Source organism: Dactylosporangium sp. NPDC049140 (assembly GCF_040648435.1).
The window spans coordinates 263,641-315,554 of sequence record NZ_JBEZDS010000002.1; the positions used below are offsets into that span (position 1 = coordinate 263,641).

The 51,914-nt window shown below is 72.5% G+C and carries 44 protein-coding genes, 2 tRNA genes and 3 pseudogenes (1 of these 49 running past the window's edge); 34 read left to right on the forward strand and 15 right to left on the reverse strand.

The genetic code is table 11. The annotated features are described in order from the left end of the window. The 4 genes from AB0B76_RS04840 to AB0B76_RS04855 form a co-directional block, all read left to right on the forward strand. Window positions 1-533, forward strand: the 3' end of a protein-coding gene (locus AB0B76_RS04840; RefSeq protein ID WP_360369412.1) for an FAD-binding protein. Its footprint begins 706 nt before the window's first position; 533 of the gene's 1,239 nt are visible here — the last part of the coding sequence; the start codon falls outside the window, past its left edge; it ends in the stop codon at window positions 531-533. 10 nt (window positions 534-543) lie between these two features. Next, window positions 544-1,332, forward strand: a complete 789-nt coding sequence (locus AB0B76_RS04845; protein ID WP_360369415.1) for a fumarylacetoacetate hydrolase family protein — start codon at window positions 544-546, stop codon at window positions 1,330-1,332. Window positions 1,333-1,406: 74 nt separating this feature from the next. After that, window positions 1,407-1,478 (forward strand) — tRNA-Gln (locus AB0B76_RS04850). A 72-nt stretch (window positions 1,479-1,550) separates the two neighbouring features. Continuing rightward, window positions 1,551-1,626: transfer RNA gene (locus tag AB0B76_RS04855), tRNA-Glu, on the forward strand. Window positions 1,627-1,693: 67 nt separating this feature from the next. On the opposite strand, the gene AB0B76_RS04860 is transcribed toward AB0B76_RS04855, so the two are convergent. The 3 genes from AB0B76_RS04860 to AB0B76_RS04870 form a co-directional block, all read right to left on the reverse strand. Beyond that, window positions 1,694-4,000, reverse strand: coding sequence for a hypothetical protein (locus AB0B76_RS04860; protein WP_360369418.1), 2,307 nt, complete (start codon window positions 3,998-4,000; stop codon window positions 1,694-1,696). Between the two features lie 142 nt (window positions 4,001-4,142). Next, window positions 4,143-4,415 (reverse strand): hypothetical protein, encoded by a 273-nt coding sequence (locus tag AB0B76_RS04865; RefSeq protein WP_360369421.1) that lies wholly within the window; start codon window positions 4,413-4,415, stop codon window positions 4,143-4,145. 437 nt (window positions 4,416-4,852) lie between these two features. After that, window positions 4,853-5,539, reverse strand: a complete 687-nt coding sequence (locus AB0B76_RS04870; RefSeq protein WP_223101757.1) for an IclR family transcriptional regulator — start codon at window positions 5,537-5,539, stop codon at window positions 4,853-4,855. Between the two features lie 49 nt (window positions 5,540-5,588). Between AB0B76_RS04870 and leuC the strand changes: the two genes are divergently transcribed. The 3 genes from leuC to AB0B76_RS04885 all read left to right on the forward strand — a co-directional run bounded on the left by leuC (window position 5,589) and on the right by AB0B76_RS04885 (window position 8,360). Further along, a complete protein-coding gene (gene leuC, locus AB0B76_RS04875; protein WP_360369424.1) occupies window positions 5,589-7,007 on the forward strand; it encodes a 3-isopropylmalate dehydratase large subunit in 1,419 nt (472 codons plus the stop codon). A 17-nt stretch (window positions 7,008-7,024) separates the two neighbouring features. Continuing rightward, window positions 7,025-7,612: a 3-isopropylmalate dehydratase small subunit gene (gene leuD, locus AB0B76_RS04880; protein WP_360369427.1), complete on the forward strand. Its 588-nt coding sequence runs from the start codon at window positions 7,025-7,027 to the stop codon at window positions 7,610-7,612. Window positions 7,613-7,748: 136 nt separating this feature from the next. After that, on the forward strand, window positions 7,749-8,360 hold the full coding sequence (locus AB0B76_RS04885; RefSeq protein ID WP_360369430.1) for an HU family DNA-binding protein: 612 nt from the start codon (window positions 7,749-7,751) through the stop codon (window positions 8,358-8,360). A 61-nt stretch (window positions 8,361-8,421) separates the two neighbouring features. On the opposite strand, the gene AB0B76_RS04890 is transcribed toward AB0B76_RS04885, so the two are convergent. From AB0B76_RS04890 to AB0B76_RS04910, 5 genes and pseudogenes are all read right to left on the reverse strand, one after another. Next, window positions 8,422-9,297 (reverse strand): NUDIX domain-containing protein, encoded by an 876-nt coding sequence (locus AB0B76_RS04890; RefSeq protein WP_360369433.1) that lies wholly within the window; start codon window positions 9,295-9,297, stop codon window positions 8,422-8,424. Further along, a complete protein-coding gene (locus tag AB0B76_RS04895) occupies window positions 9,285-10,811 on the reverse strand; it encodes a CYTH and CHAD domain-containing protein (RefSeq protein WP_360369435.1) in 1,527 nt (508 codons plus the stop codon). Before AB0B76_RS04895 ends, AB0B76_RS04890 begins: the two co-directional genes overlap by 13 nt. 28 nt (window positions 10,812-10,839) lie before the next feature. After that, a complete protein-coding gene (locus AB0B76_RS04900; RefSeq protein ID WP_360370211.1) occupies window positions 10,840-13,104 on the reverse strand; it encodes an RNA degradosome polyphosphate kinase in 2,265 nt (754 codons plus the stop codon). 1,041 nt (window positions 13,105-14,145) lie between these two features. Further along, window positions 14,146-14,343 (reverse strand): cold-shock protein, encoded by a 198-nt coding sequence (locus tag AB0B76_RS04905; RefSeq protein WP_360369438.1) that lies wholly within the window; start codon window positions 14,341-14,343, stop codon window positions 14,146-14,148. 5 nt (window positions 14,344-14,348) lie between these two features. Next, a pseudogene (locus AB0B76_RS04910) lies at window positions 14,349-14,666 on the reverse strand (2-phospho-L-lactate guanylyltransferase); the annotation flags it as partial. A gap of 832 nt (window positions 14,667-15,498) precedes the next feature. Here AB0B76_RS04910 and AB0B76_RS04915 point away from each other — a divergent pair. The 3 genes from AB0B76_RS04915 to AB0B76_RS04925 all read left to right on the forward strand — a co-directional run bounded on the left by AB0B76_RS04915 (window position 15,499) and on the right by AB0B76_RS04925 (window position 18,771). Further along, window positions 15,499-16,227: a lysophospholipid acyltransferase family protein gene (locus tag AB0B76_RS04915; RefSeq protein WP_360369441.1), complete on the forward strand. Its 729-nt coding sequence runs from the start codon at window positions 15,499-15,501 to the stop codon at window positions 16,225-16,227. Continuing rightward, complete coding sequence (locus AB0B76_RS04920; protein ID WP_360369444.1) at window positions 16,224-17,255, forward strand: NAD(P)H-dependent glycerol-3-phosphate dehydrogenase; 1,032 nt, start codon at window positions 16,224-16,226, stop codon at window positions 17,253-17,255. The genes AB0B76_RS04915 and AB0B76_RS04920 overlap by 4 nt, the downstream gene beginning before the upstream one ends. A gap of 361 nt (window positions 17,256-17,616) precedes the next feature. Next, a complete protein-coding gene (locus AB0B76_RS04925) occupies window positions 17,617-18,771 on the forward strand; it encodes a cystathionine gamma-lyase (protein WP_360369447.1) in 1,155 nt (384 codons plus the stop codon). A gap of 42 nt (window positions 18,772-18,813) precedes the next feature. Here AB0B76_RS04925 and AB0B76_RS04930 read toward each other — a convergent pair whose 3' ends face one another. Together AB0B76_RS04930 and AB0B76_RS04935 are read right to left on the reverse strand one after the other, a co-directional pair. Beyond that, window positions 18,814-19,344, reverse strand: coding sequence for a DUF3515 family protein (locus AB0B76_RS04930; RefSeq protein WP_360369450.1), 531 nt, complete (start codon window positions 19,342-19,344; stop codon window positions 18,814-18,816). A 13-nt stretch (window positions 19,345-19,357) separates the two neighbouring features. After that, window positions 19,358-19,591 (reverse strand): Lrp/AsnC ligand binding domain-containing protein, encoded by a 234-nt coding sequence (locus AB0B76_RS04935; protein WP_360369453.1) that lies wholly within the window; start codon window positions 19,589-19,591, stop codon window positions 19,358-19,360. A gap of 144 nt (window positions 19,592-19,735) precedes the next feature. On the opposite strand from AB0B76_RS04935, the gene AB0B76_RS04940 reads away from it, so the two are divergent. Then, entirely contained in the window at window positions 19,736-20,698 is a 963-nt protein-coding gene (locus tag AB0B76_RS04940) for a thiamine-phosphate kinase (protein WP_360369456.1), read from the forward strand. A gap of 21 nt (window positions 20,699-20,719) precedes the next feature. Continuing rightward, window positions 20,720-21,187, forward strand: coding sequence for a GNAT family N-acetyltransferase (locus AB0B76_RS04945; RefSeq protein ID WP_360369459.1), 468 nt, complete (start codon window positions 20,720-20,722; stop codon window positions 21,185-21,187). 62 nt (window positions 21,188-21,249) lie between these two features. Here AB0B76_RS04945 and rpmB read toward each other — a convergent pair whose 3' ends face one another. After that, on the reverse strand, window positions 21,250-21,441 hold the full coding sequence (rpmB, locus tag AB0B76_RS04950; RefSeq protein WP_190249618.1) for a 50S ribosomal protein L28: 192 nt from the start codon (window positions 21,439-21,441) through the stop codon (window positions 21,250-21,252). Window positions 21,442-21,619: 178 nt separating this feature from the next. On the opposite strand from rpmB, the gene AB0B76_RS04955 reads away from it, so the two are divergent. The 11 genes and pseudogenes from AB0B76_RS04955 to mutM all read left to right on the forward strand — a co-directional run bounded on the left by AB0B76_RS04955 (window position 21,620) and on the right by mutM (window position 33,394). Next, window positions 21,620-23,227 carry a DAK2 domain-containing protein gene (locus AB0B76_RS04955; protein WP_360369462.1) on the forward strand — a complete coding sequence of 536 codons (1,608 nt, stop codon included), beginning with the start codon at window positions 21,620-21,622 and terminating at the stop codon, window positions 23,225-23,227. A gap of 7 nt (window positions 23,228-23,234) precedes the next feature. After that, a complete protein-coding gene (gene recG / locus AB0B76_RS04960; RefSeq protein ID WP_360370213.1) occupies window positions 23,235-25,442 on the forward strand; it encodes an ATP-dependent DNA helicase RecG in 2,208 nt (735 codons plus the stop codon). Between the two features lie 254 nt (window positions 25,443-25,696). Next, a complete protein-coding gene (gene rsmD, locus AB0B76_RS04965; protein WP_360369464.1) occupies window positions 25,697-26,275 on the forward strand; it encodes a 16S rRNA (guanine(966)-N(2))-methyltransferase RsmD in 579 nt (192 codons plus the stop codon). Window positions 26,276-26,708: 433 nt separating this feature from the next. Further along, window positions 26,709-27,194, forward strand: a complete 486-nt coding sequence (coaD, locus tag AB0B76_RS04970; RefSeq protein WP_360370216.1) for a pantetheine-phosphate adenylyltransferase — start codon at window positions 26,709-26,711, stop codon at window positions 27,192-27,194. Window positions 27,195-27,283: 89 nt separating this feature from the next. Beyond that, the gene (locus AB0B76_RS04975) at window positions 27,284-27,784 is read left to right on the forward strand and encodes a hypothetical protein (RefSeq protein WP_344611398.1); all 501 of its coding nucleotides are present in this window, start codon (window positions 27,284-27,286) and stop codon (window positions 27,782-27,784) included. An 89-nt stretch (window positions 27,785-27,873) separates the two neighbouring features. Next, on the forward strand, window positions 27,874-28,440 hold the full coding sequence (locus tag AB0B76_RS04980) for a YceD family protein (protein WP_360369468.1): 567 nt from the start codon (window positions 27,874-27,876) through the stop codon (window positions 28,438-28,440). Window positions 28,441-28,446: 6 nt separating this feature from the next. Then, window positions 28,447-28,620: a 50S ribosomal protein L32 gene (rpmF, locus tag AB0B76_RS04985; protein WP_259861936.1), complete on the forward strand. Its 174-nt coding sequence runs from the start codon at window positions 28,447-28,449 to the stop codon at window positions 28,618-28,620. Between the two features lie 13 nt (window positions 28,621-28,633). After that, window positions 28,634-29,419 (forward strand): annotated as a pseudogene (locus tag AB0B76_RS04990) (phosphate acyltransferase PlsX); the annotation flags it as partial. A 770-nt stretch (window positions 29,420-30,189) separates the two neighbouring features. After that, a pseudogene (gene rnc, locus AB0B76_RS04995) lies at window positions 30,190-30,870 on the forward strand (ribonuclease III); the annotation flags it as partial. A gap of 331 nt (window positions 30,871-31,201) precedes the next feature. Next, window positions 31,202-32,530, forward strand: a complete 1,329-nt coding sequence (locus AB0B76_RS05000; RefSeq protein WP_360369472.1) for a mannosyltransferase family protein — start codon at window positions 31,202-31,204, stop codon at window positions 32,528-32,530. 9 nt (window positions 32,531-32,539) lie between these two features. Beyond that, window positions 32,540-33,394: a bifunctional DNA-formamidopyrimidine glycosylase/DNA-(apurinic or apyrimidinic site) lyase gene (gene mutM, locus AB0B76_RS05005; protein ID WP_360369475.1), complete on the forward strand. Its 855-nt coding sequence runs from the start codon at window positions 32,540-32,542 to the stop codon at window positions 33,392-33,394. Here mutM and AB0B76_RS05010 read toward each other — a convergent pair. Continuing rightward, window positions 33,330-34,109, reverse strand: coding sequence for a spherulation-specific family 4 protein (locus tag AB0B76_RS05010; protein ID WP_360369478.1), 780 nt, complete (start codon window positions 34,107-34,109; stop codon window positions 33,330-33,332). The genes mutM and AB0B76_RS05010 overlap by 65 nt on opposite strands. Before the next feature lie 26 nt (window positions 34,110-34,135). Continuing rightward, window positions 34,136-34,708 carry a CAP domain-containing protein gene (locus tag AB0B76_RS05015; protein WP_360369481.1) on the reverse strand — a complete coding sequence of 191 codons (573 nt, stop codon included), beginning with the start codon at window positions 34,706-34,708 and terminating at the stop codon, window positions 34,136-34,138. A 355-nt stretch (window positions 34,709-35,063) separates the two neighbouring features. On the opposite strand from AB0B76_RS05015, the gene AB0B76_RS05020 reads away from it, so the two are divergent. The 3 genes from AB0B76_RS05020 to AB0B76_RS05030 all read left to right on the forward strand — a co-directional run bounded on the left by AB0B76_RS05020 (window position 35,064) and on the right by AB0B76_RS05030 (window position 39,677). Continuing rightward, window positions 35,064-35,258 carry a hypothetical protein gene (locus AB0B76_RS05020; protein WP_360369483.1) on the forward strand — a complete coding sequence of 65 codons (195 nt, stop codon included), beginning with the start codon at window positions 35,064-35,066 and terminating at the stop codon, window positions 35,256-35,258. A gap of 232 nt (window positions 35,259-35,490) precedes the next feature. Next, a complete protein-coding gene (gene smc / locus AB0B76_RS05025; protein WP_360369486.1) occupies window positions 35,491-39,063 on the forward strand; it encodes a chromosome segregation protein SMC in 3,573 nt (1,190 codons plus the stop codon). Beyond that, the gene (locus AB0B76_RS05030; protein WP_360369489.1) at window positions 39,060-39,677 is read left to right on the forward strand and encodes an HAD-IA family hydrolase; all 618 of its coding nucleotides are present in this window, start codon (window positions 39,060-39,062) and stop codon (window positions 39,675-39,677) included. The genes smc and AB0B76_RS05030 overlap by 4 nt, the downstream gene beginning before the upstream one ends. Before the next feature lie 53 nt (window positions 39,678-39,730). Here the strand turns inward: AB0B76_RS05030 and AB0B76_RS05035 are convergent, their stop codons facing one another. Then, window positions 39,731-40,213: a glutathione peroxidase gene (locus AB0B76_RS05035; protein WP_360369492.1), complete on the reverse strand. Its 483-nt coding sequence runs from the start codon at window positions 40,211-40,213 to the stop codon at window positions 39,731-39,733. Between the two features lie 43 nt (window positions 40,214-40,256). Here AB0B76_RS05035 and AB0B76_RS05040 point away from each other — a divergent pair, with 43 nt between their 5' ends. Then, complete coding sequence (locus AB0B76_RS05040) at window positions 40,257-40,691, forward strand: NUDIX hydrolase (protein WP_360369495.1); 435 nt, start codon at window positions 40,257-40,259, stop codon at window positions 40,689-40,691. Here the strand turns inward: AB0B76_RS05040 and AB0B76_RS05045 are convergent. After that, window positions 40,678-42,336: an alkaline phosphatase D family protein gene (locus AB0B76_RS05045; protein ID WP_360369498.1), complete on the reverse strand. Its 1,659-nt coding sequence runs from the start codon at window positions 42,334-42,336 to the stop codon at window positions 40,678-40,680. The genes AB0B76_RS05040 and AB0B76_RS05045 overlap by 14 nt on opposite strands. 118 nt (window positions 42,337-42,454) lie before the next feature. Between AB0B76_RS05045 and ftsY the strand changes: the two genes are divergently transcribed. From ftsY to AB0B76_RS05080, 7 genes are all read left to right on the forward strand, one after another. After that, window positions 42,455-43,627, forward strand: a complete 1,173-nt coding sequence (gene ftsY / locus AB0B76_RS05050) for a signal recognition particle-docking protein FtsY (RefSeq protein WP_360369501.1) — start codon at window positions 42,455-42,457, stop codon at window positions 43,625-43,627. Between the two features lie 108 nt (window positions 43,628-43,735). Further along, complete coding sequence (locus AB0B76_RS05055; protein ID WP_360369504.1) at window positions 43,736-44,524, forward strand: aminoglycoside phosphotransferase family protein; 789 nt, start codon at window positions 43,736-43,738, stop codon at window positions 44,522-44,524. 174 nt (window positions 44,525-44,698) lie between these two features. Next, window positions 44,699-46,090 (forward strand): ammonium transporter, encoded by a 1,392-nt coding sequence (locus AB0B76_RS05060; protein WP_360369507.1) that lies wholly within the window; start codon window positions 44,699-44,701, stop codon window positions 46,088-46,090. A gap of 27 nt (window positions 46,091-46,117) precedes the next feature. Continuing rightward, window positions 46,118-46,456 (forward strand): P-II family nitrogen regulator, encoded by a 339-nt coding sequence (locus tag AB0B76_RS05065; RefSeq protein ID WP_190249674.1) that lies wholly within the window; start codon window positions 46,118-46,120, stop codon window positions 46,454-46,456. 27 nt (window positions 46,457-46,483) lie between these two features. Next, window positions 46,484-48,742, forward strand: a complete 2,259-nt coding sequence (locus AB0B76_RS05070) for a [protein-PII] uridylyltransferase (RefSeq protein WP_360369510.1) — start codon at window positions 46,484-46,486, stop codon at window positions 48,740-48,742. Window positions 48,743-48,884: 142 nt separating this feature from the next. Next, window positions 48,885-50,426 (forward strand): signal recognition particle protein, encoded by a 1,542-nt coding sequence (ffh, locus tag AB0B76_RS05075; protein WP_360369513.1) that lies wholly within the window; start codon window positions 48,885-48,887, stop codon window positions 50,424-50,426. 148 nt (window positions 50,427-50,574) lie between these two features. Beyond that, window positions 50,575-51,705, forward strand: coding sequence for an amidohydrolase family protein (locus AB0B76_RS05080; RefSeq protein WP_360369516.1), 1,131 nt, complete (start codon window positions 50,575-50,577; stop codon window positions 51,703-51,705). The last annotated feature ends 209 nt before the right edge of the window (window positions 51,706-51,914 follow it).

The following is a 51,914-nucleotide window of genomic DNA, read 5'->3' on the forward strand; positions in this document are numbered from 1 at the left end:
TCGGCGCCGTCCCGGCCGACGGCAAGCGGCACCCGATCGCGATCATGTCGCCCGAGAACTGCACCGAGCAGGGTGGCGCGCCCGGGCCGTGGCACGAGCGGCTGCCGCACTTCAAGCTCGAGTTCACCCCGAGCAGCGGCGAGGAGCTGCAGACCGAGTACTTCGTGGCGCGCGCGGACGCGATCGCGGCGTTCGCGGCGGTCGAGCGGGTCCGTGACCGGATCGTGCCGGCCCTGCAGATCTCCGAGATCCGCACGGTCGCGGCGGACGGAATGTGGCTCAGCCCGCACTATGAGCGCGACAGTGTGGCGCTGCACTTCACGTGGGTACCGAATAATGATCTTGTTCTTGGGGCGGTTGACGCGCTGGAGGAGGCCCTCGCGCCGTTCGCCCCGCGTCCGCACTGGGGCAAGGTTTTCCGGCACGCGCCGGCCTACGCGCGCGGGCGCGACTTCGCCGCCCTCGCCGCGCGCCTGGACCCGGCGGGGACCTTCCGCAATGCGTTCGTGGAGCGCCACTTGGTCGGGGAGTAGATTTCAGCCCGTGCGTATAGCTCGTTTCGCCCACAGCAGTGGCATGTCGTTCGGGGTCGTCGAGGGTGAGCCGTCGTCCGGCGCGTCCGGGCTGACCGTCGCCGAGATCGAGGGCCACCCGTTCGGTGAGCTCCGATTCACCGGCCAGCGCTGGGCCGTCGCCGACGTGCGGCTGCTCTCGCCCATCCTGCCCAGCAAGGTGGTGTGCGTCGGGCGGAACTACGCCGACCACGCGGCCGAGCTGGGCAACGACGTGCCGAAGGAGCCTCTGCTCTTCCTCAAGCCATCCACGTCCGTCATCGGCCCCAACGACGCGATCCGGCTGCCTCCGCAGTCGCAGCAGGTCGAGCACGAGGCCGAGCTCGCCGTCGTCATCGGCGTCACCGGCGCGCGCCGGGTCGACCGCGCGGGCGCGGCGGCGGCCATCTTCGGGTACACCTGCGCCAACGACGTGACCGCGCGCGACCTGCAGCGCAAGGACGTCCAGTTCACCCGCGCGAAGGGCTTCGACTCGTTCTGCCCGATCGGCCCGTGGATCGTCACCGGCGTGGACGTCAGCGACGTCGAGGTGCGCTGTGAGGTCAACGAGGAGGTCCGCCAGCTCGGCCGGACCAAGGACATGGTGTTCGACGTGCCGACGCTCGTGTCATATGTGTCACATGTGATGACGCTGCTTCCGGGCGACGTGATCCTCACCGGCACCCCGGCCGGCGTCTCCCCGATGGTCAACGGCGACGAGGTCGTGGTCTCGATCGAGGGGGTCGGCGCGCTCAGCAACAAGGTTCTGACCTTGGAATAGGCGTGTTCCCGACAACCGATTTGGCGTGGAAGGGGACCTCCGGTAAAGTTCTCTTTCGGCGCGGTAAGCGCCGATGGGGTATGGGGTAATTGGCAGCCCAACTGATTCTGGTTCAGTTAGTCTAGGTTCGAGTCCTGGTACCCCAGCGCCGCGGCAAAATCGCGGTGCTGTAGCGTGTCACCGCACGGCAGCACGGAAGAGCAAGTTGAAAGTACTGGGGCCCCGTCGTCTAGCGGCCCAGGACGCCGCCCTCTCAAGGCGGTAGCGCCGGTTCGAATCCGGTCGGGGCTACCAAGCACAGATCAGCCGCTTCGAGGAACCAGACCTCGAGGCGGCTGATCTGTTTCCGGCCCGGCTCTCTCTAAGCCAGGACCAGTCGCGCGTGCAGGACCGTGTCCGCGCCCGCGCGGCCCGCCGTCACCCCGACCGCCCGGAACGGGTCGCCGACCGACGACCCCGCGAGGTACACCGCCGCCACCGGGCTCGCGACCGCGCCCGCCATCGCGCGCTGGAACAGCGGATTGTCGGCCAGCCGCGACGTTCCGCCCGTGTACGCGGCCGAGCGCAGCACCACGTGGTCCTCGTGCTGCTCACAGGTGACCTTGCTGATCTTCGTCAGGTCCGTCGCGACCTCGTCGCGCATCCGGGCAGCCGCGCCCGCATCCGCCATTCGCAGGTCGAGCAGGAGCGGCTCCGCCTGCGTCTGATCGTCCGCCTTGCCGGCCACCGTGAACGAGACCGCCTGCGCCGCCCCCACGCCGCTCGAGAGCCGCTCGGTGAGCTTCCCGACGTTCGGCAGCGGCTGCAGCCCTTCCAGGCCGCCAATCTGGATGGACTCAAGGTCGCCGGGCGGCAGCTCGCCGAAGATCTCCGGGTGCTCGCGGAGGTACTGGTCCAGCTCCTCGTCCGAGATCACGCGGTTCGGCGGCGAACCATCGATCATGATGGGCACCGCCCCGGACATGACCGTGCCGAAGAGACCCAGCAACAGAGCACCCGCGTCCGGGCCCAGCAACTTCGCCGGGTCCCCGATCGGCCCCGCGAGGACGCCCGCGGCCGAGGCATCGCCCGAAAGGGCGCCGAGAGCGTTCACGACGTCCGTTTTTCCGGCTTCGGTACCGAGGGGGAGCCCGTCGACCCCGATCAGCCGCACGGTCGCCTCGAGAGCGTCGTCAGCCGCCTGCAGGCCGACGACGGCGACGCCGCGGAGGTCCAGGGCCGGCCGCCCGGCGCCCGCGCTCGGACTCGCCGGCGGCCCCGATGCGACGCTCGGGACAGGCCCGCCGTACGGGCCCAAGACCTCCGCGCCCGGCATCTCGACCAGGAACGCCTCGCGCAGGTCCGGTTCGAGCTTGGTGGCCCGCGTCAGGTCCGCCCAGCCGATCACGGGCTGGGCGCCCGGGAGCGTCCCGATCGCCGACGTGAACGCGGCATCCTTGGCCAGCGGCGCCCGCTTCGCCTCGTCGGCCGCCGCGGCCGCGGCGTCCTGAGCGTCCAGCTCGCCGACGGCCAGCAGGACGTACCCGTCCTCGACCACGAAGCCGATCCGGTCCGTCCCGCGTTTGCGCTGCAGCGTCTCCAGCGACGCCCGCGCCTTCTTGTCGTCCGTGGCCGACGCCGCGACGAGCGTCACCGCCCGGTCCGGGTGCGCGGGCGCGGCCCACATCGCCACCCCGATGCGGTCGTCGAACCACGGCGCGACGTCCGCGTACGTGATCGGCGTCCGCAGGCCCTCGAACAGCTCGCGCTCCAGCCCGTCGACCTGGGCCGGGGCGCCGCTCGCCCGGCGCAGCAACTCCTCGAACTTGACCCGCTGGCCGAGCCCGGGCGTGAGGTTGACCCGCGCGAACGCCGCGACCGACGCCGGGACGCGGTCCTCGGGCAGCGCGCCGGTGGGCTTGTTCCAGCGCTGCTTGACCGCGTACGCCGCGCCGGCCGCCACCACCGCGACGATCACGGCCGCGGCCCCGAGCACCAGGGCAAGCCGACGCCGCGACCGCGCGGGCGCCTCGGCGGCATTGTGCATGCCGTCGGCGGACAGGGCCCCGGTGAGCACGTCGTCGACGGGTGTGAAGCTGCCTGGTGCTTGGCTGCCGGTCGGGGTGCCCTCGGTGGCGGCGGCATTGGTTTCGGGTGTATCTGCCGCGGCCATGGCCACTGTGCGCTCGCTGGCGGCGTCCCCGGTCTCCGAGGTGCCCGCGTCCGCGCCGGCGGTCACTGTGCGCTCGGTGGTGGCGTTCTCGGCTTCTACGGTGGCCGCCTCGGCTTCTACGGTGGCCGCCTCGGCTTCTACGGTGGCCGCCTCGGCTTCTACGGTGCCCGCCTCCGTGCCTGGGGGCGCCATGCGCTCGGAGGCGGCGCCGTCGGTCTTCAGGGGGCGCTCGGTCGCGTCCGCGCTCGTCGCCGCGACATGGTCGGCGGCGGCGTCTTCGGCCTCCGCTGTGCCCGAGTCCTCCGTGCGGCCGATGGCGGTTTCCTCGGTCGCCGGGGTGCTTTCGGTCGCGACGTTGTTTCTGGTCGCGCCCGGTGCCGGGTCGTCGGTGGTGGCGGCCCCGGTCTCTGCAGCGCTCGCGCCCTCGGGCGGTGCCGTTTCGGCGGCCGGGTCCTGGCTGGTTGCCGATCTCCCGTCGTTGCTGGCGGATTGTGACGGATTATCGGTGCTTGCCATGTTTCTGCCTCCCCCGCTGGATGTGAGCGCGATGGTAGCGGGGGAGTGCATGGTGATGAATCCGCCGAAACGGCGGCCGACGGCGCGCGGACGCGACCGCGATGTCGGCGCGGTCGCGTCGGCCGCCGATGCGGATCTGGGTCTAGAGCTGGGTGGCGATGCCGAGGATCGCCGCGATGAACACGACGAGCGCGATGATCAGCGACATGCAGCCGCCGCGGCCGCTGCCACCGGTGCCGCCGGACTGGGCGGGCGGCGGGAGCTGCGGTTCCTGCGGCGTCGAGGGGGAGTCCGGCGAGTCCGGGCCGCCCGGACCGTGGCCCGACGGGGTGGCCGGCGTCCCGGACGAGGGGGAGGTGTGAAGGCCCGCCGAGCCGTCCGGCTCGGGGCTGGCTGGGGTGGTCGAATCGGGCACTGGCGTTCCTTCCAGCTGATGCGCTCCGGGACCGCGCCCCGGATCCGCCGATGCAGTACGCGCCCGCGCCGGTCCACCTGGAAACTCCGCACGGAACGCCCCGCCGATGGTAGGCGCGTCCGCGCGCCGCGCAACCCGGTGCGGTCGGCCAGCGCACGGAACCGAGGACGGCGGCGCCGGCGCAACCCGGTGTGATTCGGCCGGGGGGCGGAAACTGAGGACGGCATCGCCGGCGCAACCCGGTGTGGTTCACCAGGGCGCGGAACCGGGGACGGCAGCGCCGGCGCCGCCCGGGCGCCGGCGCGCAGACTGCGTCGCGCAAGGGGGCGTCATCGCCGGGAGCGCAAATCCCACCGGGAACATGCAGAACCGGCCCGGGCGGACGCCGAGCCGGTTCGAGCAAGCTGAAAATGTACGAGAAGCCCCGCCTACGAGCCCTACAAGCCCGACAAGCGCTGCCCCGCGCGCACCACGGCCATCGCGTGGCGGTCGCCCGGGCGCCGGCCCAGGCGCTCGATCGGGCCGGACACGCTGATCGCCGCGATCACCCGCCCGGTACGGTCCCGGATCGGCGCGGACACGCTGGCCACACCCGGCTCGCGCTCGGCCACGCTCTGCGCCCAGCCCCGCCGCCGCACCTCCGCCAGCGTGCGCCCCGTGAACTTGCAGCGCGGCAGCAGCGGCATCACGGCCTCCGGTGGCTCCCACGCGAGGAGCACCTGCGCGGCCGAGCCGGCGGTCATGGGCAGCACGGCGCCGATCGGCACGGTGTCGCGCAGACCGCTGGCACGCTCGGCCGCGGCCACGCACAGGCGTTCGTCGGCGCGGCGAAGGTACAACTGCGCACTCTCGCCCGTCGCGTCGCGCAGGGCGGTCAGCATCGGCTCCGCGGCGGTCAGCAGGACGTCGGGCGCGGCGTTGGCGAGCTCGCCCAGGCGCGGGCCCGGCCGCCAGCGCCCCTGCGCGTCGCGGACCAGTAAGCGGTGGATCTCCAATGCCTGGGCCAGGCGGTGCGCGGTGGCGCGCGGAAGCTTGGTCCGCTCCACCAATTCCGCCAGGCTGGCGCCGTCGACGCAGGCGGCAAGGATGACTACTGCCTTGTCGAGCACGCCGACACCGCTCATACTGTGTCCCACAGGCCGAAACATACCTCCCAAATTTTAGGATGTCCAGATGGTGGGAGAAGCACAACAGCAGCCGCGCACGCTGGCGGAGAAGGTGTGGGATGCGCACGTCGTGCGGTCCGCCGAAGGCGAGCCCGACCTGCTCTACATCGATCTGCACCTGCTGCACGAGGTGACCAGCCCGCAGGCGTTCGACGGCCTGCGCATGTCCGGCCGGCCGGTGCGGCGCGCGGAGCTGACGATCGCGACCGAGGACCACAACACGCCGACCGACAACCTGCTGACCATCAGCGACCCGGTCTCGCGCACGCAGATCGAGACGCTGCGGCGCAACACCGAGGAGTTCGGCATCCGGCTGCACTCGCTCGGCGACGCGCAGCAGGGCGTCGTCCACGTGATGGGACCGCAGCTGGGCCTGACCCAGCCCGGTATGACCATCGTCTGCGGCGACTCGCACACCTCCACGCACGGCGCGTTCGGCGCCCTCGCGTTCGGGATCGGCACCTCGGAGGTCGAGCACGTCCTGGCGACGCAGACGCTGTCGCAGGCGCGCCCGCGCACGATGGCGGTCAACGTCGTCGGCGAGCTCGGCCCCGGCGTCACCGCCAAGGACCTGGTGCTTGCGCTCATCAGCCAGGTCGGCACGGGCGGCGGGCGCGGGCACGTGGTGGAGTACCGCGGCCCCGCGATCGAGAAGCTGTCCATGGAGGGTCGGATGACCATCTCCAACATGTCGATCGAGTGGGGCGCCAAGGCCGGCATGATCGCGCCGGACGAGACGACGTTCGCCTACATCGAGGGCCGGGAGTACGCGCCGGCGGGCGACGCCTGGGAGCGCGCCAAGGGCTACTGGACGAGCCTGCGCACCGACGACGGCGCCAAGTTCGACACCGAGGTGACGCTGGACATCTCGCAGCTGACCCCGTTCGTCACCTGGGGCACCAACCCCGGCCAGGGAGCGCCGCTGGGCGGCTTCGTGCCCAGCCCGGACGACTTCACCGAGGACGCCGAGCGCGTCGCGGCGGAGAAGGCGCTGGAGTACATGGCGCTGACCCCCGGCACGGCGCTGCGCGACGTCGCGGTCGACGTGGTGTTCCTGGGCTCCTGCACCAACGGCCGGCTCGAGGACCTGCGCGCCGCGGCCGACGTGCTGCGCGGGCGCAGGGTCGCCGAGAGCGTCCGGATGCTCGTCGTGCCCGGCTCCGCTTCCGTGCGCGCGGCCGCGGAGGAGGAGGGCCTCGACAAGGTCTTCACCGAGGCCGGCGCGGAGTGGCGCTTCGCGGGCTGCTCGATGTGCCTGGGTATGAATCCCGACACACTCAAGCCCGGCGAGCGCTCCGCCTCGACCTCCAACCGAAACTTCGAGGGCCGCCAGGGCCGTGGTGGCCGCACCCACCTGGTATCGCCCCCGGTCGCCGCCGCGACCGCCGTCGCCGGTCATCTCGCCGCCCCTGCCGACCTGAACTAAAAGGGACACGGACACTCATGGACAAGTTCACCGTCCACACCGGCACGGCCGTTCCGCTGCGCCGGTCCAACGTGGACACCGACCAGATCATCCCCGCCGTCTACCTCAAGCGCGTCACCCGCACCGGGTTTGCCGACGGGCTGTTCAACGCCTGGCGCTCCGACCCCGAATTCGTGCTCAACAATCCCGTGTACGAGGGCGCCTCGATCCTCGTCGCCGGGCCCGAGTTCGGCACCGGATCATCGCGTGAGCACGCCGTATGGGCATTGCAGGACTACGGTTTCCGGGCGGTCGTCGCGCCGCGTTTCGGCGACATCTTCCGGGGAAACGCGCTCAAGGGCGGCCTGCTGCCGGTCGAGCTCGGCACGGAAAACGTGGAGAAGCTGTGGGCCGCGATCGAGGCCGACCCCAAGCTTGAGGTAACGGTCGACCTCCAGGCTCGCCAGTTGCGTGCCGGGGCAAACGAATGGGACTTTCCCCTGGACGATTTCAGTCGCTGGCGGCTGCTGGAAGGCCTCGACGACATCGGCCTCACCCTTCGCCACGAGGACGCTATCACCGCGTTCGAACAAGGCCGTCCGGAGTGGACACCCGTCGTTCGCTAGCCCCCGCAGGGCGTCTCGATGAGCCTTCGGTCAAATCCGTTACTCCACAACGATTTCTTTTCCGTCATATGTTTGTATCCTGTGTGCGTTGGGATACCTTGCCCACAGGGACTTTATTTCTGGTACGGGAGGAAACGTGAACAAGGCCGAGCTCATCGAGGCGCTCAGCGCACGCCTGGGCGACAAGAAGTCGGCGAACGCGGCGCTGGACGCGGTTTTGGCCGAGATCCAGGTTGCCGTGACCAAGGGCGACAAGGTCGCCATCACCGGTTTCGGTGTCTTCGAGAAGCGCATCCGCGGTGCGAGAACCGCCCGCAACCCGCGCACCGGTGAAGCGGTGAAGGTGAAGAAGACGTCGGTTCCGGCGTTCCGCGCGGGCGCCAGCTTCCGCGAGATGGTCGCCAGCGGCAAGGTGCCGAAGGTCGCCGCGGCCGCCAAGAAGGCCGTCGCGACGAAGACGACCACCGCGAAGGCCACGACCGCCAAGGCCACCACGGCGAAGGCGACGACGGCGAAGGCGACGACGGCGAAGGCGACGACGGCGAAGGCCGCTCCGGCCAAGGCCGCCGCGACCAAGACCGCCCCGGCCAAGGCCGCCACGAAGGCCGCTCCGGCGAAGAAGACCGCCGCCAAGACGACCCGCGCCGCGGCGTCCACGACGGCTCGTAAGACGACGACGGCCACGGCCGCCGCCAAGACCACCACCGCCGCCAAGAAGGCTCCGGCCAAGAAGGCCGCCGCCAAGTAGGCAAGATCGCAGAAAGGGCGGCCCCGCAATTGCGGGGCCGCCCTTTCGCCGTTCCGGGCCGCTATCGCAGCGACAGCGGCGCCAGCCGGTCCCGCCCGGCGACGCGAGCGCCGGCGAAACAGAGCACCCAGCCGGCGCCCTTGCGGGTGTGAAAGTCGACGTCGGCCCGGTTCGTGAGCGCGGTGAGCAGCGCCGGCATGAGTTTGCCCTGGCTGCAGACCACGGTTGTACCGCCCCGCAGCGCCAACGCCGCAAGCGCCTCCGCGGCCGGTCCGGCCTCGGCCTGCTCGTCGAACGCCGGGTCCACCGCGACCGGCAGCCCCAGCGGCGCCACCGTCTGCCGGCAGCGCAGGGGGGTGGCCGACACCACCCGGTCCGGCCGAAGCAGCGTCAGCAGCCCGCTGAGGGCCCGCGCGTCGTGTTCCCCGGACGGCTCCAGGGGCCGCTCGGCGTCCGGGCCGTGCCATTCCCTGCGCTTGCCGGCCTTTGCATGGCGTACCAGCGCGACGACCCCCGTCACCGGCGGGACGTCGAGAAACGCGCGGACGACGCCGCGGTCGTGCGCGTAGCTCAGCAGCGTGTGCGCAGCGGTCGCGGAGACCCACCGGGCCTCCTCGATCTCATGGTCGGCGGCACGCGGCGCCCACGCGGCCGCGCGCATCGACCAGAAGTCCACGCTCTTCTCGACGCCCGGCTCGCCCGTCAGGTACCGCACGGACGGCAGCCGCACCTGCGGTACCGCCTCGACCGACGTCTCCTCGAAGACCTCCCGCACCGCGGCGGTCAGCTCGTGCTCGCCCGGGTCCAGCTTGCCCTTCGGCAGCGACCAGTCGTTGTATCGGGGCCGGTGCACCAGCACGATCTCCGCGACCCCGTCGGTGGACCGCCGCCAGACCACGCCGCCCGCCGCGCGGACCACCGAGTTCACTTCAGCCATGCGATGTTTCTATCCTCCATGACCGTCTCCCACACGGCCGGGAAGTCCGCGCGGGCGCGTGTCACCGCGGCCCGCTCGCGCTCGAAGAGCCGTCCTGCCGTCACCGCGAGGTCGTGATCGCCCGGCTCGGCGGCCGCCGCGGCCAGCCACGCGTCCGCGGCGATCGCCGCGTCCTGGTGCTCGCCGAGCACCCCCTGCGCCCGCCCGACCGCCTTGGCCAGCTGCTGCGCCTCCGGGCCCACCACCGCCGAGACCGCGTCGGCGGCGTAGCGGGCGCGTTTGGCCCGCTTGCGGACCTCGTGCCAGTCGTCGTCGGGGAGGTCCGGGGTCAGCTCGCCCGCGCCGACGACGCCGCTGCCGCCCTCGACGAGGCGCCGCCAGGGCTTGCGCACGATGCCGGGCAGCACCTCCTCCGCCCGTTCCCAGGACAGGGGCGCCAGCCGGGGCGCCTCCACCGCGCCGATGAGGGCGTCGAGGAGCTTGACGTACCGCCGCGAATGCAGCGCCTCGTCCAGCTCCCGCAGCGCCGCGTCCTGCCGGGCGGCCAGCGCCGCGTCGATCCGCGCGACCGCGCGTGGGTCGGCCGGCACCAGCGGGTCGGCCGCCGCCGTGCGGTGCAGGCGCTCCCGCAGCACCTCCACGTCCCGGGCGCCCCCGAGCGCGCCGGCCAGCCACGCCAGCTCGCCGCGCAGCCGCGCCGTCCAGTGGGGGTCCAGCAGGGCCTGGAAGGTCTGCAGGTCGCTGCGCAGGCGCCGGGTGCCGACCCGCATCTGGTGCACCGGGGTGTCGCCGTTGGGCATCGTCTCGCGCAGCCGCGCGAAGGGGTCGTGCTTGAAGATGCGCACCACGTCACGGCGGATCGCCTCGGTGACCACGTCGCCGGCGTAGGCGGTGCGCCGCCGCGCGGGCGCGACCAGCACCGGCGCGTCCAGGGGCGCGAACGCCTCCATCGCGCGCACGTGCTTGGGCACGAACGCGCCGGCCTGCGCGCCCGCGCCCAGCAGCAGCTCCTCGATGCGGTCCAGCAGCCGCCGGTCGCCGCCGGCGCGCTCCACCTCGATCTCGCGGAAGCGCAGCGCGACGTCGCGGCCGAAGAGCACGCTCACCGCGTCGTCGGCCACCTCGGCCAGCAGCTCACCGTCCGCGTCGCACACCTCGTACACGGTGCGCACCGTGCGCAGGATCGCGGCCGGGGCGAGCCGGCGCCCGCGCCGATAGGCGGTGACGAGGTCGAGCAGCTGCGGGGGTACCACGCCCGAGCCCTGGGACGGGCGCGAGTGCTCGTGGCGGATCCCCGCCCGCGAGGACGGCAGCTTCACCGTCCACACCTTCGACGAGGCGTCGCCCTTGCGGTACCGCAGCGAAACCCCGTGGCGCGCGAGCAGCCGCTCCGGGGTGTCGTAGTAGGTCGCCCGCAGCGTCACCGGCTCCCGCGCGCTCATCCGCCCGGCGAGGCGGAGGTCCGGCATCGTGAACCCGTCGTCGGCGAGGTACTTGCGCTCTTCCTCCAGCATCCAGTCACCCTAAAGAGGTCGGACGGGCTCACTCCACCCGGTCGACGATGCGGCGCAGCAGCGCCTCCTGGGGGTTCTTGCCCGGCCGGCGGTGCCATTCGCCGTTGCCCGAGAGCTCGAACGCGCCGGTGTCGTCGCTCATCATCAGGGTCAGCACCCGGCGCAGCTCCTCCGTCGAGGCCGGGTCCGTGACCTGGACCAGCGCCTCCACGCGGCGGTCGAGGTTGCGGTGCATGAGGTCGGCCGAGCCGATCCAGTACTCCGCGCGGGCGCCATGGCCGAAGCGGAACACCCGCGAGTGCTCCAGGAACCGGCCCAGGACCGATAGGACCCGAATGTTCTCCGACAGGCCCGGCACGCCCGGGCGCAGCGCACAGATGCCGCGCACGATCAGGTCGATCCGCGTCCCCGCGCGGCCGGCCCGGTACAGCGAGTCGATGAGCTCCTCGTCGACCAGCGAGTTCACCTTGAGCTGGACGAGACCGTCCGCGCCGTACGCGACCTCGCGCTCGATCCGCTCGATGATGCCCCGGCGCACCCCGTGCGGGGCGACCAGGAGCCGGCGGTAGGACGTCTGACGGCTGTAGCCGGTGAGCACGTTGAACAGGTCGGTCAGGTCCGCGCCCACCTCCGGGTCGGCCGTGAGCAGCCCGTAGTCCTCGTAGAGCCGCGCCGTCTTCGGGTGGTAGTTGCCGGTGCCGATGTGGCAGTAGCGGCGGATGTGGTTGCCCTCCTGGCGCACCACGAGGGCCGTCTTCGTGTGCGTCTTGAGGCCGACCAGGCCGTACACCACGTGGCAGCCCGCCCGCTCCAGCGTCCGCGCCCAGCCGATGTTCGCCTTCTCGTCGAAGCGTGCCTTGACCTCGACCAGCACGACCACCTGCTTGCCGGCCTCGGCCGCGTCGACGAGGGCGTCGACGATCGGGGAGTCGCCGCTGGTGCGGTACAGGGTCAGCTTGATCGCCAGCACGTTCGGGTCGGCCGCGGCCTGCTCGACGAAGCGCTGCACGCTCGTGGAGAACGAGTGGTACGGGTGGTGCACCAGGATGTCGTGGTCGCGCAACCGCGCGAAGACGCTGCGCGGCGTCTCGCCCTCGGCGAAGTGCGGGTGCGTCGCGGGTACGAACGGCGGGTCCTTCAGGTCCGGACGATCGACGCCGTTGTACACCTCCCACAGGGCGGTCAGATCGAGCCACCCGGGCACCCGCAGCACGTCGTGGGAGTCCATGTCCAGCTCGCGGACGAGCAGTTCCAGCACGTGGTCGGAGATGGACGCCGCGACCTCCAGGCGCACCGGCGGCCCGAAACGCCTCCGCGCGAGCTCGCGCTCCAGCGCCTGCAGCAGGTCCTCGTCGCGATCCTCGTCGAGCTCCACCTCCGCGTTGCGCGTGACCCGGAACAGGTGGTGCTCGAGCACCTGCATGCCCGAGAACAGCTGCCCGAGGTGGGCGGCGATGAGCTCCTCGACCGGCAGGAAGCGCATCACCCGCGCCCCGTCGCGCGCGGCGTGCAGCGCGAAGAACCGCGGCACGTTGTTGGGCACCTTGATCCGCGCGAACAATTCCGGCCCGCCGTCCTTCTCGCGCACCACGACGGCCAGGTTCAGCGACAGGCCGGAGATGTACGGGAACGGGTGCGCCGGATCGACCGCCAGCGGCGTGAGCACCGGGAAGATCTGCTCGCGGAACGAGGCGCGCATCCGCTCGCGCTCGGCCGGGTCCAGCTCGGTCCAGCGAACGATGTTGATGTTCTCCACGGCCATCGCGGGCGCGATCTCCTCGGCGAACACCCGCGACTGGCGCGCCATCAGGCCCGTCGTGCGCTCGGCGATCTGCTCGAGCTGCTCCGTCGGGGGCAGGAAACCCGGGGGACGGCGTACCGGCAGGCCGGTCTGGAGGCGCCGCTTCAGACCGGCGACGCGCACCATGTAGAACTCGTCCAGATTGCTGGCGAAGATGGCGAGGAACTTGGCCCGCTCCAGCAGCGGCGTCGTGGGGTCCTCGGCGAGGGTCAGCACCCGGGCGTTGAAGTCCAGCCAGGAAAGCTCGCGGTTGAGATACCGGTCCTCCGGCAGCGGCTTCTCTTCCTCCTGTACCTGCACAGCGCTCCCTTCGGACCCGAACCACTCCGTGGCGGCATCCCCGTTGCGCGCGGTCGCGTCCGCCCCGGTCGCGCCCGCGTTCGTTCCGTTCGTGCGCTGATCGTCCTCTGTCGTGCTCTGAGTGGCCTCGAGCTCGGCGGGGTTGCTGGGGTGGGGCCCGGCCTCGTCCGCGGGTTGAGCGGCGCTCTCGATCGCCTTGGAGGCGTTTCCGGCTCTCGCAGTGGCGTTGTCCGCCGGCGGCTCAGCGGCGCTCTCGGCCTGCGCGGAGGCGCCCTTGGCCAGCTTGGCGGCGTCTTCGATCGGCTTGGCGGCACCCGTGCGGCGACCGTTGATCGCCGGTTTGGCGCCGCTCGTGGGGGCGGCGGCTCCGTTCGCGCTGCTCGTACCGGTCGCGGCGGCTCCGTTCTGGGAGCCGGCCCCGTTGGCCGAGGCGGCCTCGTTGGTTCCGGCCGCTCCGTTGGTTTCGGCCGCTGCGGCGGTTGCCGGCTCCGCTGCCGCTGCCGCGGGCCGGGCGGGCGCCGCCTTCGTGGCCGTGGTGGGCCTGGTGGCGGGGCGTGCGATGGCGGGCGCGGGCTTGGTCGCCGGCTTCACGGCGGGCGTCGTAGCGGCCGACGGCTTATCCGCCGCTGGCTTACTCACAGCCGGCTTATCGGCCGTCGGCTCGTCCGCCGTGGGCTTGGCCGCCGGACGCGAAGGCGTCCGAGGCTCGGTCGCGCCGGGCTCAAGTCCTTCCGGCCCGCTCGCCGCCCCGGCTGCCTGGGGCTTGCTTACTCTCAGCTCTGTCGCCACCGGCTCGGTCGCCACCGGCTCGGTCGCTTCAGCCTTGGCCGTTGCCGGTTCACCTGCCGTGGCCTCCGCCTCGGTGGCCTTGGCCGCCGTGGACGCCGCCTCCGCGCGCTCAGGCTGCGCCGCCTTGGCTGCCGGGGGCCTTGTCGGGGTCTTCTGGGCCGGCACCCGCTCGGACGCCTTTGCCGACTCTGTCGTGGCCTCGTTCACCGTGACCTCGCTCACCGTGGCTTCGTCGGCCGGCGCAGTGCGCGCGGCCTTGGTGGCTCGACGAGCCCGGGCCGGGGCCCCGTTCCCACCGGTCCTCGTCGTCTTGGGCGACGCACCAGCCGGTTCGGGCCGCTGGGCGGCGCTGCGCGGGCGGCTTCGACCGGTCGGGCTCTCGTCCACCGGATCATCATGGCCCGTTTGTGCCGGTCTGAACATGAACTTCCCGCTGCTTGGCCACTACGGAAGGGTGGGCAAAGTGACCTTCGTGATCACGCCCACATCGTCGTGGTCGAGTCGCACACGCTGACCCAGCCGCAGATGCCGCAGCCCGGACGCGTCGAACGCCGCGGCCGGGAACGCCACCTCGACCCCGTCGTCGAGCAGCACCGTCCCGGTGCGACTCTCGTCGTCGAACGTCGCCACCGTGCCCTGCATGCCGATCACGCTACCGTGCAGAGGACTTGTCCGGTATGTGCGCCGAGTCCCAGCCGCGCGGCGGCATCGAGATCGGCCGCGGTGTCCACGTCACGGCGCAGGCTCGGCCAGGCCCCATCGAGTCGTACCGCGCCCGAGCGCAGATGGGCCGCCGCCGACCCGGGCCCGAACTGCGGCGCGAGGGCCTCACCGGCGGGCGCGGCGAGCAGCACGGTGCCGGTGCCCTCCAGGTCGGGCACGAACGCCCGCCGCCCCGTCCGAGCGGCCGCGACCAGCGCGGCCTCGAGATCCTCGGGTCGCATCGCGGGCAGGTCGGCGGTCAAAGCGACCACGCCGAGGGCGACCTCGGGACTCTCGGATCGCTTCGCGGGCGGGTTGGCGGTCAGGCCGACGACGCCCAAGGCGGTCTCGAGACCCTCGGGAAGCATCGCGGGCGGATCGGCGGGCAGCGCGACGACGCCCAAGGCGGCCTCGACACCCTCGGGAGGCATCGCCGAAACCTCGAGCGCCCGGTCCGAGCGGGCCGATACGGCGTCGGCGCGTCCGCGCGCGTGGTCGGATTGTCGCGCGGACCCGCCGACCGCGTCCGGGCGGTCCGGCTCGGCCGGTGTCCTGCCTGGGCGCTCGGACACCACGGATGCGGCATCGGCGCGTCCGCGCCTGCGGCCGGATCGGCCTGCGACGAGCGCTGCCTCCGGGCGGTTCGGTTCCGTGGGCGCCGCGTCCGCGCGTCCGCGCGTGGGGCCGGGCTGGCGGGCGGCCTCGGCGCCGTAGGCCAGGGCGGCGTTGAGGCCCGCCGCAGGGGCGTCGGGCAGGCAGAACGCGCCGAGCTGGGACAGTTCCGCGCACACCGTCGGGTCGTCGCAGACCACCACGACGCGGGCGACTGCGCGGCAGGCGAGCGCGGCGGCTACCGTGTCGCGTGCCATGGCCAGGACGAGATCGGGGTGTACGGCCTCCGGCACTGCGCCCCGCAGGCGCGTCTTGGCCGCTCGCAGCGGCTTGACCGGGACCACCGCCACCCAGGCCGCCGCCCGCTCGGGCGCGGCCGGCTGGGTCGTCGACTGGCCGTGGCAGTGCATGAGCCATCCTGACACGGCCACCGGGCGCCCGGCAGTGGCATGATTCGCAGCAGAACCGTGAGGGGAGGGTGAGATGGTGCGGCGGAGGCTCGGCTTCTGGCGGCGTTTCGCCGTCATGACCGTCAAGCCCGCGATCCAGGTGCTGACCCGCCGCACCTGGCGAGGGATGGAACACATCCCGGCCGACGGTGGGGTGATCATCGTCGTGAACCACATCTCCCACGCTGACCCGCTGGCCGTCGCGCACTACATCTACGACTCCGGCCGGTGGCCCTCGTTCCTGGCCAAGTCCAGCCTGTTCGAGGTACCGGTGCTGGGCTACCTGCTGAAGGCCGTCCACCAGATCCCCGTACACCGCGGCACCACCGACGCCGTGAGGGCCCTCGAGGCCGCGCGGGCGGGCGTGCACGCCGGCGAGGCCGTGGTCATCTACCCCGAGGGCACCACGACGCGGGAGCCGGATCTGTGGCCGATGCGCGGCAAGACCGGCGCGGCGCGGCTCTGGCTGGACACCCGCGCGCCGGTCATCCCGATCGTGATGTGGGGGCCCGAGCAGATCTACGACCCGCGGACGAAGAAGCTCAGGCTCTTGCCGCGCGCGAAGGTCACCATCGTCGCCGGTGACCCGCTGGACCTGTCGGCCTGGTCGGGCGCCCAGCCGACGGCCCAGACGCTGAACGAGATCACCGACCACCTCATGCTGCACCTGCGCGACATGCTGGTGGAGATTCGCGGGGGTACGCCGCCGCCGCTCTGGACCCAGAAGCGCCCCGCCCAGCGCTCCGAAGAGCAGACGGCATGAACATTCAGCGCGCGGCCGTCCTCGGGTCCGGCTCCTGGGGCACGGCGTTCGCCAAGGTGCTCGCCGATGCCGGTACCCCCTCCGTCACCGTCTGGTCCCGCCGGCCCGAGCTCGCCGCCGCCATCCGCGACGAGCACCACAACCCGGACTATCTGCCCCAGATGTGGCTCCCGGACGCGGTCACGGCCACCTCCGACGCGCACGAGGCGATCGACGGCGCGGATCTGGTCGTGTTGGCGGTACCGTCGCAGACCCTCCGCACCAATCTCTCGGCCTGGAGCGGCGCCATCCGCTCGGACGCGACGCTCGTGAGCCTCATGAAGGGCATCGAGCTCGACACGCTCAAGCGCATGAGCGAGGTGATCGTCGAGGTCGCCGCGGTGGAGCCGGACCGGGTCGCCGTCGTCACCGGCCCGAACCTGGCGCCGGAGATCGCCGCCGAGCAGATCGCGGGCACCGTGGTGGCCTGCGAGGACATCGGCCGCGCCGAGCTCGTCCAGCGGGCGATCAGCACGCGGTACCTGCGGCCGTACACCAACGACGACGTCGTCGGCTGCGAGCTCGGCGGCGCCGTGAAGAACGCGATCGCCCTGGCCTACGGGATGGCCTCCGCACTCGGGTTCGGCGACAACACCAAGGCGACCCTGATCACGCGCGGCCTGGCGGAGACGGCGCGCCTGGGCGCGGCGCTCGGGGCCAACCCGATGACATTCGCGGGCTTAGCCGGCCTCGGCGACCTCATCGCGACGTGCTCGTCCCCGCTGTCCCGCAACCGTACGTTCGGCGAGCGCCTCGGCCGCGGTGAGACGCTCGAGCAGGCGCAGGCCGCGACCCGCCAGACCGCCGAGGGCGTCAAGAGCTGCAAGTCGATCCGAGACCTCGCGCACAGCGTCGGCGTCGAGATGCCCATCACGGAGCAGGTCGAGCAGGTCTGCCACGAGGGCGTCGACCCGCTGAAGGCCTTGGCGGCGCTGATGGCACGCGAGACGAAGCCGGAGCGTCCGGGCGTACCGTCGACCGGCCAGTGACCGACCGGGGCCTGGACGGCTCCGTGGGACCGGCAATGCGCACCAGCCGTGGCAAAGGCGCCGCGGACGGTGCGTCAGCGCGCGAACGTGTGGCGGCCGGGAAGTCTCGAGGCCGCTTCCGTTCGGTGGCGGCACCGACGCGACCGCGCCGTAGGACCGGCGCGCTGCAGCCTGGCGACGTTGCTTCAGGGCTGCGGGTAGCGGCTCTGCGCCGGGTACGGCGTGGGTGGATCGCCGCGAGCGCGTCCGGGCGGTGACGGCGATGTCGCCTCCGCGCGTTGTGGGCTCGGCTCGGACGCGTGCGGGCGGCGGTGGCGACGATGGCCTTCGGGCCTGGGCGGGCGCGGTGGGAAGTAATCGGATGAAGGGGGACAGCAGCGTGGACGCGAACGGTAGTGGTCCGCTCGGGCGCGGGGATGGGACGCGGGTCGTGCACGCCGGAGTGCCGGCGGCCGTGGCGGGGGAGCCGTTCCTGCCGTCGCCGGTGTTCGGGGCGCCCTACCACCTTGATCCGGTGGCGGGGCCGCAGGCCGGTGTGGACGGGTACGGGCGGTCGGACAACCGGACTTACCGAAGCCTGGAAAAGGCGATCGGGGACCTTGAGGGCGGCGAGTGCGTCGTCTTTGCCTCCGGCATGGCGGCCATCACCGCGGTGCTGCTCGCCACGTTGCGGGCCGGCGACGCCGTGGTGCTGCCCTCCGACGGGTACTACCTCACGCGCGCCTTCGCCGGCGAGCACCTGCCCGGGCGCGGGGTCGAGGTGCGGACGATGCCGACCTCGGGACCGTACCCGGCGCTGGACGACGTGCGGCTGCTGCTGCTCGAGACGCCGTCGAACCCGGGGCTCGACGTCTGTGACATTGCCGACCTCGCCGCGCGGGCGCATGCGGGCGGCGGGCTGGTCGCGGTCGACAACACCACGCCGACGCCGCTCGGGCAGCGGCCGCTCGACCTCGGCGCGGACTTCTCGGTCGCCTCGGCCACCAAGGCGCTGACCGGGCACTCGGACATGCTGCTCGGGTACGTCTGCGCGCGCGACCCGCAGCTGATCGAGACGATCCGCACGTGGCGCGCGCGGACGGGCGGCATTCCCGGCGCGTTCGAGGCGTGGCTCGCGCACCGTTCGCTCGGGACGCTCGACCTGCGTCTGGCCCGGCAGACGGCCAACGCGGCGGCGGTGACGGAGCTGCTGGCCGACCACCCCGCGGTCGCGTCCGTGCGGTGGCCTGGGCGCGCGGGCGACCCCGCCTACGAGGCGGCGGCCCGCCAGATGCGCCGCATCCCGGGCGTCGTGACGTTCGTGCTCGCGGACAAGGGGGCGGTGGACCGCTTCCTGGGCGCGTCCGAGCTGGTGTTCGCCGCGACGTCGTTCGGCGGGCTGCACTCCTCGGCGGACCGGCGGGCCCAGTGGGGCGACGACGCGCCCGAGGGGCTGGTGCGCTTCTCGTGCGGCGTCGAGGACACCGAGGACCTGCTCGCGGACGTGCGCCGGGCGCTGGATGCCGCGCTGAGCTGATTGCCGCCGCGCGGACGCGCCGGACGTTGGGAAGGACAGGGCTCAGCAGTGCAGGTCGCCGGTCGGAGCCGACGGTACCGTCGCCACGATTGTCGGTGAAAGGTTCACCAGCCAGGAGCCGTCGGCCGCCTTCGGGACCACGACGCGCAGCGGTACCTGCCGGTCGATGCTGTGCCAGACCGTCTGCCCGGACTGCTCCTCCGGGTACCAGCACACGTCGGACAGGCCGAGCAGCTGCGCGTCCTGCGGCACCGCCGGTGCCGGGCCGCCGCAGGACAGGAGGATCGCGGGGTCGCCGAACGCCGCGTTCTGTTCGCCGCCGGCCGTCACCTGGCGACGGTGCAGGCCGCCGAGGTCCTGGGGCAGCCGGGCGACCAGCGCACGGCACACCGCGGCCGGGGACGGGTCGAGCTGGGGCGCCTCAGCGCGTACCGCTGAGGAATCCGGCTTTCCAGGAAACCCTCCGAGGCCCCAGAAGGCGACGACGCCGGCCACCAGCGCGATGGGCAGGGCGGCTATGGTCGCGATCCTTGCCGGGCTCGGCCCCGGGCGCGCGGGCGCGTCCGTGCTCATGACAGTCGTGCCACTACAAGTGCACCACCGAGCAGGTGACCGTGCGCGTGATGCCCGGCACCAACTGGACCTTGGACACGATGAGCTGGCCCAGCTCGTCGATGTTGCGGGCCTCGGTGAGGACCACCACGTCGTACGGGCCGGTGACCGCGTCGACGCGCACCACACCGTTGAGGCCCTTAATGGCCGTGGCCACGTCGCGGGCCTTGCCGACCTCTGTTTGGATCAGGATGTATGCCTGTACCACGACACGACTCCCTCCCTGCGCCGTCCGTCCGCTGATCAGGCGTCAACCTACCGCAAGAATGGAAGAGGCAAATCAACCGCCGTGCGTGATCATGCCATGACACGCGGATTCGGCGACACTATCGAGCATCAGGTTGGAGGACGGGTGACCGTAGCAACCGCCGGGGAGTTCGGGCTCATCTCGCGGGTGACGGCTCGGCTCGGGGCGGCGTCGCCCTTGGTACTGCTCGGACCCGGGGACGATGCGGCGATCGTCGCGACCCCGGACGCGCGCGTCGTGGCGAGCACCGACGTGCTCGTCGACGGGCGCCACTTCCGCCGCGACTGGTCCAGCGCGCGCGACGTCGGCCACCGTGCGGCCGCGGCCAACCTCGCCGACATCGCGGCCATGGGGGCCCGCCCCACGGCGTTGCTGGTGGCTTTGTGCGCCCCGGCGGACCTCCAGATCACCTGGGCCGAGGAGCTCGCCGACGGGCTGGCCGCGGAGGCGGCGAAGACCGGCGCGACGGTCGTGGGCGGGGACACGTCGTCGAGCCCGACGCTGACCATCGCGGTGACCGCGCTCGGCGATCTCGAGGGGCGGGCACCAGTGGTGCGCTCGGGCGCGCGTCCGGGCGACGTCGTGGCCGTGGCGGGGCGGATCGGCCACGCCGCGGCGGGGTACACCATCCTCTCCCGCGGCTTCCGCGCGCCGAAGCTGCTCGTCGACGCGCACCGGCGGCCGGACGTCCCGTACCACCTGGGGCCCGTCGCCGCGCGGATGGGCGCTACGTCCATGATCGACATCTCGGACGGCCTGCTGGCCGATCTCGGGCACATCGCGGCGGCCAGCGGGGTCGGCATCGATCTGCGCCGGGACGCGTTCACCGTTCCCGAGGCCATGCACGCCGCCGCGACCGCGCTCGGCGTGGACCCCTCCGGCTGGCTGCTCGCCGGCGGCGACGACCACGCGCTGGCCGCCACCTTCCCGCCCGACGCAGAGCTGGGTGCCGAGTGGCTCGTCGTCGGCTCCGTGATGGCTGCGAGCCTGTTCACGGCGGGTGACAGGGTGACCGTGGACGGTCGCCGGTACACGGGTGGCGCCCCGGGATGGGACCACTTCCGGTAAGGGCCGGTACCCTCTACGCTCGTGACCGAGATCGACATCCGGCTGACCCGCTACGGCTCGCGGGTCGCCACCGAGCTCACCGCGTCCGCGCTCGCCGACTTGAGCGAGCGGTACGGCGGTGAGGGCGATTCCACCCCGATCGAACCCGGCGAGTTCGATCCGCCCGCGGGGGCGTTCCTCGTCGCGTACGTGGACCATGCGCCGGCCGGGTGCGTCGGCTTCCGCACGTTCGTCGAGGACGAGACGACGGCCGAGCTCAAGCGGATGTACGTCGCGCCGCAGTACCGCGGCGTCGGCGTGGCCAAGGCGCTGCTCCTGGCCGTCGAGGACGCGGCGCGCGCGGCCGGGCGGAAGCGGATCTGGCTCGAGACGGGCACGGCGCAGCCGGAGGCGATCGGGCTGTACGAGCGATGCGGGTACGCGCGGATCGAGGACTTCGGCCACTACAAGGGCTACCCCGACGTCCGCTCGTTCGGCCGCGACCTCTAACCACCCTCCGGGCACGACAAAAGGCCCCGTGACGGCGTCACGGGGCCTCTATGGTGCCTGGGTCAGCCCCGGACGACCTTGCCGGCCTTGAGGCAGGAGGTGCAGACCTGCACCTTCCGCGTGGTGCCGCCACCGGCCGGGGTGCGCACCGTCTGAATGTTGGGGTTCCAACGGCGGTTGGTCCGCCGGTGCGAGTGGGACACGTTGTGGCCGAAGCCCGGTCCCTTGCCGCAGACGTCGCACACGCTAGCCACGGGGATCTCCTGGGTTGATTGCAGTCCTGAGCCGGAACGAAGTTCCGGAAACGCCGCCGGCCGGGTGAACGGCGGGCAACCCAGCAAGGTTACCTGATCCGCCCCCGCGACACCCAATCGGCCCTGTCGGCGTCCGCGTCGGTGGGGAATGACCGTCTTCACCGTTAGGCTCTGCCGCGTGCCAGACAGTGTGGACGCCGCCGCCGTCCGCCGGTGGTGTGCCGCCGGCCTGGCCGCGCTGCGGCGCCACCGGGCCGAGATCGACGCGCTCAACGTGTACCCCGTGCCGGACGGCGACACCGGGACGAACCTGGTGCTGACGATGTCCTCAGCGGTCGAGGCCGCCACGGGCGTGACGGCCGCCGAGGTCGTGCGCGGCGCCGCCCGGGGCGCGCTGCTCGGCGCGCGCGGGAACTCCGGAATCATCCTGGCCCAGCTGTTCAAGGGGCTCGCGGCCGGGCTGGAGCGCGCGGGCGCGCAGCCGGTCACCGGCGACGTGCTCGCCGGGGCGCTGGACCATGCGGCGCGCGGGGCCTACGACGCGGTCGCGGAGCCCGTCGAGGGCACCGTCCTGACCGTCGGCGTCGCCGCCGCGAAGGCCGCCGTGGACGCCGCGGCGCGCGGGGGCGTTGTCGCCGTCGCCCGGGCGGCCTCGCAGGGAGCGCGGGAGGCCCTCGCGCGGACGCCCGAGCAGTTGCCGGCGCTGGCCCGGGCCGGGGTCGTTGACGCAGGCGGGCGCGGCCTGGTGGTCCTGCTCGACGCGCTGGTCGCGACCCTGACCGGCGAGGAGCCGCCCGACGATCCAATTACGGCGGCGGTGGTACCCGCTGGAGCGCGCCCGGGCGCGACCGTCGAACGGGAGACCGGGTCGGCCGAGTTCGCTTACGAGGTGCAATATCTGCTCGAGGCGCGCGCGGACGCGGTCGAGACGCTGCGCGGCGCCCTCGCGGGGCTCGGCGACTCGCTCGTGATCGTCGGCGACGAGCCGACCTGGCACGTCCACGTGCACGTCAACGACGTCGGGGCGGCGATCGAGGCCGGCGTCGAGGCGGGGCGCCCAAGCCGGATCACGGTGACCCGCTTCGAGGACCAGATCGCCGGGCGGTCTGCCCGCGCCGAGGCCGCGGCCGTACCGCAGGAACGTGCGGTCGTGGTCGTGTGCAGCGGGCCGGGGCTCGCGGACCTGCTCGAGTCCGAGGGGGCGACGGTGCTGACGGGCAACCCCTCCACGCGCCAGCTCGTGGACGCGATCGTGCGCACAGGCGCGCAGCACGTCGTCGTGCTGCCCAACGACGCGAACGTGCTGGCCGTCGCCGCCGCCGCGGCCGGCGAGGCGCGCGCCGCGGGCGTCCGCGCGGGCGTGGTGCCCACCCGCTCGCCGGTGCAGGCGCTCGCGGCGATGGCCGTGCGCGACCCCGCGCGGCGCTTCGAGGACGACGTGATCGCCATGGCCGAGGCGGCCGCGCGGTGCCGGTCCGCCGAGGTCACCATCGCCGGGCGGGAGGCGCTGACGGTCGCCGGGCGATGCCAGCCGGGCGACGTGCTGGCCATTGTCGACGGCGAAGTGAATCTCATCGGGCAGGATCTGCCACAGACCGCCTGTCTGCTGCTGGACCGGATGCTCACCGGCGGCGGCGAGCTGGTGACGCTGATCGCCGGCCGCGACGCGCCCGAGGGGCTCGGCGCGGCCCTGCGTGCCCACGTGGAGGGCTCGTGGCCGTTCGTGGAGGTCCAGTGCTACGAAGGGGGCCAGCCGCACTACCCACTCCTGGTGGGCGTCGAGTAGAGGAAGCCTGGAGTTGGCCGACATCGACCTGACCACGCCGCTGTCCAAAGTGCTCGGGGGCAACGGCGCGAAGCTGCTCGCCGAGCACCTCGACCTGCACACGGTCGGCGACCTGGTGTACCACTTCCCGCGCCGGTACGAGGAGCGCGGCGAGCACACCGACATCCGGGCGCTGGAGATCGACACCGACGTCACCGTGTTCGGGCAGGTCAAACGCGTGAACGCCCGGCAGTTCGTGCAGCAGCGCGGCAACACCCGGGGCAAGCGGGGCTCGCTCGTCGAGGCGGTCATCGGCGACGACAGCGGTGGCGAGATCAGCGTCACGTTCTTCAACCAGCCGTGGCGGGAGAACCAGCTGCGCCCGGGCCGCTGGGGGCTCTTCTCCGGCAAGGTGGGCCGGTTCAACCAGAAGCTGCAGCTCAACCAGCCCGACTACGTCCTGCTCGACGCGGGCGAGGGCGAGGAGGCGGTCGAGGAGTTCGCCGGAGCGATCATCCCGGTGTACCCCGCGACCGCGCGCGTGCCCACGTGGCGCATCGCCTCGGCCGTGCGCACCGTGCTGGACGTGCTGCCGCCGACGCCCGACCCCGTGCCGTCCACGATGCGCGCGACGCGGCGGCTGAGCTCGCTGGACAAGGCGCTGCGTGAGATCCACCGGCCGGAGTCGCAGCAGTCGCTCGCCATCGCGCGGAGGCGGCTGAAGTGGGACGAGGCGTTCGCGCTCCAGCTGACCCTGGTCCAGCGCAAGAAGCGCGCCGAGGACTGGCCGGCGGTGCCGCGCCCGCGCCGCGCGGACGGGCTGCTCGCCGCCTTCGACGCCGGGCTGCCCTACGAGCTGACCCGCGGCCAGCGCGACGTCGGCGAGGAGATCGCGGCCGACCTGGAGCGCGCCCACCCCATGCACCGCCTGCTGCAGGGCGAGGTCGGCTCCGGCAAGACACTGTGCGCCCTGCGCGCCATGCTGCAGGTCGTCGACGCCGGCGGCCAGGCGGCGATGCTGGCCCCGACCGAGGTGCTGGCCGCCCAGCACCACCGCAACGTCACGGACCTGCTCGGCGCCATGGCCCGGGCCGGCGAGCTCGACGCCGCACCGGAGGCGACCCGGGTCACTCTGCTCACCGGGTCTCTAGGCGCGGCCGCGCGACGGAAGGTTCTGGAAGACCTCCGCAGCGGTACCGCGGGCATCGTCGTCGGCACCCACGCGCTGCTCTACGAGGGCGTCGACTTCGCCGACCTCGGCCTCGTCGTCGTCGACGAGCAGCACCGCTTCGGCGTCGAGCAGCGCGACGCTCTGCGCACCAAGGCCGACCAGCCGCCGCACGTGCTCGTCATGACGGCGACCCCGATCCCGCGCACGGTCGCGATGACCGTCTTCGGTGACCTGGAGACCTCGGTACTCAGCCAGCTGCCGCGCGGACGCTCGCCGATCGCCTCGCATGTCGTACCCGTCACCGAGAAGCCCGCGTTCCTGGACCGTGGCTGGCGGCGGCTGCGCGAGGAGGTGGCGAAGGGGCACCAGGCGTACATCGTGTGCCCGCGCATCGGCGACGCCGCCAAGTCCGACGGCGAGGACGTGCCGCCCGCCGGGGACGACGGGCGCCGGCCGCCGGTCGCGGTGCTGGACGTCGCGCCGCAGCTGGAGGAGGGGCCGCTGCACGGCCTGCGCATCGGAATCCTGCACGGGCGCCTGCCGGCCGAGGAGAAGGACACCGTCATGCGTACCTTCTCCGAGGGCCGCCTCGACGTCCTCGTCGCCACCACCGTCATCGAGGTCGGGGTGGACGTGCCGAACTCGACGATGATGATGATTCTCGACGCCGACCGCTTCGGCGTCTCCCAGCTGCACCAGCTGCGCGGACGCGTCGGCCGGGGCAGCGCGCCCGGCCTGTGCCTCCTGGTCACCGAGTCCGGGGACGGCACGCCCGCGCGGACGCGCCTGGACGCGGTCGCCTCCACCACGGACGGCTTCAAGCTCGCCGAGCTCGACCTGGAGCAGCGCCGCGAGGGCGACGTGCTCGGGGCCTCGCAGTCGGGGCATCGCTCGCACCTGCGCCTGCTCTCGTTGCTGCGCGACGCGGAGCTGATCGGGGAGGCACGCGCGGAGGCGACTGAGCTGATCGCGGAGGATCGGGAGCTGGAGCGGCATCCGGCCCTGGCGGCGACCATCGCGCGGCTGGTGGACGAGGAGCGGGCCGAGTACCTCGAAAAGGGGTGACGCGACTCACACCCCGACGTCCTCGCGGTGATCGCGGCGCGCGGTCGCGCGGCGATGGCCAACCGAGCCGACGTCGCGGCGTCGTGGTCGTTGCGACGCGCGGTCGCGTGGCTTTGGCCTACCGAGCCGATGTCGCGGCGCAGTGGCCGTTGCGCCGCGCGGTCGCGTGGCCGCGTGGCGTACGTCGCCTGGTGCTGCCGTGCTGGTGCCCCGGGAGCGTCGCGTGGTGTACGTCACCGCTTAATCTGGATCGTGTGACGCGGATCGTGGCCGGGGTGCTCGGTGGGCGCCGGCTGACGGTGCCGGCCGGACAGGGCACACGCCCCACCTCGGACCGGGTGCGCGAGGCGCTGTTCAGCAGCCTCGACAATCTGGTCGACCTCGACGGGGCGCGCTTTGCCGATCTCTACGCGGGCTCGGGCGCGGTCGGGCTGGAAGCCTGCTCCCGCGGGGCCGCCCACGTGCTGCTCGCCGAGGCCGACGCCAAGGCGGCCCGCATCATCCGCGGCAACATCGCGGCGCTCGGGGTGGCGGGACGCGTGCGCCTGGTGACGGACAAGGTCGAGCGCCTGCTCGCGGGGGAGTCGGACGGGGCCTACGACGCGGTGTTCATCGACCCGCCGTACGCGGTGGCCGACGACCGCGTCCGCGCGGTGCTCGAGGCGCTCGCGGAGCGCTGGCTCGCCCCGGACGCAGTCGTGGTGGTCGAGCGGTCCAGCCGTGGAGCGCCGATGGCGTGGCCCGATGGGCTGCGCGCGGTCGCGGAGCGGCGGTACGGAGAGACGACGCTGTGGTACGCCCAGCGTGATCCGGACGACTCGGGCACGAGGTAGCCAGGCAGGGGTCGGTGGCTGCGCGCGGGCGCGGCGGGCGCACCCCAGGGCCGCGCCGGCGCGATCAGAACGGAGCCGGACGCAACGCAACCGTTCCAGGCGCGAGGACTCCGTACGCGGGCCGCATTCGGGCGGCCACGATCACGAAGCCGTGATCAGGCGATCGACGTGGCGAAGCGATGTCTCCGCGGGTTTGCCACGCGCGGGCGCGGTGGGGACCGCTCGGCGGTTGGCTGAGTCAAGGCAATCGCGGCGGACGAGCCGAGCGAGCGCGCGGGTGCGGGAGTTGATCGCTGATGGCCTGGTCGGGCGCGGTGCGCTGGGTGGGGCGACCGGGCGGCACTGTGGTGCGGCCGACGCGAGCAGGATGGCTCGCGCACGAGTTAAGCGAACCTTTGGTACGGTCCCCGCTCATGAGGCTTGGGCTGGTGCAATGAGGCGCGCGGTCTGTCCGGGTTCGTTCGATCCGGTCACCAACGGGCACCTGGACATCGTGGGTCGGGCATCGCAGATGTTCGATGAGGTTGTCGTTGCGGTACTGATCAATCAGAGCAAGGCGGGGTTGTTCACGGTCGACGAGCGGCTGGAGATGCTCGCGGCGGTGTCCGCGCCGTACGCCAACGTCCGGGTCGACGCCTTTCAGGGGCTGCTGGTCGACTTCTGCCACTCCAACGACATCGGCGCGATCGTCAAGGGCGTGCGTGTGGCCGGCGACTTCGACTACGAGCTGCAGATGGCGCAGATGAACTACGGCCTCGGCGGCATCGAGACGCTGTTCATGCCGACCAACCCGAAGTACTCCTTCGTCTCGTCGAGCCTCATCAAAGAGGTCGCCAAGTGGGGCGGCGACGTTTCGCCACATGTACCCGATCTCGTGGCGAATCGCCTGCGTGAACGGTTCGCCTCGGCGCGAAAGTAAGTGCAACACCCGAGTGGCGATGGAGCGGCTTGGGGGTCCGGGCCGCATGATGGTTACGTCGTTCGACGTTGGAACAGGAGTGACCGCAGGTGGATCCGCTCGAGAGCATCGACCAGATCATTGCGCTGGTCGAGGGTGCGCGGTCGGCGCCGATGTCGCGGAGCAACTTCGTGTTCGACCGCGCCGACATGATCAATCTGCTCGACCAGCTGCGTGCCGACCTGCCCGGTGAGCTGCGGCGCGCCAGTGCACTGCTCGACGAGCGCGACAAGATCGTCGACGCGGGACGGCGCGAGGCGGAGCGGATCATCGCCGAGGCCGAGGCCGAGCACACGCGCCTCGTGTCGATCAACGAGATCGTGGTCTCGGCCGAGCACGAGGCGTCGCGGATGATCAACGAGGCCCGCGCGGAGACGCAGCGGCTGCGCGACGAGGTCGACGACTACGTCGATACGGCGCTGGCCAACTTCGAGCAGTTCCTCACCCGGTCGCTGGCCTCGATCGAGCGCGGGCGTGACAAGATGCACGCGCTCCGGGAGATCGGTTCGTTCACCCCGTCCGGTGAGGACGACCGGCCGCTGCCGTTCTGACGGGCGCGGTACTGTTAGAGCCGATTCGACGGAAGATCTGCCGCTCGGGTACCCTAGTCCGTCGGCCCTGCCTGGCCGGAGTCTGAAAGATGCCACATCAACCACAGCACCCGCACCTGGATCCCCGGTCGCCGCTGGTCCTCGAGACTAGAGACCTCCCACGCCGACCGGGTGCTCTGCATGCGGTACAGCGGAAGGTGCCGGCGCCCAAGGACCTCGGCCTGGAGCTGATCGGCGTGCCCCATGGCGCCGAACTCGATCTCCAGCTACGGATGGAGTCGGTGTCCGAAGGCGTACTCGTCTCCGGCATCGTCACCGCCCCACTGGCGGGCGAGTGCGGGCGCTGCTTACGCCCGATCAGTGACACGCTGGACGTCCCGCTCCAAGAGTTCTATGCCTACGAGCACAGCACCACGGACGAGACGACCGACGAGGACGAAGTCGGACGGCTGCAGGGCGACCTGATCGACCTGGAGCCGGCACTGCGGGACTCGGTGGTGCTCTCCCTGGCCGCCAACCCCGTGTGCCGTGAAGACTGCCCAGGTCTGTGCCCCGAGTGCGGGGTGCCGATCGACGAACTGCCCGCGGGTCACACCCACGAGCAGGTCGACCCGCGCTGGGCCGCCCTGTCCCAGATCAAGACGTCAGAGGAGTAAGGTCCCGTGGCCGTTCCAAAGCGGAAGATGTCGCGCAGCAACACCCGGTCGCGCCGGAGCCAGTGGAAAGCCGTCGCGGTTTCCACCCAGCCGTGCCCGCAGTGCCGCTCGCCCAAGCTGCCTCACGCGGCGTGCTCGGTCTGCGGCACGTACAACGGCCGTCAGGTCATCGAGGTCTGATTACCGGATCCGGGTGACGCGATCCGACCGATCGCCGCACGGCGGGCAGCCCCCGTCCGGTGTCGCGCGGATCGCCGTCGACCTCCTCGGCGGGGACGGGGCTCCCGCCGTCGTGGTTGACGGCGCTCTGCGCGCATGCAGCGCCGATCCAGACCTCCACCTTCTCCTTGTCGGACCACAAGAAGTGGCCGACGAGGTCATTGGCGCGCTCCCGGTCGCTGACCGCGAGCGCGTCAGTGTCATCGTCGTCGACGCCGCCATCGGCATGGCCGAGTCCCCGCTGCGCAACATCCGGCGCTCCACGTCGGTGCGCGCGGCCGCGGAGGCGGTCTACACCGGCCGCGCGGACGCGATGGTCTCCGCGGGCTCCAGCGGCGCCGCCGTCGCCGCGTCCGCGCATGTGCTCGGCCGCCTGCGTGGCGTGCGCCGGCCCGGGCTCGCCGCCCAGTTGCCCACCGAGCACGGGCCTGTGCTCCTGCTCGACGTCGGGGTGACCCTCGACGCGACGATGCTGGAGCTCGTCCAGCACGCCGTCCTCGGTACCGCGTACGCCTCCGTCGCCCTGGGCATCGCGCGCCCGCGCGTCGGGCTGCTGTCCATCGGCAGTGAGCCGGGCAAGGGCGACCGCCTGCGCCGGTCGGTGTCGATCGCGCTGTCGGACATTCCGCTGCCCGCGGGCGGGCGCTACGTGGGTCTCGTTGAAGGTTTCGATGTACCGCGCGGAGGCCCTGCCGACGTCATCGTGACCGACGGCTTCACCGGAAACGTCCTGCTCAAGGGCATCGAGGGGGCGATGGCCGCGGCTCGCGTGGCCTTCGCCGCGCCGGAACCTGCCCCGTACGCGCCCGCACAGCGCTCGGACGCGTCCGCGCCCGATTCCCACGACGCATCCGCATTCGATCCCCGCCGAGACCACGACGCGTCCGCGCGACGTGGCGACGGCGCGGACATGGGCCACGACGCGTCCGCGCCCACGAGCACGTCCCGGGGCGGGAAAGCCGCACCTGAGGCGGCGCGCGGGAGCGGGGAAGCTGCGCCTGAGGGTAGGTCCGCGGGCGGGGGTGCCGTACCCGACGCCAGGCCCGGGGGCGGGAGAGCCGCGCCCGTGGGCACGTCCAGGGCCGGAGCAGTCGCACCAGAGGACCTGCACGGGGGCGGGGGAGCCGCACCTGTGGGCACGTCCGGGGCCGGAGCAGTCGCACCCGAGGACCTGCACGGGGGCGGGGGAGCCGCGCCTGTGGGCACGCGCGGGGGCGGGGGAGCCGCGCCTGTGGGCACGTCCGGGGGCGGGGGAGCCGCGCCTGTGGGCACGTCCGGGGGCGGGGGAGCCGCACCCCGGGGCGCGGTCGCGCGGCATGAGGCCGCAGCCGTGCTCCTCGGCGTGGCCGGCGACGTCGTCGTCTGCCACGGCTCAGCCGGCGGCGCGGAGATCGCCGACGGTATCGCCCTCGCCGCACGTCTACACCGTTACCGCATCACCCCTGCGGTCGCGGGACTCGCCGATGATCTGCTGACCGAACTCTCCTCGGCCGGCGGGCTCACCATCCGTGACGCACTGGGAGAGCGCTCGTGAAGAACCAGAACAGCCTCGAGGCCGCCTTCGGTGTCGAGTTCGACCCGGACATGCTCAAGCGGGCGCTGACGCACCGCTCGTACGCGTACGAGAACGGCGGCCTGCCCACCAACGAGCGGCTCGAGTTCCTCGGCGACGCCGTGCTCGGGGTGGTCATCACGACCGCCCTGTTCCAGAACCACCCGACGCTCGCCGAGGGTCAGCTCGCGAAGCTGCGCGCCAGCGTCGTGAACATGCGCGCCCTCGCGGAGGTCGCGCGGCGGCTCGGGCCCGGAGGTATCGGGCCGTTCCTGCTGCTCGGCCGCGGCGAGGAGGCGACGGGCGGCCGCGACAAGGCCAGCATCCTCGCCGACACGCTGGAGGCGCTGATCGGCGCCATCTACCTGCAGCACGGCCTGGACATGACCGCGCAGGTGATCCACAAGCTGTTCGACGGGCTGATGGCCGAGGCGGCGATGCGCGGGGCCGGCCTGGACTGGAAGACCAGCCTGCAGGAGCTGACCGCCGGGCGTGGGCTGGGGGTGCCCGAGTACCGCATCGACGAGGAGGGGCCCGACCACGCCAAGCGGTTCACCGCATGGGTGATCGTCGCGGGGAAGCGCTACGGCGGCTCGCAGGGCGGCAGCAAGAAGGAGGCCGAGCAGCGCGCGGCCGAGGCGGCCTGGCGCGAGCTGTCGGGTGTCCAGCCGGAGTCCGCCGCCTACAGCGTCCTGGAGGCGGCCGAGTCCACCAAGACCGAGCCCGGCAGAGCCGAGTCCAGCAAGGCCGAGTCCAATAAGGCCGAGCCCGGCAAGGCCCGGGACGCCGGCAACGGCAAGACCGCCAAGCCACGCGCGGACGCGGACACCAGCAAGCAGAGCACCGACCTGGGCAAGCGGGGCGCGGACGCGCCCAAGCAGGACGCGGGTCTGACCAAGCAGCATCCGGACAGGCACGAAACGACCAGCACCACGCACGCGGACATCACCGAGACCGACACCGCCGAGGAACCGCGCCCCGATGACGACGATGACGCCGGTCAATGAGATCACCCAGCGCGCCCGCACCACGCTCATCGCATTTCCGTTGGGCATCTATGCGCTGAGCCGCCTCGTGCAGCTGGCGCTGCTGTGGTGGATGTCGCCCGACGACAAGATCCGTGACCGCCTGCTCGCTTGGGACGGCGGGCACTTCGTGCGCGTTGCCGAGGAGGGCTACCCGTCCGGGTACACGTACGACGGCGCAGGCCACCTGACCGGCAACGGCCTGGCGTTCTTCCCCGGGTACCCGATGATGGTCCGCCTCGTGCACCTGGTCACGCGCCTGGACTACGGCACCGCCGCGATCACGGTGTCGTGGCTGGCCGGCGGGGTCGCGGCCGTGCTGCTGTGCGCGCTCGGCACGAGGCTGTACGACGAGCGGGTGGGCCTGGCCCTCACCGCGCTGTTCTGTCTGCAGCCCATGTCGATGGCGCTGTCGATGGGGTACTCCGAGGCGCTGTTCACGGCCCTGGTCGTCGCCATGCTGCTCTTCGCGCACCGGGGCGACTGGATTCTTGCCGGCATCCTGGGGCTCGCCGCCGGTTTGAGCCGGCCCACGGGCGCGGCCGCGGCGATCGCCCTGGCCGTAGCCGCGGCAATGGCGATCGTCAAAGAGCGCCGCGCGGCGGCCGTCGATGAGCGTGGCGTGGCGGCCGTCGATGAGCGTCGCGCGGGGGCCGTCGAAGAACGCCGCGCGGGGGCCGTCGAAGAACGCCGCGCGGGGGCCGGCAAAGAGCGCCGCGCGGGGGCCGTTGAGGATCGCCCCACGGCGACGGGCGACGCGGCGGAGCCGAGAGGCACAGGAGGTACACCCGCGGGGGTCTGGAAACCGATCCTGGGCGCCGTAATCGCCCTCGCGGGCGTGCCGGCCTATCTGCTGTGGGTCGGGCTGCGTGTGGGCGATCTGGGCGCATGGTTCGACATCCAGACGGCCGGCTGGGGCACAACGTTCGACTACGGCTCCTCGACCCTGACCTTCCTGCGCGACGCGTTCAAGGCCGGCGACGGCTGGATCCAGGTCAGCATCGCGTGGATGCTCGTCGGCGTCGTGATCCTGGCCGTCGTCGCGCTGGTGCGGCGGGTGTGGCCGCCGCTGGCCGTGTACGGCGTCCTGGTCCTGGTCCTGGTGCTCGGCCAGGCCGGGTACTACCACTCCAAGCCGCGCCTGCTCGTGCCCGCGCTGCTGATCCTGGTGCCGCCCGCCGTCGCGCTCGGACGCGCGCGGCCGCGCACCGCGGCGCTAGTCTTGGCGGCCTGCGGTGCGTTCGGGCTGTGGTACGGCTCGTACCTGATCACCGTCTGGCACTACGCGATCTAGAGGGATTCCATGCCTGAGCTGCCCGAGGTCGAGACCGTCCGGCGTGGCCTCGACAAGTGGGTGTCCGGCCGGCGCATCGCCACGGTCGAGGTGCTGCACCCGCGCGCGATCCGCCGCCACCTGCCCGGCGCCGAGCACTTCGCGGGCGTCCTCGCGGGCCGGCGCGTGGGCGCGGTGATGCGCCGCGGCAAGTATCTCTGGATGCCCCTGGACGACGAGGACGCCCTGGTCGGCCACCTCGGCATGTCCGGGCAGCTGCTGATGCAGCCCGTCGACGCCGCGGCGGAGATCCACCTGCGGGTGCGGGTCGCCTTCGACGACGACGGGCCGGAGCTGCGCTTCGTCGACCAGCGCACGTTCGGCGGCCTGAACGTCTCGCTGGGCGGCGCCGTGCTCCCGGGCGAGCTGGCGCACATCGCGCTCGACCCGGTCGACCCGCTCTTCGTCGACGACCTGTTCGTGGAGCGGCTGCGCAAACGGCACACCGAGGTCAAACGCGCGCTGCTGGACCAGACGCTGATCTCCGGCGTGGGCAACATCTACGCGGACGAGGCGCTGTGGCGGGCCCGGCTGCACGGCGCGCGCGACACGTCGCAGCTGTCGCGGCCCGTCGCCCGCCGCCTCCTCGGCCACGTCCGCGACGTGCTCAACGAGGCCATCGGGCAGGGCGGGACGAGCTTCGACTCGCTGTACGTCAACGTCAACGGCGAGAGCGGGTACTTCGAACGCTCCCTGAACGCCTACGGCCGCGAGGGCCTGCCCTGCAACCGGTGCGGCAGCCCGATCCGCCGGGAGGCGTTCATGAACCGGTCCTCATACTCCTGCCCGCGCTGCCAGCCGCGGCCCCGTCTCGCACCACGCTGAGCGCGCGGTAGGGGCGCGGGCGCCGCGGGGCCGGGGTCGGCCGGTCGCGCTCGGCCCCGAGCTCGGCCAGGCTGGGCACGAGGCCGCACCAGGCGGGCAGGTCCGCGTACGGGTCGGGCGCGCCCAGGTCGGTGACGAGCCCGAAGCCGGCCCCGCGGCTGACCTGCAGGTGAGCGGCCTCGTCGAGCTTCCGGGGCGGCACGGCGTGCACCAGGTGCCCGTCGCCCGGGCGCGCGCCCTCGCCCGACCAGCGCCGGTACTCCCGCCAGCTGCCGTCGAACACGCATACGGGCAGCCCGAGCTCGCGGTACGCCTCGTCCGGCGGCTCGCCCGGGTTCAGCACCACCTCGGGCAGGTCGGCGCGGGCGGCGGACTGCGCGACGACAGCGACCGGGCCGATCGCGTAGGGGCTCACGGGCGTGTGGTCGAGGAACACGCCGCGCACCGGGTACCCGCTCCAGCGGTACACGTCCGCGCGGATCTGCGCGACCGGGCGCGTGCCGTAGTCGATGTCGACGTAGCCGAGCAGCCGGACGCCCGCCGCGGCCAGGCGGCTCATGGCCGTGGTCCACAGCGGGTCGCGGCCGCTGCCGGGCCCGCCCGCGACGTCGACGACGACGGTGAACGCCTGACCGTGGCTCGCGACGATCTCCCATGCGTATGGCCGGGCCAGCGGATGCGCCCGCAGTGGCAGGAGCGTCGGAACCCGGTCCACGACCGGACTAACGATGCTGGGCCCCCTCAAGCACGGCCCGTGTCCACGGTCCAGTAGGGCGTGCGGCCGCGCATGGCGGCCCCGACACCGATCGATGTGGTGTCGCAGTCGAGCAGCGTGTCCTTCGCGTTGTCGTCGCGCAGCCAGTGCTTGACGACGTCGCCCGCGTCGCCGCCCTTGGCGGTCAGCTCGTCGGCGAACCCGCCGCTGAAGCCGGCCGCGTTGACCCGGTCCTGCGGGCTGCTGCCGTCGCTGCCCCTGGTGTCGGTGAAGTCCTTGGCCGCCATGTCCGCCGCGTGCCCCCGCGCGGCGCTGCGCAGCTTCGTGTCGACCTGTACGGCCTCGCACCGCTTCTTGCGCCGCTCGCTGTTGATCAGCTGCACGACGCGGTCCTCGTAGCCGGCGTTGAAGTTCGCGGCCACGAGGGTCGTCTGGGCCGTCGTCGGCGTCTCGGTGGTGGGCGCGGGCGCGCTGCTGGTGTCGGCAGCGCTCGGAGGCGCCACGTCGGGCGGCGGAGCGGCGGCGTGCGGGGTCGAGGAGTCGCCGCCGCCGGCGAGCGCCGGAATGATCACGGCGCCCAGGCCGAAGACAATGAGCACAGCGGTGACGATCGCGGCTATCCCGGTGGGCCCGAGTCTCGCAGTGAGACCCGTCATCGCACTCTCCCGGTCCCGTCGTCCCCAGATTTCCCAGACATGACGCTACTTTGCGGTGGCGCCGCGGGGCAACCGGTGGCACACTGCCACGATCGGCGCGGCGTGTGGATCACGCACCCGGGTGAGTGAGAACACCCTGGCCAGGACGTTTGGCGTGCCTCTGCGCTTGACTAAGTCGCCCCCCGGACGGAACATAGAGGGGTCGCCAGTCGCGCCCAATTATGCCCTTGTGCTTCGGTCGCGGGTGCTGGGCGCGCGTTTGCCGGAATCGACCGGCTGCGCTTAACAAGGAGACGATATGGCTAAGGCCCTCTACGGCCACGTAGGCAGCGCGCCCGACCGGCGCCTCGTCGACGAGGTCACCCAACTGCGCGCCAAGGTTCGGGCGCTCGAGTTCGAGGTTGTTCGGCTCCGCGCCGAAAACGACCGGCTCGCCGCGGCGGCGTCGGAGGCGGACCACCTGGTCCGGCTCGCCGAGCCGGCGATGGCCTGAAGATTTCAGGTCACCGCAGCCTGCGCAGAACTGCACAGTAAACCCGCGCGCCGACATCCTCTGGGTCTCGGCGCGCAGTCATGTAACGACCCGGTCGTCCCGTTGGTTACTCAAGGGGTCAGAGTGGGCGCTGTGTCCACGACACGCGCATTATGGTGTGCGGTACTGCAGGGAAGGGTAGTGTCCCGGCGGTAGCCTGCCCGGTAACACACCTCGACCACCGTGGAGATCCGTGCACCTCAAGACCCTGACGGCCAAGGGCTTCAAGTCCTTCGCGTCGACCACCACGCTGAAGCTCGAGCCGGGCATCACCTGTGTCGTCGGGCCGAACGGCTCCGGCAAGTCCAACGTGGTGGACGCCATTTCCTGGGTGCTCGGTGAGCAGGGCGCGAAGGCGCTGCGCGGCGGAAAGATGGAAGACGTAATTTTCGCCGGTACCGCGAGCCGCGCCCCCTTGGGACGCGCCGAGGTCACCCTCACGATCGACAACAACGACGGTGCGCTGCCGATCGACTACACCGAGGTGTCGATCACCCGCCGGATGTTCCGTTCGGGTGAAAGCGAGTACGAGATCAACGGCAACTCCTGCCGCCTGCTCGACATCCAGGAGCTGCTGTCCGACTCCGGCATCGGCCGCGAGATGCACGTGATCGTCGGTCAGAACCGCCTCGACGGCGTGCTGCACGCCCGCCCCGAAGACCGCCGCGCCTTCATCGAGGAGGCCGCCGGCGTCCTCAAGCACCGCAAGCGCAAAGAGAAGGCCATCCGCAAGCTCGAGGCGATGGCGGCCAACCTCAACCGCCTCGGTGACCTCACCACCGAGCTGCGCCGCCAGCTCAAGCCGCTCGGGCGCCAGGCCGAGGTCGCCCGGCGCGCCGCCGGCATCCAGGCCGACCTGCGCGACGCCCGGCTGCGACTGCTCGCCGACGACCTGCACACGCTGCGTGAGACCCTCGACCGCGAGATCGCCGACGAGACGGCCCTGCGCGCGCGCCGCGAGGAGGTCGAGGCCGAGGTCGAGTCGATCAACGAGCGCCTCGCCGCCCTCGAGGCCGAGCACGCCGCCGACGCGCCGGTCCTGGCCGAGGCGCAGGACACCTGGTACCAGCTCTCGACGCTGCAGGAGCGGTACCGCTCCCTGCACCAGCTCGCCGCGGAGCGCCACCGCAACCTCGCCGCCGCTCCGGTCGACGAGCGGCCCGGGCGCGACCCCGACCAGCTCACCGCCGAGGCCGACAAGGTCCGCGAGCAGGAGGAAGAGCTGCGCGCCGCGCTGGAGGCCAGCCAGGAGCGCCTCGCCGAGGCCGTCGAGCGCCGCCAGGACCTCGAGCGCCGCCTCGCCTTCGCCGAGAAGGCCATCGTCGCGGCCCACAAGGCCATCGCCGACCGCCGCGAGGGGCTGGCCAAGCTCACCGGTCAGGTCGAGTCCGCGCGCTCCCGCGCGAACGCCGCCGGCGACGAGATCGAGCGCCTCACGGTCCAGTTCGCCGAGGCCGAGGCGCGCGCGGAAGCGGCCCAGGGCCTCTACGACGAGGCTAGCGCGGGCGCCTCGGTGGCCGACAACGCCAACGCCGACCTGGAGATGCGCCACCAGGAGGCGACCCAGGAGCTCGACGCGATCAACAACGAGGTGCGCCAGCACAACGATGCCGAACGCGCCGCCGAGAAGGACGCCGCGCAGTGGAAGGCCCGCGAGGAGGCGCTCGCGATGGGCCTGCGCCGCAAGGACGGCGCCGGCACCCTGCTGGCCCGCTCCGACCGCGTCCCCGGGCTGCTCGGCAGCGTCGCCGCCCTGCTGTCCGTCGAGACCGGACACGAGGCCGCCCTGGCCGCCGCGCTGGGCGCCCTCGCCGACGCCGTCGCGGTGTCCGGTGTGGAGGGCGCGGTCGCGGCCGTCGAGATGCTCAAGCAGGACGACGCCGGCCGGGCCGCACTGATCATCGCGTCCGCGCCCATGCTCGACGCCCCGCCGATCGAGCGGGTGCCGCTGCCCCCGGGCGCGGCCTGGGCCATGGACCTGGTGCGCTTCCCCGACGAGCTGCGCCCGGCGCTGGAGCGCGCCGTCGGCGACGTCGTGTTCGCGCCCGACCTCGCGACCGCGCGCCGCATCGTCTCCTACGCGCCCGCGCTGCGCGCCGTCACGCCCGACGGCGACGTCATCGGCGCCTACGCCGCCGCTGGCGGCTCCGGCAAGCAACCCAGCTTCATCGAGGTGCAGGCGGCCGTCGACGAGGCCCGCCAGCAGAAGGTCGACGCCGAGCGGCGCGTCGCCGAGGCGCGGGAGCTGCTCGCCCTGGCCCGTAACGCGGCCACCTCGGCCAAGCAGGCGGTCGCCGAGACCGCGGCGGCCAAGAAGGAGGCCGACAGCGTCCGCAACGCGGCCGCGCGTCGCCTCGCCGAGCTCGGCGCCGCCGCGAAGTCGGCCCGGGCCGAGGTCGAGCGGCACGCCGCGGCGAAGAACAAGGCGGAGTCGGCCCGCGAGTCCGGCCGCGCCAGCCTCGCCGAGCTCGAGGAGCGCCTGGCCCTGGCCGAGTCCACGCCGGTCGACGACGATCCCTCCACGCACGAGCGCGACGACCTCGCCGACGAGGTGCCGGTCGCGCGCCAGCAGGAGATGGAGGTGCGGCTCGCCGTGCGCACCGCCGAGGAGCGCGTCGGCGCCCTCGCCGGCCGTGCGGACGGGCTGCTGCGCCAGGCCGCCGCCGAACGGGCCGCCCGGGAGCGCGCCGCCGCCCGTAAGGCCACCCGCGCCCGCGGCGCCCGCATCGCCCAGGCCGTCGCCGAGGGCGCCGCGTTCGCCCTGGAACGGCTCGAGGAGTCGATCGCCGAGGCACAGGAGACCCGCGACAGCCTGGCCGCGACGCGCGCCGAGCGCGAGTCGGCCCTGAGCGACGTGCGCGGGCGCGCCAAGCAGTTCACGTCCGAGCTCGACCGGCTCACCAACGCCGTGCACCGCGACGAGGTCGCCCGCGCCGAGCAGCGCATGCGCATCGAGCAGCTCGAGGCCCGCTCCGCCGAGGAGTTCGGGCTCGACGCCGACACCCTCGTCGCCGAGTACGGCCCGCACCTGCCCGTCCCGCCGACCGCGCCCGACGTCGCCGCGGCCGAGGCCGAGCGGCGGCCCGTGCCCGAGCCGGTGCCGTACGACCGCGCCACCCAGGAGAAGCGAGCCGCCAAGGCCGAGCGCGAGCTGAACCTCCTGGGCAAGGTCAACCCGCTGGCGCTGGAGGAGTTCGCGGCGATGGAGGAGCGGTACAAGTTCCTCTCCGACCAGCTCGAGGACCTCAAGGCCACCCGCCGCGACCTGCTCACCGTGGTCAAGGACGTGGACGACCGCATCCTCGAGGTGTTCACCAGCGCGTACCACGACACCGCCCGCGAGTTCGAGCAGGTCTTCTCGGTGCTCTTCCCGGGCGGCGAGGGCCGCCTCGTGCTCACCGACCCCGAGGACATGCTCACCACCGGCATCGAGGTCGAGGCCCGGCCGCCCGGTAAGAAGATCAAGCGCCTGTCGCTGCTCTCCGGCGGCGAGCGGTCGTTGACCGCCGTCGCCCTGCTCTGCGCGATCTTCCGCGCCCGCCCCAGCCCGTTCTACATCATGGACGAGGTCGAGGCCGCCCTGGACGACGTCAACCTGGGCCGCCTCATCACCCTCTTCGAGCAGTTGCGCGAGCGCAGCCAGCTGATCATCATCACTCACCAGAAGCGCACGATGGAGGTCGCCGACGCCCTCTACGGCGTCACCATGCGATCGGGCGTCACCGAGGTGATCTCGCAGCGCCTGCGGACGGAAGAGGCAGCGTGACTCAACGGCCCACGGCCCTGCTCATCGACTTCGACGGGGTCCTGCGCACGTTCGACCCCTCGACCAATGCCAAGATCGAGCAGCGGTACGGCCTGGAGCCCGGCACGGTTCTCGACATGGCCCTCGAATGGGATCGCCTGCTGCCGGCCATCACGGGCCGCATGACGCGCGCCGAGTGGCTCGCGACCGTCGCCGCCGACCTGGCGCCCCGCGTCGGCGGCCCCGGGCGGGCCGCCGAGCTCATGGCGGAGTGGGAGGTGTACCCGGGCGATGTCGCCACGGACGTCCTCGCCTTCGTCCGCGACGTGCGCGCCGCGGGCCTGCCCGTGTGCCTCGCGACCAACGCGACGATCGAGTTCCACGACGTGCTCGCCTCGTTCGGCCTGACCGGCGAGTTCGACGCGGTCGCGCTCTCGGCCGAGCTGGGCGTGCACAAGCCGGCCAAGGAGTACTTCCAGGCGGCCTGCGCCCTGATCGCCACCCCGCCGCCGCGCTGCCTGCTGGTCGACGACACCGACCGGATGATCCGCGGCGCGCGGGCGGCGGGTCTCTCGGCGTACCGCTACACGCCCGGTGACGACCTCACCTATCCGCGCCGGGCGCTCGGCCTGTAGGCCGGGCCCGTTACCCGCGGTCGAAGGCAGGCGCCGGGCCCCGTAGCCCACGGTCAGATGGCGGCCTCGACCGCCTGGACGACGTCGCCGGCCTTGGGCTCGGTACGCGGCCCGAAGCGAGCGGCGACCGTGCCGTCCGACGCGATGAGGAACTTCTCGAAGTTCCACCGGATGTCGCCAGTGTGCCCCTCGGCATCCGCCACCGGGGTCAGCAGGTCGTAGAGCGGGTGCCGGCCCTCGCCGTTGACCTCGACCTTCTCGGTCATGGGGAACGTCACACCGTAGGTGGTGCTGCAGAACTCGGCGATCTCCTCGGACGTCCCCGGCTCCTGGCCCGCGAACTGGTTGCAGGGCACGCCCAGCACCGAGAACCCGCGGCCCTCGTACTCCTTGTGCAGCGCCTCGAGATCGGCGTACTGCGGCGTCAGCCCGCAGCGGGACGCGACGTTGACCACGAGCACCGGCCGCCCGCGGAACTGCCCGAGATCGAGCGGCTTGCCCTGCAGGTCGGCGATTTCGACGTCGTAAAAGCTCATGCCGGTGATCGTATGCCGGGCGGCGCGGGGCCTACTGTGAAGCGTGACCGGTCATCAGCTCGCCGTGGGCGCCGTGCTGCGCCGCGGCAAGGACGTTCTGCTCATCAGCGACCCGCCGGACTGGGCGCTCCCGGGCGGCGCCGTGGAGCCGGGCGAGCCGGTGCTGGCCAAGGTCAGCCAGGAGGCGGGCTTCGCGTCCGTGCTCGCCGAGCGGCTGCTCTGGGTGGCTCGCTACCCGGCGGGCGGGGTCGAGTACGAGATGCTGGGCTTCGAGGTGACCGGTGTCGGCCCGCACGACGGCTCGGGCGCGTGGGTGCCGCTGGAGGAGGCCGTCGACCGGCTGGGCCGGATGTGGTTCGCCCCGATCCGCGAGCCGGCTGTGGCATATCTCACCGGGCGCGCCCGGGTGGCGACCCACTGGGCCTGGGCGGACCTCAACGAGCCGGCGGTGACGTACCCGCACGTCAGCTCAGCTTGAGCGCGGCCACCTCGCCCAGGGTCTTGTCCGGCCGGGTGCCCTGGATCGCCACGTGCGCCGAGCGCCCCTCCAGCAGCAGCAGCCCGACCGCGTTGCCGAAGTAGGGCCCGGCCGTCTTGCGCCACCGCACCGGCGGCTTGCGCAGCCCCAGTGACCGCGCGACCGAGCGCATCATCCGGGCCGCCGGCGGGTTCCAGCCGAACTTCATGGCGGGCCGGACGAGCTTCGGCATGTCGTTGTGCACCGGCGAGCACGTGAGCTGGTGGACCGCGCTCTCCACCTCGGAGCCCAGGTCGGCCCGCGCGGCGTAGGAGTGATGAACATCACCCGAGAGCACGCTGATCGACGCCGGTGCCGGTGACACGCCGCCATGCCCGGCGCCGATCTGGGCCAGCATCGCGCTCAGCGCCTCGAAGGAGCGCCCGAACGCCGCCCAGTGCTCGAGGTCCACCGCCTGGCGCAGCTTCTCCCCGAATCGGCCCACCCAGCCGCGCGGCGACTCGGCCAGCCGCTCGGTCGCGGCCTCGAGGTGGTGGATGGCCGGCGGCAGCAGCCACGGCAGCGAGGAGCCGATCACCAGGTGGTCGTAGTCGCCCGGGAGCTGCTTGGCGAACCAGGCCCACTCGCTGTCGGGCAGCATCGCGCGCTTGCCCTGCTCGAGCTCGCGGGCGGCGCGGTTGTCGAGCACAACGAGGCGGGTGCGGTCGATGTCGAGGACGTAGCTCCACCGGTACGCCGCCGCGCGGTCGCGGTCGGCGCGCGTGCCGAAGTCGTCGAGGATCTCGGTCGCGTCGCCCGTCGAGCTCACGGCCGCGTAGACGGGGCACTCGGCCAGCGCGCTCGGGGCCAGGTTGCCCATGTGCTGGTACACCCAGTACGACGCGAGCCCCGCCTGGATGCGCTGCGGCCACCAGCTGAGCCCGGCCATCTGCTCGCGCCAGCGCTGCGACGTGTTCCAGTCGTCGATGATCTCGTGGTCGTCGAAGATCATCACGCTGGGGACGGTCGAGAGCAGCCAGCGGATCTCGGGGTCGCCCCAGGAGTCGAGATAGAGCTTCGTGTACTCGTGGAAGTCCACCACCTGCGTCGTGGGCGCGTCCGCGCGGCGCTGCCGCCGGCGCCGCTTGAGCCAGCGCTGGATCTTCTCTGGGGTCTCATCGGCGTACACCTGGTCGCCGAGCAACACCAGGAGGTCGGGCCACTCGGTGGGCGCGTCCGAGCGGATGGACTCGATCAGCCGCGCCGAGTAGGCGTCGAGCGCGTCCGGGGGGTACCGCGTGACGCTGAGCGGACTCGCCTCGCGGCACGAACCGAAAACCAGCCGCACGGGCGCCCCCGCCGGACGGGTGCGGATCACCGGGGGCGGGCACTGGTCGTCGGGCGCCGGCCACACCTCGACGCCGTCGATGCGCACGCGGTACGACGTGACCGCGTCCGGCGGCAGCCCGTCCACCACGACCAGCGCGTAGTGGTGCCCGTGCACGCTGAACGTCCGGGCCGCCCCGCCCGCGGGCGCGGCGTCCACCTCCACGGTCGCCGGTCGCGCGGTTTCCACCCAGACCGTCGCCCGGTCGCCCTCGACGCGCCGCAGCACCGGGCCGAGCACCAGCGGGCCGCGGTCGTGGTCGAGCTCGGTTTCGGACATGACGATGCGACCTCCGGGCCTACTTGGGGTGAGGCGGTGTGCAACCCGAATGATCCTGCTCGGCCGGTCTCGGCGCCACTGCAGGCCCCCGGGCACCGCGTCTGGGAGGATTCGAGCCATGGAGTCGTACATCGTCTTCGGCCTGGTGCTGCTAGTCGTCATGATCGGGGCCACCCTTGCGCTGATCGCGCCCCGTTTCCGCAAGCCTCCGACGCTGCCCCCAGCCCCGCCGGAGGTCAAGCCGGAGATCGAGCGGAAGGAGCAGCCCGAGCCCCCGACGGTGATCGAGGCCCCCGCGCCCGCGCCCGTCGTCGTCGAGGAGCCGCCGGCCGCACCCCCGGCGCCGGAGATCGAGACGCCCGAGCCGACGGCCGGCCGCCTCGTGCGCCTCCGCGCGCGCCTGAGCCGCTCGCAGAACGTCTTCGGCAAGGGCCTGCTCGCCCTGCTCGCCCGCGACAAGCTCGACGACGACACCTGGGAGGAGATCGAGGAGACGCTGATCGGCGCCGACGTCGGCGTCCAGGCGACCACCGACATCGTCGCCAAGCTGCGCGAGCGGGCCCGCATCCACGGCACCGCCACCGCGTCCGACCTGCGCGGCATGCTCGCCGACGAGCTCGTCGCGGCCCTGCAGCCGGAGATGGACCGCTCCCTGGCCGCGACCCCGCGCGACGGGCGCCCCGCGGTGCTGCTCGTCGTCGGCGTCAACGGCGCGGGCAAGACCACCACCTGCGGCAAGATCGCCCGGGTGCTTGTCGCCGACGGGCACACGGTGGTCCTCGGCGCCGCCGACACCTTCCGCGCGGCCGCGTCCGAGCAGCTGGCCACGTGGGCCGGGCGGGTCGGCGCCGACGTCGTGCGCGGCCCCGAAGGGGCGGATCCCGCCTCGGTGGCGTTCGATGCGGTCAAACGGGGTATTGACGCGGGTGTGGACACGGTGCTGATCGACACGGCCGGTCGGCTGCAGAACAAGGTCGGCCTGATGGACGAGCTCGGCAAGGTCAAGCGGGTCGTGGAGAAGCACGGGCCGGTGGACGAGACGCTGCTCATCCTCGACGCCACGACGGGGCAGAACGGTCTCGAGCAGGCGCGGGTGTTCACCGAGGTGGTGGACGTCACCGGCGTCGTACTGACCAAGCTCGACGGCACGGCCAAGGGCGGCATCGTGATTGCGGTACAGCGCAAACTGGGCATTCCGGTGAAGCTGGTCGGTCTCGGGGAGGGCCCCGATGACCTTGCTCCGTTCGATGCCCGACAGTTCGTCGACGCCCTCATTGGCGCGGACGCGTAACCTCGGACGGTACGTTGAGACGGTAAGGCCCGGCCGCGTGCTTCCGGCGGCCGGCAGACGGCAGTACAGCTCGGTTCCCCCCGGTCAGGTCAGGCGAAGGACGAAGACGTGACGCAGCAGGAGATCCCGCTCCACGGTGGGAACACCTCCGTCGTGGTGCGCTCGGGCGACACCGTGCGCCGCAACGCGGGCCCGTGGACGCCCGCGGTGCACGCGCTGCTGCGCCACCTGGAGTACGTCGGGTTCACCGGCGCACCGCGCGCCTTCGGCATCGACGAACGCGGCCGCGAGGTGCTGCAGTACCTCGAGGGTGAGTGCGGCGAGTACCCGCTGGCCCCGCACTGGGTGACCGACGAGGCGATGGTCACCGTCGCGACCATGCTGCGCATGTTCCACGACGCCCAGGCGGGCTTCCGGCCGCCCCCGAGCGCGGTCTGGCGCTCGTTCGGCCCCCCGCCGCCGGACACCGAGGTCATCTGCCACCACGACGCGGCGCCCCACAACGTCATCTGGCGCCCGGACGGCACGCTGTCGCTCATCGACTTCGACCTGGCCTCGCCCGGGGCGCGGATCTACGACGTCGCGTACGCGGCGTGGACCTGGGTGCCGCTGTTCTCCGACCGGGACTCCTACACGCTGGGCTGGAAGCGCCCGAACCGCCCGCGCCGGCTGCGCATGTTCGCCGACGCCTACGGGCTGACGCCGCGCGACCGTCATCGCCTCGTGCGCGTCATTCGGAAACGCATCGTCGATCACATCGAGGGCATTCGACGCATGGCGGCCGCCGGCGACCCCGCTTTCGTGCGCATCGTGCACAAGGGGCATCTCCGGCGTCCGGTGCGTGACCTGCGGCTCATCGATTACGAGCGACACACGCTGGAGTACGCGCTCCGCTAGTACGTCTCCGTTGTGTGAGCCTTTCTTCACACGCTGGAAACATGACGTGACGCGGTAGAAACCGCGCAGCGCCGGTGCGCGAAACGTGAGCCCGACAAGCTCTCGCGCAACCGGCTGGAGGGCAACGCTGCCTCGAAGGTCGGGAGGGAGGATCTCGACTACCAGGAGGCCCGCGTGCCTGAAGCGACCATTAATCCGGGCCACACCGCGTGGCTACTCGTTTCGACCGCTCTGGTGCTGCTGATGACGCCGGCCCTGGCCCTGTTCTACGGGGGCCTGAACCGCAATAAAGGCGTCCTCAATATGATGATGATGAGCTTCTCGACAATCGGGCTCGTCAGCATCCTGTGGCTGTTCTACGGCTTCAGCGCATCGTTCGGCGCCGACAGCGCCGGGGGCCTCTTCGGCGACCTCGGCCAGTACTTCGGCAGCAAGACCTACATCGACCAGATGTGGCTCGCGACCACGGACAACCCCAGCGGTAACGGAATCCCGACGTACGTCTTCATGGTCTTCCAGATGACGTTCGCGGTGATCACCGTCGCGCTGATCAGCGGCGCCATCTCCGACCGCGCGAAGTTCGGCGGCTGGCTGCTGTTCGCGTTCGGCTGGGCCACCCTTGTTTACTTCCCGGTCGCGCACAACGTCTGGGGCGGCGGCTGGATCTACCAGCACCTGCACCCGCTCGACTTCGCCGGTGGTACCGCCGTCCACATCAACGCCGGCGCGGCCGCCCTCGGTGTCGCTCTTGTCCTCGGCAAGCGCATCGGCTGGCCGCGGGAGAGCATGAAGCCGCACAACGTGCCCTTCGTCGCCCTCGGCGCCGGCCTGCTGTGGTTCGGCTGGTTCGGCTTCAACGCCGGCTCCGAGCTGACGGTCGACGGCGTCACCGGCCTCGCGTTCGTCAACACCCAGGTCGCCACCGCCGCCGCCCTGCTCGGCTGGGTCATCGTCGAGTGGATTCGCGACCGCAAGCCCACCCTCGTCGGCGCCTCGTCCGGCGCGGTCGCGGGCCTCGTCGCGATCACCCCCGCCTGTGGCTTCATCGACTCGTGGGCGGCCGTGCTCCTCGGCCTCGTCGCGGGCATCGTCTGCGCCCTGGCGGTCAGCCTGAAGTACCGCTTCGGCTTCGACGACTCGCTCGACGTGGTCGGCGTCCACTTCGTCGGCGGGTGGATCGGCTCGCTGTGGATCGGCCTCTTCGCCAACGACAAGCTCAACTCGTACATCAGTGACCCGGCGCTCGGTGGCGCCAAGAACGGCCTGTTCATGGGCGGTGGCGTCCACCAGCTCGGCGCGCAGGCCGGTGCGAGCGCTATGGTCACGGTCTACTCGTTCGCCGTCGCCTTCATCCTCGCCTTCGTCATCCAGAAGACGATCGGCTTCCGGGTGAGCACCGAGGCCGAGGTCGAGGGCATCGACATCGCCGAGCACGCGGAGAGCGCCTACGACACGACGCCGAACAGCGGCGGCAGCGCCGGAGCGTTCGCCCTGGCGGGCGTCGGTACAAGCAAGACCCCTGCGTCGGCGGCGGAAGCCCCGGCGTCGGAATCGGTAGCCGGTTAGCGTCGAGGGATGTCGGAGGGAATGGGCATGAAGCTGGTGACCGCGGTCATCAAGCCGTATCAGCTCGACGCGGTGAAAGAGGCGCTCCACGCGCTCGGCGTGGCGGGCCTCACCGTGAGCGAGGTCCAGGGCTACGGCCGTCAGAAGGGCCACACCGAGGTCTACCGCGGTGCGGAGTACACGGTGGAGTTCGTCCCCAAGATCCGGGTCGAGATCGTCACCGACGAGCTCGACTTCGAGAAGGTCGTGGACGCCATCGTCACCGCCGCCCGCACCGGCAAGATCGGTGACGGCAAGGTGTGGGTCACCTCGGTCGACGAGGTGGTCCGGGTCCGCACCGGCGAGCGCGGGCTCGACGCGCTCTGAGCCGCTGCTGATCTCTATCCTCATCACATGACACATCCGTCGGCGCCCGTTCCGGTCCTTTCCACCGGGGCGGGCGCCGACGCGCGTGCCGAGCGCTCGGACGCGATCGACGAGTGGCTCGGAGAGCTCTTTTCAAAAGCCGGAGGTTGTACCTCCGGTGCCTCCCTCGTCGCCGTCGGTGGCCTGGGCCGACGCGAGTGTGCCCCGCGCAGCGACCTCGACCTGGTGCTGCTGCACCCGGGCGGGCCGGGGGACGAGGCGGCGGCCGACGAGCTCGGGCGCGTCATCTGGTACCAGATCTGGGACGCCAAGTTCGCCCTGGACCACTCCACGCGCAGCCCGGCTCAGGCGCTCGCCGTGGCCCGCGAGGACCTCAAGGCGGCCCTCGGCCTGCTCGACGCCCGCCTCGTCGCGGGCGACGCCCAGATCCTCACCGCACTGCACGCCGACGCCGTCGCCCAGTGGCGCCGGGAGGCCCGCCATCTGCTGCCCGGCCTGCGCACCCTCACCCAGGACCGCTGGAAGGCCCACGGCGAGCTGGCGTTCCTCCTCGAAGGCGACGTCAAGGAGTCGCGCGGAGGCCTGCGGGACTTCGGGGTCCTGCGCGGCATCGGCTTCGCCGGGGTCGCCGACGGCCCCCGCCCCGCCGTCCGCGGCGCCCACCGCACCCTCCTCGACGTCCGCGACGCCCTGCACACCGTGCGTGGACGCCGCGTCGACCGCCTCCTCGCGCAGGATCGCGACGAGGTCGCCGAGATGCTCGGCTACGGCGACCGCGACGACGTCCTGCGCCGCATCGCCGAGTCCGCCCGTACCATCGCGTACGCCAGCGACGACGCCTGGCGCGCCGTGGAGCGCTGGGCCGCCCCGAGCACCCGCGGCCACGCCGAACGACGCCCCCTCGCCCGCGACGTGGTCGAGCAGCGCGGCGAGGTCGTCCTGGCCCGCGCCGCCGTGACCCCGCGGCCGGACCCGGCCCTGCCCCTGCGCGTCGCCGCGGCCGCCGCCCGCGCCGACCTGCCCATCTCGCACGCCACCCTGGAGTGGCTCGGCGGCTTCGCCGGCCCCATGCCCCGCCCTTGGCCCGCTCCCGCGCGCGACGCCCTGCTCACCCTGCTGGGCAGCGGCCCGGCGATGATCTCGGTGTGGGAGGCCTGCGACCGGTACGGCCTCGTCGTCAACTGGCTGCCCGAGTGGGCACGGGTGCGCAGCCTGCCGCAGCACAACCCGGTCCACCTGTTCACCGTCGACCGCCACCTGGTCGAGACCGCCCGCCAGGCCGCACGGCTCACCCGCGACGTCGATCGCCCCGACCTGCTCGTGCTCTGCGGCCTGCTGCACGACATCGGCAAGGGCCTGCCCGGCGACCACAGCATCGTCGGCGCGCCCATCGCCGCGGCCGTGGCCGGCCGCCTCGGCCTCAGCGCCGCCGACGTCGCCCAGGTGGAGAAGGTGGTGCGCCTCCACCTGCTCATCCCCGACACGGCCACCCGCCGCGACCTGTCCGACCCGCAGACCATCGCGACCGTCGCCGGCGCCGTGGGCGAGGCCTCCACGCTGTCGCTCCTGCACGCCCTCGCCCGCGCGGACGCGGTGGCGACCGGCCCCGCGGCCTGGTCGGACTGGAAGGGCCGGCTCATCGCCGAGCTCGTCCGCCACGTCGAGCGCGCGCTGGACACCGGCGTCGTCGCACCGCCGCCCTCGCCGGTCGCCGGGCTCGCGGTGCCGGCGAAGCTGCCGGCGGTACACCTGGAGACCGACTCGGTGTCGGTGACCGCCCACGACCGTCGTGGCCTGCTCGCGGCCGTGGCCGGCTGCCTCTCCCTGCATCGCCTCGACGTCGTGACCGCCGACACCGCGACCGTGGACGGCCTCGCGCGGATGGTCTGTGCGGTGCAGCCCCGCTACGGCGGCGAGATCGACCGCGACGCCGTCGTCTCCGACCTGCGCCGCGCCGTGACCGGCGACCTGCCGGTGGCCGAACGCCTGGCGGCCCGCGAGCGCTCGTCCCGCCGCGGCACCGCGACCGCGCCCCCGCGCGTGGTGTGGCAGCCGACGTCGGCGGCGACGGACGCCACCGTGCTGGAGCTGCGCGCCACGGACACGCCGGGGCTGCTGTTCCGGGTGGCGAGCGCGCTGGGCGACATCGGCGCCGACGTGCGCTCGACGCGCATCTCCACCCTGGGCGGCGAGGTGGTGGACGCCTTCTACCTGGAGGGCGAGTGGGACGCGGCCGCGCGGCTGCGTGTGGAGGCGGCGGTGCTGAAGGCCGCGACCCCCTCCTGATGCCTCGCCCGCGCTCCGGCGGTCGGCTTTCTAGCGTTTCGTCCGATTTGCGGACGGCGTGGCGCGCGTCGTCGCGGGTCGCGCCGCACTGTCCGCGGTCGCGTACCCTTCAAGGGACTCCTACACCGAGGACGGATCTGTCGTGTTTGACACCCTGAGTGACCGGCTTTCCGGCATCTTCTCGAAGCTGCGGAGCAAGGGACGGCTCACCGACGCCGACGTCGACGCGACCGCGCGGGAGATCCGCCTGGCGCTGCTCGAGGCCGACGTCGCGCTGCCCGTGGTCAAGTCCTTCATCGCGCGGCTCAAGGAGCGGGCGCGGGGCGCGGAGGTGTCACAGGCGCTCAACCCGGCCCAGCAGGTCATCAAGATCGTCCACGAGGAGCTCGTGGCGACGCTCGGTGGCGAGGCGCGCCGGCTGCAGTTCGCCAAGAACCCGCCGACCGTGATCATGCTCGCCGGTCTGCAGGGCTCCGGTAAGACGACCCTCGCCGGCAAGCTCGCCCGCTGGCTCAAAGGCCAGGGCCACCAGCCGCTGCTCGTCGCCGCCGACCTCCAGCGCCCCAACGCCGTCAACCAGCTGCAGGTGCTCGGCGGCCGCGCCGGCGTCGAGGTGTACGCGCCCGAGCCCGGCAACGGCGTCGGCAACCCCGTCCAGGTCGCCCGCGACTCCATGGAGCACGCGAAGCGCCAGATGCGCGACATCGTGATCGTCGACACCGCCGGCCGCCTCGGCATCGACGCCGAGATGATGCAGCAGGCCGCCGACATCCGCGATGCCGTCGACCCCGACGAGGTCCTGTTCGTCATCGACGCCATGGTCGGCCAGGACGCGGTCACCACCGCCGAGGCCTTCCGCGACGGCGTCGGCATCACCGGCGTCGTGCTCTCCAAGCTCGACGGCGACGCGCGCGGTGGCGCCGCGCTCTCCGTCCGCCACGTCACCGGCCAGCCGATCATGTTCGCGTCCACCGGCGAGAAGCTCGAGGACTTCGACGTCTTCCACCCCGACCGGATGGCCTCGCGCATCCTCGGCATGGGCGACGTGCTCACTCTCATCGAGCAGGCGGAGAGCGCCTTCGCCGACGACGAGAAGGAGCGGATGGCCGCCAAGCTCATGGGCGGCGAGGACTTCACGCTTGAGGACTTCCTGGAGCAGCTGCAGGCGGTGCGCCGCATGGGCCCGATCGCCAACGTGCTGGCCATGATGCCGGGCATGAACCAGATGAAGGACCAGCTGGCCGAGATCGACGACAAACACTTCGACCGGGTCACGGCGATCATCCGCTCGATGACCCCGAAGGAGCGCACCAACCCGAAGATCCTCAACGCCTCCCGCCGCGTGCGCATCGCCAACGGCTCGGGCGTCTCGGTCACCGACGTCAACCAGCTGCTCACCCGCTTCGCCGACGCGCAGAAGATGATGAAGCAGATGGGCGGCATGATGGGCCTGCCCGGAGGCCGCCGCAAGGCGACCAAGTCGCCGAAGAACAAGCGCAAGGGCACCAAGGGCGGCAACGCCGGTGGCGGCATGCGCCAGCCCCGCATCGGCGGCGGCATGCCGCAGCTGCCGCCGGGCTTCGACCCCGCCGCGATGGACCCCAACGCCGCGGGCATGCCCCCGGGCTTCCGCCTTCCGAAGATCGACTTCTCGAAGCTGCAGAAGCGTGACAAGGACTCCTGACGCCCAGCCCACCGAAGAAGGCGCGCTAACCGTTCGACCGGCAGCGGAGCGGTCCCTGACGCCTGCGCCGGCCTCGAGCACCGCGCCTGAGTTTGGCACCGGCACCCGCACCGGCACCGGCAGTGCGTCCGCGCGGGGTGCCGGCGGCGTGTCCGAGGCGAGCGTCAGCGGCGCGTCCGCGCGGGGAGCAGAGACCGGTCCGGCGCTGCATGTGCGGGGGACGCTGCTGCCCTCCGGCGAGCGCCGCGACCTCTGGCTGGTCGGCGACCGCGTGACGTTCTCGCCGGTCGCCGGGGCACTCACGGTCGCCGACGAGGGGTACATCCTGCCCGGCCTCGTGGACGCCCACTGTCACCTCGGCATCCAGCCCGGCGGCCGGCCCTCCGACGGCGTAGACCAGGCGCGGTCGCTCGCCGTCGTGGACCGCGACGCGGGCGTCCTTGCGATTCGCGACGCCGGGTCTCCGATCCCGTATGCCTCCCTGGACGACGACCCCGACACGCCCCGCCTGGTGCGCGCCGGGCGGCACGTGGCGCCCCCGAAGCGGTACCTGCGCGACATCGGGGTCGAGGTCGGCGAGGCGGACCTGCCCGGCGAGATCACCCGCCAGGCCGGCCTCGGCAACGGCTGGGTCAAGCTCGTCGGCGACTGGATCGACCGCGGCGTCGGCGACCTTGCGCCCGCGTGGGACGTCGCCGCGATGGCCGGCGCGATCGAGGCCGCCCACACCGCGGGCGCGCGGGTCGCGGTCCACACCTTCGCCGAGGAGTCCGTAGCTGCCCTGGTCCGCGCGGGCGTGGACTCCGTCGAGCACGGCACCGGCCTGAACGAGTCGGACATCGACGAGATGGCCAGCCGCGGTACGGCCCTGGTCCCCACGATGATCAACATCGCCACGTTCGGCGGGATCGCGGCTCAGGCGGAGGACAAGTTCCCGGCGTACGCCCGCCACATGCTCGCCCTGCGCGACCGCTTCCCGTCGATCGTGCGCGCCGCCCACGAGGCAGGCGTCCCGATCTACGTAGGCAGCGACGCGGGCGGCGGCATCGAGCACGGCCTGGCCGCCGAGGAGATGCTCCTGCTGCACCGCGAGGCGGGCCTGTCGGCCGAGGCCGTCCTGCGCGCGGGCTCGTGGGGCGCCCGCGCGTGGCTGGGCTTCCCGGGCCTGATCGAGGGCGGCCTGGCCGACCTGGTCGTGTACGCCGAGGACCCCCGCACCGACCTCACCACCCTGCTCCGCCCCCGCCGCATCGTCCTGCGCGGCCGCGTAGTCCGCTGACCTTTCGCTTGCCGCACCGCGGTCGCCTGCACCACGCGCCCGCGCGTCCCGACGCCGCGCCTCCTCGCTTCCGTCGTTCCACGCGTCCTCTCGCCTCGGGCCCTCGCGCTGCCCGTCCACGCCGGTGGCCGATACGGGGCCGCCCCCGACGGCCTCGCGCGAGTCCGTGCGTCCGCGTGGCGGGATGCCGAGGCGTCGGCCGCCGCATC

Bases quoted from the DNA above. Each gene is read 5' to 3' on its own strand.
- AB0B76_RS04860 (WP_360369418.1), bottom strand. From the start codon at position 4,000: ATGGCAAGCACCGATAATCCGTCACAATCCGCCAGCAACGACGGGAGA.
- AB0B76_RS04870 (WP_223101757.1), bottom strand. From the start codon at position 5,539: ATGAGCGGTGTCGGCGTGCTCGACAAGGCAGTAGTCATCCTTGCCGCC.
- leuC (WP_360369424.1), top strand. From the start codon at position 5,589: ATGGTGGGAGAAGCACAACAGCAGCCGCGCACGCTGGCGGAGAAGGTG.
- leuD (WP_360369427.1), top strand. From the start codon at position 7,025: ATGGACAAGTTCACCGTCCACACCGGCACGGCCGTTCCGCTGCGCCGG.
- AB0B76_RS04890 (WP_360369433.1), bottom strand. From the start codon at position 9,297: ATGGCTGAAGTGAACTCGGTGGTCCGCGCGGCGGGCGGCGTGGTCTGG.
- AB0B76_RS04895 (WP_360369435.1), bottom strand. From the start codon at position 10,811: ATGCTGGAGGAAGAGCGCAAGTACCTCGCCGACGACGGGTTCACGATG.
- AB0B76_RS04905 (WP_360369438.1), bottom strand. From the start codon at position 14,343: ATGCAGGGCACGGTGGCGACGTTCGACGACGAGAGTCGCACCGGGACG.
- AB0B76_RS04915 (WP_360369441.1), top strand. From the start codon at position 15,499: ATGGTGCGGCGGAGGCTCGGCTTCTGGCGGCGTTTCGCCGTCATGACC.
- AB0B76_RS04920 (WP_360369444.1), top strand. From the start codon at position 16,224: ATGAACATTCAGCGCGCGGCCGTCCTCGGGTCCGGCTCCTGGGGCACG.
- AB0B76_RS04925 (WP_360369447.1), top strand. From the start codon at position 17,617: ATGAAGGGGGACAGCAGCGTGGACGCGAACGGTAGTGGTCCGCTCGGG.
- AB0B76_RS04930 (WP_360369450.1), bottom strand. From the start codon at position 19,344: ATGAGCACGGACGCGCCCGCGCGCCCGGGGCCGAGCCCGGCAAGGATC.
- coaD (WP_360370216.1), top strand. From the start codon at position 26,709: ATGAGGCGCGCGGTCTGTCCGGGTTCGTTCGATCCGGTCACCAACGGG.
- AB0B76_RS04980 (WP_360369468.1), top strand. From the start codon at position 27,874: ATGCCACATCAACCACAGCACCCGCACCTGGATCCCCGGTCGCCGCTG.
- AB0B76_RS05000 (WP_360369472.1), top strand. From the start codon at position 31,202: ATGACGCCGGTCAATGAGATCACCCAGCGCGCCCGCACCACGCTCATC.
- mutM (WP_360369475.1), top strand. From the start codon at position 32,540: ATGCCTGAGCTGCCCGAGGTCGAGACCGTCCGGCGTGGCCTCGACAAG.
- AB0B76_RS05020 (WP_360369483.1), top strand. From the start codon at position 35,064: ATGGCTAAGGCCCTCTACGGCCACGTAGGCAGCGCGCCCGACCGGCGC.
- AB0B76_RS05035 (WP_360369492.1), bottom strand. From the start codon at position 40,213: ATGAGCTTTTACGACGTCGAAATCGCCGACCTGCAGGGCAAGCCGCTC.
- AB0B76_RS05045 (WP_360369498.1), bottom strand. From the start codon at position 42,336: ATGTCCGAAACCGAGCTCGACCACGACCGCGGCCCGCTGGTGCTCGGC.
- ftsY (WP_360369501.1), top strand. From the start codon at position 42,455: ATGGAGTCGTACATCGTCTTCGGCCTGGTGCTGCTAGTCGTCATGATC.
- AB0B76_RS05065 (WP_190249674.1), top strand. From the start codon at position 46,118: ATGAAGCTGGTGACCGCGGTCATCAAGCCGTATCAGCTCGACGCGGTG.
- AB0B76_RS05070 (WP_360369510.1), top strand. From the start codon at position 46,484: ATGACACATCCGTCGGCGCCCGTTCCGGTCCTTTCCACCGGGGCGGGC.